Source organism: Pseudarthrobacter sp. C1, assembly GCF_034720455.1.
In the GTDB taxonomy this organism is placed as follows: Bacteria; Actinomycetota; Actinomycetes; order Actinomycetales; family Micrococcaceae; genus Arthrobacter.
This window is the reverse complement of the sequence record NZ_JAYESK010000004.1, coordinates 169,586-226,115: the sequence shown is the minus strand read 5'-3', so window position 1 is coordinate 226,115 and position 56,530 is coordinate 169,586. Positions and strand designations below refer to the sequence as shown.

Sequence of the window (56,530 nt, the reverse complement as noted above, 5' to 3'; positions counted from 1 at the left end):
GGCGGTTGACAGCGCGGCCCGGCCGGCGGGCCGTCGCCATGTCCTCCGGCCGGGGCCCGTTGTCCTTGGGGGCTTTCTGCATGTTCAGATCCTATAGGGTTCCAACGATTCGGGACCTGCCACCCGGCCGCGGCCCCGCGGGCAGGCTAGGCACCGAAAAGCCCCGTCCAGGCTTGCCGGGACGGGGCTTGTCAGTTTGGTTATGCGAGCAGGGAAGGCTTCAGCTGCTGAAGCCGGCCCAGGAGGCCGTTGATGAATTGGGGCGACTCGTCAGTGGAAAGCGTCTTGGCCAACGCCACCGCTTCGCTCACCGCCACGCCGTCCGGAATATCGTCGTTGTACAGGAGTTCCCAAGTGCCGATGCGCAAAATGATGCGGTCCACCGACGGCATCCGCTCAAGGCTCCAGCCCTGGGAGTACGTCTCCAGGAACTCGTCGATGGCGGTTTGCTGGGACAGCACGCCCTCAACGATTTCGATGGTGTACGGGTTGATTACCTGGTCGGTCTTTTCCCGCCGGGAGCGGATCACGTCAAAGGCCGAAACCGAGCGCTGCTCAGCTTCGAAAAGAACGTCCAGTGCCCTGTTACGGGCTTTACCGCGTGCGCTCACTACTCAGTGACCCGGCCCAGGTAGCTGCCGTCGCGGGTGTCTACCTTGACCTTGGTGTTGTTTTCAATGAACAGCGGAACCTGGATCTCGTACCCGGTTTCCAGGGTTGCGGGCTTGGTGCCCGCGGAGGAGCGGTCGCCCTGCAGGCCCGGCTCGGTGTAGGTGATTTCCAGCACGACGCTGGGCGGGAGTTCGATGTACAGCGGGGTGCCCTCGTGAATGGCGATGTTGACCATCTGGTTCTCGAGCATGAAGTTGGTGGCATCGCCTACCGTTGCGCCGGAGACAGTGATCTGGTCGAAGTCCGAGGTGTCCATGAACACGAAGTCGGCGCCGTCCTGGTACAGGTACTGGTAGTCACGGCGGTCAACCGTTGCGGTCTCGATCTTCAGCCCGGCGTTGAACGTCTTGTCCACGACCTTGCCGGACATCACGTTGCGCATCTTGGTGCGAACGAACGCACCGCCCTTGCCTGGCTTGACGTGCTGGAATTCGATGATGTTCCAGAGCTGGCCCTCGAGCTTCAGGACCGTTCCGTTCTTGATGTCGTTAGTGGTTGCCACTGTTTCCTCTGGTCTCTGTCTGGTCGCGTTGTCAGACGTTGTATGCCGGGCAGGCAACCCAAACGGACTGCCGGCGCGTGTTTGTCAAAAATCGGGTGGTTAAAAATTCAAGAACCATTCTACCGGGTTAATCCGGTGCGCTTCCCGGCTGCGGCTTCAGGCGGCTGCCGGAGGGCAGCTGCACCGATCCGCTGCCGGTATCAGCAGGCCAGGTCCAGGACATCCCGGGCACGCTGCAACGCCACGGTGGACGAGTAGATCTGGGCCGCATCGGCGGACTGCGCCACGCGCAGGTCGAGTGCGCGCGCGAACGATTCAACAGCTGCTGACATCTGGCCGGCACTGTACTGGGTCTTTCCCAGGAACTGCCACACGAGGGCCTCCCGCGGCGTCCCCTGCACTTCGGCCAGGAGCTGGCGGAACAGCTCCACGGCACGGTCAAGGCGGTTTGAAACCCGCAGCACCTCAGCCTCGAAGGTCCGCAGCCGGAAGGACTCGGGGTCCTTGAACCGGGCTTCGGCCAGCAGTTCGGCGGCTTCGGAGGCGTGCCCTTCCACCAGGAGAACGAAAATATGGTCTGCCGGATCGCTGGATACCGCCAGCGCCTCCCGGCAGGCGTCCTCGTTCACAATCTCCGGCAGCAGCGATTCCGGGTTGATCCGGATACCCGGAAAACCGGCCTCGGGCCAGTCTGCTGTTCCTTGCATGTCCCCCTGCATCAGGAAGCAATTTCCTGATATGCGGCGAACAGCAGGGAGGTGTCCGGGACGTCAAGGATTCCGGGCTTTGCCACGCCGTCCAAAACAACAAAGCGCAGCAGGTCACCGCGTGACTTCTTGTCGCGCCGCATTCCGTCAAGGAGGGCTTGCCAACGGTCCCGCCGGTAAGTAACCGGGAGGCCGAGGCTCTCAAGCACGGTCCGGTGCCGGTCGGCGTCGGCATCGCTGAGGCGGCCCACGCTGCGGGCGAGCTCGGCAGCGAACATCATGCCAACCGAGACAGCGGCGCCGTGACGCCACGAGTAGCGTTCGACGAGTTCGATGGCGTGCCCGAGGGTGTGCCCGTAGTTCAGGATTTCCCGCAAACCGGATTCCTTGAGGTCCTCGGAAACCACTTTGGCCTTAACGGCGATGGCCCGCTCGATCAACTCCCGGAGGACGTCAGACTGCGGATCCACCACAGCGGCCGGGTCCTTTTCCACGAGGTCGAGGATGGCGGGATCGGCGATGAAACCGCACTTGATGACCTCCGCCATGCCGGAAACCATCTCGTTGCGGGGCAGCGTGTTGAGGGTGTCCAGATCGGCCAGCACGCCCGCGGGAGGATGGAATGCGCCCACCAGGTTCTTGCCTTCGGCGGTGTTGATCCCTGTCTTCCCGCCCACGGAGGCGTCCACCATGGCGAGCAGGCTGGTGGGCATGTGGATGACCTTGACGCCGCGCAGCCAGGTGGCTGCAACGAAGCCGGCGACATCCGTGACCGCGCCTCCGCCGACGGCAACGATGGCGTCGGACCGGGTGAAGTCGTTCTGCCCCAGGACCTGCCAGCAGAAGGCGGCCACCTGGATGTGCTTGCCTTCTTCGGCGTCCGGGATTTCCGCGGTCAGGGAGGTGAAACCGGCGGCGGCCAGCTCGTCGCGGACGGTGTCGCCGGTAAGCCGCAAGGCGCGCGGATGGATGACCAGCACGCGCCGTACCCGCTCCCCCAGCAGCCTCGGAAGGTCACCCAGCAGCCCCCGCCCCACGACGACGTCGTAATTCTCGGCGGCGGAACTGCCTGTGACACTGATGACTGTTGATTCGGTGGTCACTTTTCAACTTCCTGTTTGGCAGCTGCGTAGTCCCGCAGTGCTGCTTCGAGCCGCGCGCCCAGCTCGGAAACCGAGCCGTGGCGCACGTCCAGGGTGAGGTCAGCCAGCCGCTCATAGACTGGCTTGCGGGTGGCGAACATTGCGGTCCAGCGGCCCATCGCGTCCCCGGCCAGCAGCGGGCGCCCGGAGTTCCGGGCGATGCGGCCGGCCACTGTTTGCGCGTCGCATTCGAGGTACACCACGGTACAGCGGCTGATCAGCTGCTGAGTGCCGGAGTCCAGTACCGCGCCGCCGCCGAGGGAGATCACCGCGACGGTCTGGTCCGCCGCTTCGACGACGTCGGCTACCGTCCGTGCTTCGATCTCACGGAACGCATGTTCACCGCGCCCGGCAAATATATCCGAAATCGATCCATGGCCGGCCACGATCACGGCGTCGGTGTCCACGAACGGGACGCCGAGCTGATGGGCAAGCTGCTGCCCGATGGCCGACTTGCCCACCGCCATGGGCCCGATCAGGACAATGGGCCGGCCTGAGGGTCCGGTTTTGCTGCGGTGGGGCACTTACTGGCCGATCGAGTCCAGGGACGCCGGAATGTTGTCCAGGTAACCCTTGATGTTGCGTGCGGTCTCCGCGACGGAGTCGCCGCCGAACTTTTCGGTGACGGCCTCGGCGAGGACCAGCGCCACCATTGCCTCTGCCACCACACCGGCGGCCGGAACCGCACAGACGTCCGAACGCTGGTGGTGCGCCTTTGCAGGCTCCCCGGTGCTGACGTCGATGGTCTTGAGGGCGCGCGGCACCGTGGCGATGGGCTTCATGGCGGCCCGGACGCGCAGGACGTCTCCGATGCTCATGCCGCCCTCGATGCCGCCGGCACGGTTGCTGGTGCGGACAATGCGGCCGTCAGCATCCCGGACGATTTCGTCATGGGCGGCGGAGCCGCGGCGCGCGGCCGTCAGGAAGCCGTCGCCGACCTCCACGCCCTTGATGGCCTGGATGCCCATCAGTGCGGCGGCAAGGCGGGAATCCAGGCGCCGGTCCCAGTGCACGTAGCTGCCCAGTCCTGGCGGGAGTCCGTAGGCGAGGACTTCCACCACGCCGCCCAGGGTTTCGCCTTCCTTGTGGGCGGCGTCCACCTCGGCGACCATCGCATCGGAGGTTTCGCGGTCGAAGCAGCGGAGCGGGTCGGCGTCCAGCGCAATGACATCCGCGGGCACCGGAAGGGGACGTCCTTCCGGGACTGCGACAGTGGCAATGCTGACTGTGTGGCTGACCAGCTCGATGCCGAGGTGCTTGAGGAATTGTGCCGCAACGGTGCCCATGGCAACGCGGGTGGCGGTCTCGCGCGCGCTTGCCCGCTCCAGGACAGGACGTGCCTCAGCGAAGCCGTACTTCTGCATCCCGGTGAAATCGGCGTGGCCGGGCCGGGGGCGGGTCAGCGGCGCGTTGCGTGCCTGGTCCGCGAGCAGGTCCGGATCCACAGGATCCGCCGACATGATCTGTTCCCACTTGGGCCACTCTGTATTGCCCACCTGGATGGCCACCGGGCCGCCCTGGGTGAGGCCGTGGCGGACGCCGCCGAGGATGGTGACGACGTCCTGCTCGAACTTCATGCGCGCGCCACGGCCATAGCCCAGCCGGCGGCGTGCCAAGGAGTCTGCGATGTGCCCGCTGGTGATTTCCACACCGGCGGGGACGCCTTCAATAATTCCCATCAGAGCCGGACCATGGGATTCACCGGCAGTCAACCAACGCAACATATCTTCCATCCTGCCACGGGGGGCGGTTACAAAGCGCGTCGGGGAAGGCCGACTGAGGCGCACATCACATCTATGACGGCGGCATTGACGTCATCGCCGCGACGGGTAAAAAGGCGTACCTGTTCCACTGCCTGGTACAGCAGCATCTCCAGGCCGGGCACCACGGTGCCGCCGCCTGCCTGCCACACCGAGGCGACCAGGCTGGGCCAGGGATCGTAGGCAACATCCAGCAGCACGCCGGGAGTGGCGGTTTTCAACTCCGCTATTTCGGCCGCCAGCCCGTCCGCGGCCCGCGGCGGCAGGGTGGAGATGACGACGTCGGCGGCGGCCGTTGGGTGCACCGCGTCAGCCAGGCGGCGGATGTCCAGGTCCATGCCCAGGCTTGCGGCGGCGGAGCGGACCTCCCCGGTCCTGGAGGTGTCCCGGACGAAAACCTGGACGTGGCCGGTCCCAAGCTCCTTCAGCGCCGCGATGGCAGAGGCCGCTGTTCCCCCGCCGCCGAGGATGACGGCGGCGGGGGCTGGCCCCGTCCCGGCATGCCGAAGGGCGTTGACGATCCCGGCAACATCGGTGTTCGATCCAACGATCTTCCGGCCGCCGTCGTGGTCCTCGAAGGACACCGTGTTGACCACACCCAGGATCCCGGCAACGCCGCGGACCTCATCCACCTGCCCGAGCATCGCCGTCTTCAAGGGCATCGTGACGGACAGGCCGCGCCAGCCCGGCTGGTCGCGGATCTGCCGCATCAGCGTCGGCAGCAACTGCTCGGTGACGTCAATCGCCGTGTAGCTGATGCCGACGCCCAGCCGGCCGTAGGCAGCAAGATGCAGTGCCGGCGACTTCGAGTGGCTGATCGGGTGGCCCAGGACGGCAGCCCGAAGGCTCATGTGCAGCGTCCGGCGTTCGCCGCGCACCAGGCGTTGTACTGCTCGACGTACCCGTTGTGCTCGGCCAGCGTCCTGGAGAACTTGGTCTCTTTGGTGTCCAGGTTGATGGTGACCCAGTACAGGTAGTCGTTCGTCTTCGGCCTGGCGGCAGCATCAATGGCCGTCTTTCCCGGAGAGCCGATGGGTCCCGGGGGCAGTCCGGGATTCGCATAGGTGTTGTACGGGTTGGACTTGTCCTGGCGCTGTTCGTCCGTGAAGTTGTAGCTCTTGGTGCCCAGGCCGTACGTCACCGCCGAGTCCACCTGCAGGAAACCTCCGGTCTGGTCGTTGGGCTTGAGCCGGTTGTAGATGGCACCTGCCACGTCCCCGTACTCCGCCTGGCCGCCTTCGGCCTGGACAATGCTGGCCACGATCACGGCCTCGTACTGCTTGGCCGGGTCCGTGATGCCCTGCGACACAAGTTCGTCGGTTGTGATCTTGACCAGGGCCTGGAGGATGTCCTTTGCCGGGGTACCAAGGGGGAAACGGTGTTCACCCGGAGCCAGGTAGCCCTCAAGGTTTTTTGCGGTGGCCGGCAGCCCGAACTGGGCCGGCTGGTTGCTGAGCGCCTGCAGGTCCTGGATGGATATTCCGGAACCTTGCGAGATCGCCTGCAGGGACTCGCCCACGCGCAGGCCGGCGCTGAGGGCGAAGTAGATGACCTTGGTTTGGTCCTTGCCCAGCAGGACGTTTACGGCGTCGGAATTCTTCATCTCGTTCTTGAACGTGTAGTCCCCCGGAGCCAGTGTTCCCCCGGATGCGCTGAAGCTCTGGAGGAAGGTGTCCGCATTCGCCACCACGCGTTCGTTTTCCAGCTTCGCAGCGACGGACCGGGTGCCTTCGCCGTTCTCGACGGTCACCACGACTTCGCCCGTCCCCGGGCCCGGGAAGTCGGCGGGCTTGTCGTTGCCAAGCAACGGCTTCAGGAACTGCGCGCCGACTGCCACGGCCGTGACGAAGACAGCAAGGGTAAGGAACAGTGCCAGCATCCGCCTGCGGCGGCGCACCTTCTTGGACGGTTTGGCCACTACCGCTGCCGTCGACGGGGCGGGAAGGAATTCGTGATGGTGCGCGCCGTCGTCGTGCCCCTCGGGGTAGTGGGCGTCACCGTAGTGCTCCTGGTCGTAGTGGCCATCGTGATAGTGATCCGCGTGGTGCGCTGCAGGGTAGGCGGCCCCGTCCGGGAAGTGCGGCTCGTCGTCGTAATGCGTTCCAGTTCCGTGCTGGTGGGCTCCGAAGGCGGGCGCTCCTGAAAAAACGGGTGCCTCGTGGGCATGAAGCCCGTCATGCCGGCCGGCTTCTTCATAGTTGGCGTCCCCACGGAAGTCTTCGTTGTGATGTGCCTCTTCCCGGGGGATGTCCTGGATGGACGGCGGAGTGAGGGGAGCAGCAGGAACGGGCTGTTCTACCGGTGTTTCCTGCGGTGCCGCTTCCTGGGGTCCAGCTTCGTTCCGCAATGCTTCGTCCTTAGGCAGGGGGTGCGGCTCGGGTGCCACGGGAGGTTCCGAAGGCTGCGGCGGAATGTCGTGGCCGGTCTCGTAGGCCTGCTCGGGCACCGCGTCCTGGCCTCCGGTGTTGAAGGTCTTTTCCCTTGCACGGAGTTCCTTGCGGGTCAGCGGTCGTGCTGCTCCGGCGTCCAGTGGGCTGGAAGCGTCGTCAATGTTGGCAGGGCTCACTGTTGCCTTCCATTATCTGAAGATTGGGCCGTTTCGCCGGGGGCGGCGCGCACAGTGTCATTCTGCCCGCTGCCTCCCAGGTCCACGGAAGGGGGCGGCGGCGTCACGCGTGAGCCGACGTCCGCTCCCCTGGCTTTCTGCATGTCGATGGCGTGCTGAAGGATACCCGCCGCCGCGACCTGATCAACTACTTTACGGTGATTCCTGCTGCTCATGCCAGCTTCATGCAGGTTGCGGTGCGCGGTCACGCTGCTCAACCGTTCGTCCACAAGGTTAACCGGGACGTCCACAGCACGGGCAGCCAGTTCGCCGGCAAGCAGCCGGGCGTAGTCCACGGCCATCTTGGCGGACGCCCTTTCCTCACCCTTGAGGGTGCGGGGCAGCCCCACGATCACCTGCACGGCGCCGAGCTCCTCGACCAGGTTTGCGATGACCCTGACGTCGGAGTTTTTCCTGGCGTTGCGGTCCAGCGTTTTGTAGGGCGTTGCCAGGATCGAGTCGCGGTCGCAGATGGCAACCCCCACCCGGACCGTGCCGACGTCCACCCCCAGTTTGATCCCCTGGGGGTAGGCGCCGGCAGCTGCAGGACTGGTCATGGGTGGTTAGCGCCGCGTAATGGCGTCAACAACCGCCGCCAGTGCCGGGCCGACCTTGCCGGCGTCGGTGCCGCCGCCCTGGGCGACGTCGTCCTTGCCGCCGCCTCCGCCGCCGAGGACACCCGCGGCGAGGCGGACAAGCGCGCCGGCCTTGACCCCGGCCTCCCTGGCGGCTTCATTGGTGGCCACCAGGATCATGGGACGGTCGTTCGCAACGCCGGCAACGGCCACAGTCGCCGCTGCCGAGCCGAGACGGTTGCGCAGGTCCAGCGCCAGGCCGCGAAGATCGTCCGCGCCACTGACCTGGCCGGCATCATGGGCGATGACGCTCACGCCGGCCGCGTCCTTGGCGCTGTTGACCAGCTGTGCGGCCGAGGCGGCCAACTGCTCCTTGCGGAGGCGGTCCAGCTCCTTCTCCGTGGCCTTGAGTTTGGCGAGGGTGGCGGAAATCCGGTCGGCCAGCTGGCCCGAGGGCACTTTGAGGAGCTCGGTCAGCTCGGTCACCAGGGCGCGTTCGGCGGCCAGGTGGCGGAACGCATCCATGCCCACGAAGGCCTCCACGCGGCGGTTTCCCGACCCCACGGACTGCTCGCCCAGGAGCGAAAGGCTGCCGATCAGGGAAGTGTTGGGAACGTGGGTGCCGCCGCACAGCTCGCGGGACCAGGCGCCGTCGATCTCCACCACGCGTACTTCGCTGCCATAGTTTTCACCGAACAGTGCCATGGCGCCCAGGGCCTTGGCCTCCGCCAGTCCCATCACCTTGGTCTCCACCCGGAAATTGTTCCGGATGGCCAGGTTGGAGACTTCCTCGATCTCGGACCGGGTGGCCGTGCTCAGGCCTTCGCCCCAGGCGAAGTCGAAGCGCAGGTAGCCGGCCTTGTTGTAAGAACCGCGCTGCGTGGCTTCGGGGCCGAGGATCTGGTGAAGCGCCGCGTGCACGATGTGCGTGCCGGTGTGGGCCTGTTCGGCGGCGTGCCGGCGTTCACGGTCGACGGCGGCGCGGACCAGCGAGTCGGACCCGATTTCGCCTTCGCGCACGATCGCCTTGTGCACGCTCAGGCCTTTCAGGGGCCGCTGCACGTCAAGGACCTCGACGACGAATCCGTCACCGGTGATGAGGCCCGTGTCTGCGGCCTGGCCGCCTGCTTCCGCGTAGAACGGGGTCTCGGAGAGCACCAGCTCGATCTCGTCGCCCGTGGAGGCCTGCTGGACCGGGCGGCCGCCCGTGAGGATGCCGCGGACCCGGGATTCGCCGTCGAGCTCCGTGTAGCCGGTGAAGACCGTCTCGCCCTGGGCCAGGATGTCCTGGAAGGCGCTGAGGTCGGCGTGGCCGCCCTTCTTGCCCTTGGCATCCGCCTGGGCGCGCTGGCGCTGTTCCTGCATGAGGCTGCGGAACGCTGCCTCATCCACCTTGAGCCCGGCTTCTTCGGCCATTTCCAGGGTCAGGTCGATGGGGAACCCGTAGGTGTCGTGCAGGGTGAAGGCGTCCTCGCCGGACAGCGGCTTGTTGGCCGCTTTGGACACCTTGACGGCGTCCTCAAGCCGGGCAGTGCCGGAAGCGATGGTGCGCAGGAAGGCCTTCTCCTCCGCGTAGGCGATGCGGCTGATCCGGGCGAAGTCGGTGTCAACCACGGGGTAGACGCCCTTCATGGCGTCGCGGGAGGCCGGCAGGAGCTCAGGCAGGCATGCCTGTTCCACGCCGAGGAGGCGCATGGAGCGGACGGCACGGCGGATGAGCCGGCGCAGGACGTAGCCGCGGCCCTCGTTGGAGGGGGTCACGCCGTCGGAGATGAGCATCAGCGCCGAGCGGACGTGGTCGGCGACCACGCGCATGCGCACGTCGTCCGTGTGGTGCGGGTCGTCGTCGGACTCGGCGGAGGTGTACTCCCTGCCGGAGAGTTCGGCGGCCTTGTCGATGACGGGGCGGACCTGGTCCGTCTCGTACATGTTCTCGACGCCCTGCAGGATCATGGCCAGGCGCTCCATGCCCAGGCCGGTGTCGATGTTGCGCTTGGGCAGCTCGCCCACGACGTCGAAGTCTTCCTTTGAACGCACGTTTTCGATCTGGTACTGCATGAACACGAGGTTCCAGATCTCGATGTAGCGAGTTTCGTCCGCCAGCGGGCCGCCCTCGACGCCGTATGCGGGGCCGCGGTCATAGTAGATTTCGGAGCAGGGGCCGGCAGGGCCGGGCTGCCCGGTGTGCCAGTAGTTGTCCGCCTTGCCCATTTTCTGGATGCGCTCCGCGGGGACGCCGGTGTTCTTCAGCCACAGTTCCCTGGCTTCGTCGTCCTCTTCGTAGACGGTCACCCAGAGGCGTTCCGGCGCAAGCCCGTAGCCGCCGTCGTCAACGCTCGTGGTGAGCAGTTCCCAGGCGAATTTGATGGCATCTTCCTTGAAGTAATCTCCGAAGGAGAAGTTGCCGCACATTTGGAAGAAGGTTCCGTGGCGGGCAGTCTTGCCCACTTCCTCGATATCGCCGGTGCGGATGCATTTCTGCACGCTGACGGCACGTGAGTAGGGTGGTTCCTCCCTGGCCGTCAGGTAGGGAATGAACGGCACCATGCCGGCAACCGTGAACAGCAGCGAGGGGTCGCTGGAAACCAACGATGCGGAGGGAACCGCGGTGTGGCCCTTGCTGACAAAAAAGTCCACCCAGCGCTTTGTGATCTCCTGCGACTTCATGAGCTGTTACGTACCCTTCTTGCTCCGCGCACTGACCGGCGCGGAGGTTCTTTCGCGTGCGGTTCCCGTAGCTGTACGGTTCCCGCCGGTGTTGTTATAACGTTTGGTGCCGCCGCATCGTGCGGTCGGCGGGTGCGGGCCGGCGTGGTACCGGCCTGCGGGGCCTGGTCAGCGGCGGACCAGGTCTTCCGATTCGACGCCGAGGGCGGCCCGCAGATCGGTCTCGCGCTCACGCATCCCTGCGCGGACGGCATCGGCGAAGTCGTAGACGCCGTCAGCGAGCCGGTTCACCGCGCGGTTGAGGCCCTCCGGGCCAAGCGCGGACTGCATGCCGGCCTGCGCTTCGGTCACCTTGCGGAAGGCGATCACTCCGATCGCCACGCCGATTCCCATCCAGACAAGTCGTTTCATTTTATGTTCTCCGGAATTCAGCGGCTGCGGCGGCCGGCAGCGGGTTTCTTGCGGTTGGCAAACGCGGTGCGGACACCGTAGCTGAAGGCGGCCACCTTGATGAGCGGGGATCCGACTGTGGCGGCCACCAGCGAGGACAGCGCCGACAGGTTGGCCGAGGCGTCCGAAACGTTGGACGAGATACCGTCCACTTTCTTCAGCTGCTGGTTGGTGGTGGACACGGTGGCCGTGACCTCGTCCATCAGGGGCGTGGCGCCGTCGCTCAGGGACCGGATGGCCGTGCGCACCTCGTCAAACACCTTGCCCAGCTTCACGATGGGCACCGCGAGCAGCAGCACCAGGAGCGCAAACACCCCGGCAGCGATCAGGCCGGCAATATCGCCACCAGACATAGACGTTTCATCTCCTCGAAATTCTGTGGTTCGTGTCATCAGCGGATGCGTCAGCAAAACGCGTTTCCGCAGATGTCCCCCAAGTACCTTACATACAAAGAAGCCCGCGGCGCTTGCCACGGGCTTCTTTGGATACGCTGCCGGAATTTAGCGTGCGTAGAATTCGACGACGAGCTGCTCTTCGCAGGTCACGGGGACCTCGGAGCGCTTGGGGCGGCGGACCAGGCGTGCCTGCAGGGCCTCCAGCTTGACGTCCAGGTAGGCCGGAACGGCGGGCAGGACGTCGCGGTGGGCGCCGGCTGCTGCAACCTGGAGCGGGACCATGGTTTCGCTGCGGCTGTGGACGTGGACCAGCTGGCCCTCGCCGACGCGGAACGACGGACGGTCAACGCGGACGCCGTCAACCATGATGTGGCGGTGCACAACCAGCTGGCGGGCCTGGGCGATGGTGCGGGCGAAACCGGCACGCAGGACCAGGGCGTCAAGGCGCATTTCGAGCAGTTCGATGAGGTTTTCACCGGTCAGGCCCTTGGTGCGGCGGGCCTCTTCGAAGGCACGGGTCATCTGTGCTTCGCGGATGCCGTACTGGGCGCGCAGGCGCTGCTTTTCGCGGAGGCGTACGGCGTAGTCGGAGTCCTGCTTCTTGCGGGCACGGCCATGCTCACCGGGGCCGTACGGGCGGCGCTCCATGTACTTGGCGGCCTTGGGGGTCAGAGCGATGCCGAGGGACCGCGAGAGGCGGGCCTGACGGCGAGCACGAGTGTTGTTAGCCACTTGTGTCCTTCCAATATCTGCGGTGTGTCAGTGTTACTGGCCTCCACGATGGAGAGCATCGGCCAACCGCTGCCTTTTGCTACTGGGCGCAGGGCATAACCTTCTCAACGTAAATTGGGGAGATTGTGCGTCCGTGCCTTGCCAGACAAACATCTATCCTACCACGGCGGCTACTTGCCCCGGACAATCTTCCGCAGCCGCTCCAGGCGCACCGCAATGTCCCGCTCCGCGCCGTTGGCCGTGGGCTGGTAGTAGTCCCTCCCCACGAGGTCGTCCGGGGGATACTGCTGGGCGGCTACTCCGTGCGGCGCATCGTGGGCGTATTTGTACCCCACGCCGTGGCCCAGCTGTTTGGAACCCGGATAGTGCGCGTCCCGCAGGTGCGCGGGGATGCCGTTCCCCAGGCCTGCCCGGACGTCGGCGATGGCCTTGTTGATGCCCATGTAGGCGGCGTTGGACTTCGGGGCGGTGGCCAGGTGCACCACGGCCTCGGCAAGGATGATGCGGCCCTCCGGCATCCCGATCAGCTGCACGGCCTGGGCCGCTGCCACTGCCGTCTGCAGCGCAGTGGGATCGGCCATCCCCACGTCCTCGGCCGCAGAGATCACGATCCTTCGGGCCACGAAGCGGGGGTCCTCCCCCGCTTCCAGCATCCGCGCCAGGTAGTGGAGGGCTGCGTCCACGTCAGACCCGCGGATCGATTTGATGAAGGCACTGATGACGTCGTAGTGCTGGTCCCCGGCACGGTCGTAACGGACGGCGGCAACATCGAGGGCACGCTCGGTGTGCTTGAGTTCGACGACGACAGGCCCTTCCCCTGCATCGTCCGCATCCCCGAACGCAACCCCGGCTGCCGCTTCCAGGGCCGTCAAGGCACGGCGGGCATCACCCCCGGAAAGCCTTACGAGGTGGTCCAGTGCTTCCTCATTGAGGTCCACTTTCCCGTTCAGGCCGCGAGGATCTGCAACGGCGCGCTGGATCAGTCCCTCGATGTCCGCATCGGTCAGTGGCTTGAGGGTCAGCAGCAGGGAACGGGACAAAAGCGGCGAGACGACCGAAAACGAGGGGTTCTCGGTGGTGGCAGCCACCAGGACCACCCACCGGTTTTCGACGCCGGGCAGCAGGGCATCCTGCTGGGCTTTGTTGAAGCGGTGGATCTCGTCGAGGAACAGGACGGTGGTGGTCTTGTAGAGGTCCCTCGCGGTGAGGGCGTCGTCCATCACCCGCCGCACGTCCTTGACGCCGGCAGTGATGGCAGAGAGTTCCACGAACTTCCGGCCCGGTCCCCTGGCGATCACGTGCGCCAGGGTGGTCTTGCCGGTCCCGGGAGGACCCCAGAGGATGAGCGACGTGGGTCCTGCCGGGCCGGTTGTGTCCGCTCCCGCCCCGGCAGCGAGCTGGCGCAAGGGTGACCCTTGACCCAGCAGGTGTTGCTGGCCCACCACCTCATCGAGGGTGCGGGGACGCATCCGGACGGCGAGCGGGCCGCGCGGGGAAGCGCTGCCTCCTCCCCCGGCAGGCCGCCCGGCGGCAGGTGCAGCACTGTCGCCGTCGTCGTCATCATTGCCGGGCCCGTGCCCGAAGAGATCTTCCACATAGATAGGCTACTTCCAGTTCACCTTCCGGTTTCGCCGGAAGCCACGCGCGTCAGCGAAGGGTTGACCCATGTCCGTGCATGCCACCGGCGGAGCCAGGCCGCCGTCCGTACGGACCGCTTTCGTCCCCGGCGCCCGGCTGGCCGGATGGGCAGGGCGGTTCGGTGCTGCGCACGGCGGGTACCGGATGACGGATGACGACGACGGACTGCGGCTGATTGCCGCGGACGGCACCGAAGCATTGCTGCAGCCGCCGTGGCCGGTTGACGGACGGCCGGGCCGTGGGGCGGATGCCCTTGAACGGCTCGCGTCCCTCGCGTCCCAGCCGCGCAGGCTCGGCCTCCTGCTGGTCCGGCGCGGAGGATACGGCGTAGCGGTAGTAAGTGAGGGCGTGGTCCTGGCCTCCAAGGTGGGCTCCACCTATGTGCAGTCCCGGACCGCCGCGGGCGGCCAGTCGCAGCAGCGCTTCGCACGCCGGCGGAGCAACCAGGCAGACGCTCTGGTGGGGGCAGTCGCCGAACATGCCGGCCGCGTGTTCAGCAGTGCATCTTTTGAATACGTGGTTCCCGGGGGCGACAGGACCCTGGCCGGCCTTGTCCTCGAGCACCCGGCCCTGAAGGGCTATACCGCCTTGCCCCGGCTGGCCTGTCTCGACGTCCCGGATCCCAAGGCCTCGGTGCTGCGGAAAACCGCCGCCGATGCGTGTGCGGTGCGGATCCAGGTCTCAGACCCGTCCTAGTTAACAGCCCGTGAGAGCCCTGCGCGGCCGCTGCTGGCGGTAAATGTACCGTCCCGACTCCGTAAAACCCGCCTTGCTGTACAACTGCCGGGCAGCTTGGTTCGCGGCTGTAACCAGCAGCCAGAACCTGTCCACTCCGTGCGCGCCTCCCTCAGCAAGGAGGGCCTGGAGCACCGCCGTCGCATATCCCCGGCGGCGGCCCGACGCGGATGTGGCCATGCAATAGATTCCTCCCGTGCCGTGCACCATGGCGAGGCGCCCTACCGCGGCGGGGACACCGTCGTCGCCCCTTACGAGGGCATACAGCGACGGGCATCCGGTCAGGATGGCGCGCGCCGTGTCACGCTGCCCCTCTCCGCCTCGGCCGTCCACGCTCCACCAGAGGTGCAGCCACTCCTCGTCCGGCGCGTCCTGAACCTCCACCCGTCCGCTTCCGGAACCTGGGAAGCCGTTCCCCGAAGGCCGGGACATGATCAGCGTTTCCGACTGCCGGGTGAAGCCTTGGGCGTCCAGGACCTGGTTCAGCCCGTCGTTGGCGGGAGTGTCCGTCATCTGGAAAATGAGCGGCAACCGCCGCTCCCGGTACCACTGCATCGCCTCGCGCAATGCTGCCAGGGGCTCCCCGGCAGTGTTCCGGGGCCACACCGAGTTCGCCCTCTGGGTGACCCCGGCCGCAGCACGGAGCACCCACTCCCCCGTGTCCCGGCGCTCAACGGCAGGCCAGGCGGCATCCATGAGTATCTCGAAGGCGCCGGTCTGGTGACCCGGGAGGCTGTGGACCACTGGGGTTCCTGTCTGCGGATAAGCCTGAAGGCCCTCCCATCCGGGAGGGCCTTCAGGCCAAACGGGGTAATGCCCTACTTGCCCTCTGCCGGCTTGGACTCCGGCTTGAAGTCGACACCGGCTTCCTTGCGCTGCTGGGGCGTGATCGGGGCGGGGGCGGCGGTCAGGGGATCGTACCCGTTGCCGGTCTTGGGGAAGGCAATAACGTCGCGGATGGACTCAACCCCAGCCAGCAGTGCCACCACGCGGTCCCAGCCAAAGGCGATGCCGCCGTGCGGAGGGGCACCGTACTTGAAGCCCTCCAGCAGGAACCCAAACTTGGTCTGGGCATCTTCCCGGTCGAGGCCCATCAGTTCGAACACCCGTTCCTGGACGTCGCGCTCGTGGATACGGATGGATCCGCCGCCGATTTCGTGGCCGTTGCAGACGATGTCGTAGGCGTACGACAGCGCTGATTCCGGGTCCTTGTCAAAGGTCTCCAGGAACTCGGGCTTGGGCGAGGTGAAGGCGTGGTGGACGGCGGTCCACTTGCCTGCACCCACCGCCACGTCACCTGAAGCAACGGCCGCGGCCGCAGGTTCGAACATCGGCGCGTCGACCACCCAGCAGAAGGCCCAGGCGGCGGGATCGATCAGGCCGGTGCGATGTCCGATTTCCACCCGGGCAGCGCCGAGCAGTGCCCGTGCCGCAGGCTTCTCGCCGGCAGCGAAGAAGATGCAGTCACCGGGCTTGGCGCCGACCGCGTCTGCCAGGCCTGCGCGCTCCGTGTCGGTCAGGTTCTTGGCCACCGGACCGGCAAGTTCGCCATCTTCCTTGAACAGGACATAGGCAAGTCCCTTGTGGCCGCGCTGCTTGGCGAATTCCTGCCAGCCATCCAAGGTCCGGCGCGGCTGGGAGGCGCCGCCGGGCATCACCACGGCACCGACGTAAGGCGCCTTGAACACACCGAAGTTGGTGTCCTTGAAGAACCCGGTCAGTTCGGTGAGCTCCACGCCGAAACGGAGGTCGGGCTTATCCGAGCCGTACCGGGCCATGGCGTCGGCGTAGGTGATCCGCTGGATGGGAGTGGGGATCTCGACGTCGATCAGCTTCCACAGGGCCTTGAGGATGTTTTCGCCGAGGGCAATGATGTCGTCCTGGTCCACGAAGCTTGCTTCGATGTCCAGCTGGGTGAACTCCGGCTGCCGGTCGGCGCGGAAGTCCTCATCGCGGTAGCAGCGGGCAATCTGGTAATACTTCTCAAAGCCGCCCACCTGCAGGAGCTGCTTGAACAACTGCGGGGACTGCGGAAGGGCATACCAGGAACCCGGTGCCAGGCGGGCCGGGACCACGAAGTCGCGGGCGCCTTCGGGCGTGGACCGGGTGAGGGTGGGGGTTTCAACCTCCACGAAGCCGTCCTTGTGCAGCAAGTCGCGGGCCACACGGTTTGCCTCGGAACGCAGCCGGAGGTTTCGGGCGGGACCGGGCCGGCGCAGGTCCAGGTAACGGTGCTTCAGGCGTGCTTCCTCGCCCACTTCAACATGCTCGTCGATCTGGAACGGGAGCGGCTCGGAGGTGTTGAGGATAACCACCTTGTCCGCCATGACCTCGATCCCGCCGGTGGCCAGGGCAGGGTTCTCGTTGCCCTCGGGCCGCTTGGAGACAGTGCCGGTGACCTGCAGGACATACTCGTTGCGCAGGCCGTGGAAGACTTCTTCCTCGCGGACCACAACCTGGGCCACGCCGGAAGCATCGCGCAGGTCCACGAAGGCCACACCACCGTGATCACGACGGCGGCCCACCCAGCCAGCCAGGGTTACGGTTTGTCCAATGTGCTCGGAACGAAGGGATCCGAGGTCATGTGTGCGCAGCACAGCACGCCTTTCTGCGGGGTTACAGCGGGAAGTCGATCGGGAAGTTCAATAGGATCGTTGCAGGAACGATTCCGTTCGAGTTTACCCGCTGCCAAGGGACTGTCACCGCATGAGCGCACACCAGCAACTTCAACGCAGGCTCGGCACGTTCGACGCCACCGCCATCGGGCTGGGCTCAATGCTGGGAGCAGGGGTGTTCGTGGTGTTCGCCCCCGCGGCGGCGCTGGCCGGCCAGCTGCTGGCCCTGTCGGTGGTCATCGCCGGGGCGGTGGCCTACTGCAACGCCGTGGCTTCAGCCGCCCTTGCCGCGAAGTACCCCACCAGCGGGGGGACGTACGTCTATGGGCGCGAACAGCTGGGTAAGTGGCCGGGATTCCTTGCCGGCTGGGGCTTTGTGACCGGCAAGACGGCGTCCTGCGCTGCCATGGCCCTGACATTCGGCAGCTACATCTCGCCGCAGTACGCCGTGCCGGTGGCCGTGGCTGCCGTGGTGGCCCTGACCGGCGTGAACCTGCTGGGCATCACGCGGACGGCGCTGCTCACCAGGGTCCTGCTGTGCGTCGTCCTGGCCACCCTCAGCTTCGTGGCTGTTGCCGCAGCGGTCGGGCCGCACCCCGATGCGGGACCTGCCGGATCCGCGGACATGGCCTCCCCGGGGGGCGTGTTGCCCGCGGCAGGCCTGATGTTTTTCGCCTTTGCCGGCTACGCCCGGATTGCCACCCTCGGCGAGGAGGTCAAGGATCCTGCCCGCGCCATACCGCGTGCCATCCTTGCGGCCCTTGCGGGTGCCTTCGCCATCTACCTCACCCTGTCGCTGCTCCTGCTGAACCACCTTCCCGGCGGGCAGCTCGCTGCCACCAGGACGCCGCTGCTCGACGCCGTGCTGCAGTCCGGGCTGGCGGCGGGGGCTCCCGCCGTCCAGGCAGGAGCCGCGGCGGCCTGCCTGGGCGCGCTCCTGGCACTCATCACCGGCGTCGGTCGCACCACCCTCGCCATGGCCAGGGAACGCGACCTGCCTGTACTTCTTGCGCGGGTCGGGGGAAAGCACACCGTGCCGTACGCCGCAGAACTCGCCGTGGCCGCCGTCGTCATCCTGCTGCTTGCCACCACGGACGTTATGACGGTGGTGGGCTTCTCCAGCTTTGGCGTACTGATCTACTACGCTGTGGCGAACGCATCAGCGTACACGTTGCCGACGCACCCGGCATATGCGCCCAAGTGGCTCAACGCCGTCGGCTTCGTGGCCTGCCTGTTGCTGGCCTTCACCCTGCCGCCGATCCCGGTACTGACCATGGCCGGGGTCCTGGCCGCCGGCGTGGCGGGGCGGTGGCTGATGCTTCGGCTGCGCCGCTAAACGGACGCGGCGGCCTCTGCCGCCGTCAACACCTGTACTGCCAGGTCTTCCGACGGCGGCGTCCAGGTCTCCGGGGCTGCCACCACCTGTTCGCCGGTGCGGATGTCCTTGACCTGGTGCGTTCCGTCGTCGTCCGTGAACCACACAAAGGGGATGCCGCGGCGGTCGGCGAACTTGATCTGCTTGCCGAACTTTTCCGCTTTCGCTGCCACTTCGGTAGGAATGCCCCGGCTGCGCAGCTGGGCGGCCACGTCCTGGGCGGCATCCCAGCTGTCATCGTGGGTGAGGGCCACCAGCACCGCGGTGGGAACCGACCGTGACGCCCTCGCCAGGTCCTGGCTCAAAATGCGGGACACCAGCCGGGTGACGCCGATCGAAAGACCCACGCCCGGGAACTTCCGGTTTCCCTTCGACGCCAACGCGTCATACCGGCCGCCGGAGCAGATGGAACCGAGCTGTTCGTGGCCCACCAGGACGGTTTCCACCACTGTTCCGGTGTAATAGTCGAGGCCGCGGGCAATGCTGAGGTCAGCCACCACCTTGCCGGGGGCACGCTGGACAGCCGCCTCGATCACCTGTTCGAGCTCGCTCAGCCCTTCGTCGAGGAGTTCATTGCTGACCCCCAAGGCCTGGACCTGTGCCACGAACGAGGTGTCCTCGGTGCGGATTCCAGCCAACTGCAGGGCCTTCCGGGCCTGCTCGTCGGTGGCGCCCAGTTCCGTCTTCAGCAGTTCGGCAACCTTCGCCGCACCGATCTTTTCGAGTTTGTCGATACTCCGCAGCACCCCTGCGGTGTCATCCAGCCCGATTCCACGGTAAAAGCCTTCGGCAAGCTTCCTGTTGTTGATGCGCAGCCGGAAGTCAGGGATGGGGAGGGCGCTGAGCGCCTCGGCGATCACCAGCGCGATCTCTACGTCGTAGCGGAACGGCAGGTCGCCGTCACCCACCACGTCAATGTCCGCCTGGGTGAATTCGCGGGCGCGTCCCTCCTGGGGACGCTCGCCGCGCCAGACCTTCTGGATCTGGTACCGCCGGAAGGGGAACGCCAGGTAGCCGGCGTTTTCTACGACGTAGCGGGCAAACGGAACGGTGAGGTCGAAGTGCAGGGCAAGTGCGTGCGGATCGGCCTTGCCCTCCTTAACGGGGCTGGCGCCCTCATCATCCTGCAGCCGGCTGAGCCCGTAGACTTCCTTGTCGATTTCGCCCTTGCGCAGCAACTGGCCCACCGTCTCCACAGCGCGGGTCTCAATGGAGGAAAACCCGTGCAGTTCAAAAACGCGGCGCAGCGTATCCAGCACATGGAGCTCCACCAGCCGCTCCTCGGGAAGCCACTCGGGGAATCCGGACAGGGAGGCGGTGCGTGCCATGGTGGAGTTTCTCCTCTTGGTGAACGGTTGCCGGAACCTGCGTGGCAATCGGCCCGAAACGGGCTTGCGACGGCGGCAGTCCAGCCAGTCATGCATAAACTATGTGCGGCAGTCAGTTTATGCGTCATCCGCCGGCATCTCTAATGCAGCGGAGCGGCAGGGCTTGGCCGCCAACAACTGCTGACGCGGCCCCAAAGCCGCGCCTGCAGCAGCCCGACTATAAGGAGGACCCTTGGCGGCCAGTTCACGCAGTGCCCGCGAAACCAAACGGCGCATTCAGCAGATGGAAGCCAAGCGTGCCCTGCGGCGGGACCAGGAGGGCCGGCGCAAGCGTGACAACCTGATCGCCGCCGGTGCCGGGGCAACCGCAGTGGCCCTCGCCGTCGTACTCCAGCTCACTGCCTTCGCCGGCAACCCGACCGAGGATGAATTCGCTGCGGCGCAAGCCGGGTTGTCCAGCCCGCCCGCCACCGCCAGCCCTTCGGCGACGCCGTCGGCCCAGGCAACGAACGGTCCCAACATTCCTGCGGCCGGCATCGCCGCCGGCAAGACCTTCACGGGCGAACTCGTCCTCAACGGCAGCCCGCTCGGTGTGGAGCTGGATGGGACCAGCGCGCCGCAGGCCGCCGCGGTCTTCAAGTCCCTCAGCGATGAGGGCTTCTACAACGGAAAGAACTGCCACCGGTTGACCACCGGTGAGGCATTCGGCGTCCTGCAATGCGGCTCGGCCACGGGCGACGGGCAGGGAGACCCGAATTACACGTGGGGGCCGCTCGAAAACACGCCGGCGGACAACAGCTATCCGGCGGGAACCATCGCTGTAGCCCGGACGGGCAACAACGCCTACGGGAACGGCACCCAGTTCTTCATCGTCTACAAGGACACCGTGATCCCGGCAGACAGCGCCGGAGGCTACACGGTGGTCGGAAAGGTGACGTCGGGGCTGGACCTGGTGTCGAAAGTGGCCGCTGCAGGGGTCACCCCGGGCAGCAGTGTCACAGACGGCGCGCCCGTTGAACCAGTCACGATAGACTCGTTTTCTCTGAAGTAGGAAGCCCGGCCGGCGCGGCCGCGGTGCAGTACGTGCGTATTTCCCTCCAAGCGAAAGACTTTTAGCGGTGACAGACAGTCAGAAATCCGACGAAACAGCAACAGACCTGGCCGAAGCGGCGGCACCCGCAGCCGGCGGTGAGGCCACCGAAGCGGCCGGCACCCCCGCTGCGGAGGCAACCGAAACCGGGGCCGCTGCAGAAGAACCAGCCGCCGGCGAGGCTCCAGCGGCCGAAACGCCGGCTGACGCTGCACCCGCACCTGCACCTGCACCTGCGCCATCTCCAAGGTCAGTAGCGCCGTCTCCGGCCGCGTTCGCTTCCCGCCCCAAGCCTGCTGCCGCGGCCCCGGCCGCAGCAGCAGTAACGGCAGCCCCAACCACCTCCCTTGCGGAAGCCTCGAAGTGGGGTCGGGTTGAAGGCGACGGGTACGTCTTCCTGACCATTGACGGCAGCGAGCACGCCGTCGGGCAGTACCCGGGCGTGAGCGACGACGAAGCCCTCGCGTACTTCGCACGGAAATACGACGACGTCGTGGCCCAGATTGTGCTGCTCGAACAGCGCGTCAGCTCAAAGGCGCCCAGCACTGATATGCAGAAGACCGTGACGCACCTGCGGGAGCAGCTTGCGGAGCGCAACATGGTGGGCGACCTGCGTTCTGCGGAGGCCCGGCTGGACAAGCTCTCCGAACAGGTAGTTGAGCTGGAGAAAGCCGAGAAGGCAGAGCACGACGCCGTCCGCGCCTCTGAACTGGCGGCCCGCGAGGCTATCGTGGCGGAGGCCGAGCAGATCTCCGGCCAGGACCCGGCACAGACTCAGTGGAAGACCTCCAGCGCCAGGATGAACGAACTCTTTGAGAGCTGGAAAACAGCCCAGAAGAGCGGCGTACGCCTGGGCCGGAGCAACGAGGACGCCCTGTGGAAGAGGTTCCGCGCCGCCCGCACGGTTTTCGACCGCCACCGCCGCGCCTACTTCTCCCAGCTGGACAGCAACAATTCCGCTGCCAAGTCGGCCAAGGAAAAGCTGATCGCTGAAGCCGAAGCGCTGTCCAGCTCCACCGACTGGGGTTTCGCCGCCGGCGAGTACCGCAGGCTGATGGATCAGTGGAAGGCGTCACCGCGCGCCAGCCGCAAGGACGATGACGCGCTGTGGGCCCGTTTCCGTGCGGCGCAGGATGTGTTCTTCACGAACCGCCAGGCCGCCAACGACGAAATCGACCAGGAATACGCCGCCAACCTCACCGTCAAGGAAGCGCTCCTGGCAGAGGCCAACGCCATCCTTCCGGTGAAGGACCTCGCGGCGGCAAAGAAGGCACTGCAGTCCGTCCGCGACCGGTGGGAAGAAGCGGGCAAGGTTCCGCGGGCCGACATGGGACGCATCGAGGCTGGCCTGCGCAAGGTCGAAGACGCCGTCCGCAGCGCCGAGGACGAACAGTGGCAGCGCTCCAACCCGGAGCGGAAGGCGCGGACCAACAGCGCCCTCTCCCAGCTGGAATCCGCGATCGCCGGCCTGCAGGATGATCTCGCCAAGGCGGAGAAGAGCGGCGACCAGCGCAGGATCAAGACGGCCCGGGAGGCCCTCGAAGCACGCCAGGCATGGCTGGACCAGATCCAGCGCTCGGCCAGCGAGCTTTCCTGATACACCTGCCCTGACCAGCGGGCCCGGTTCCGGTTATCCACATAACCTGAACCGGGCCTGTGCCAGTTAACGGCTCCCGGTGCAGGATGGACGAATGGTGATTCCACCGGCTCCTCCGGGCCCCGATCATGCAGCTGCGGCAGACGCTTTGGCGCCCCGCTTTCCCGAACTCTATTCCCCGGACATGCCCTTCGCCTGGCCCGAGCTGCAGTCCCTCGCGGCGGACGGGCTGCTGGACAGGATCCACCACCGCGGCTATACACTGCCAGGGCTCCCGGCCTCTCCGCAGCTGCGGGCACGGGCGGCGGCGGGGGCGGTGCCCGCTTCGGTCCGCCAAAGGGTGGTTGCCGGCCGGATGACGGCCGCCTGGATCTACGGCTGTGCCAGTGAGCCGGACAGGCTGGCCCTCCTTGTGGATGCGACGCGGAGGGTCTCCAGCCTCCGGACCACAAGGGGATGCACCCTCCATGAGGTAAGGCTCGGGCCGTTCGATGTTGTCAGCCTCGGTGGCCTGATGGTCTCAAGCCCGTTGCGGACCGCCCTGGACATCGCCCTGCACGTGGACGCCGAGCGCGCCATCCCCACCCTGGAAAGACTGCTGGCGCGGCCCCAGAACGACGTCCGCCTGCGCCTGCTGGTCCTGGCAATAGAAGCCACGCCGCGGGTGCCCCACAAAAAGGCTGCCCTGGAAAAACTCGCTGCACTAGCTCCGGCGCTTGTTGCCGGTGGTCCGGTAGACGTCAAACACCCCGTCGATCCTGCGGACTGCACTGAGGACGTGGCTCAGGTACTTGGGGTCCCCCATCTCGAAGGCAAACTTTGAGATGGCCACCCTGTCCGTGGAGGTGTGCACACTGGCTGCCAGGATGTTCACGTGGTTCTCGGACAGGACCCGGGTGACGTCGGACAGCAGGGACTTGCGGTCCAGTGCCTCCACCTGGATCTCCACCAGGAAGACGCTGGACTGCGTCGGTGCCCAGTCCACGTCAACAATCCTGTCCGGCTGGTCCTTCAGGTCGGAGATGTTGGTGCAGTCGGTCCTGTGCACGGAGACTCCCGAGCCCCGGGTGACGAAACCGAGGATGGGATCCGGCGGGACCGGCGTGCAGCAGCGGGCCAGCTTCACCCAGACGTCGCCCACGCCACGGACCACCACGCCCGAGTCGGAGAAGCGGGCCTTGGTGACCTGGGTGGGAATGCTGACTTCGGCAATATCGTCGTCGGTGCTTTCATTGCCGCCGAGGCTCTCGACCAGCTTCTCCATGACCGACTGCGCGGACGTGTGGCCGTCACCGACGCCGGCGTACAGGCCGGAGATGTCGACGTACTTGAATTCCTCCGCCACCGCTGCGAGGGCCTCGTGGGTCATGAGCCGCTGCAGGGGAAGGTTCTGCTTCCGCATTGCACGGGTCAGCAGTTCCTTGCCGCGATCAATGGCTTCTTCGCGGCGTTCCTTGCTGAACCACTGGCGGATCTTGTTCCGGGCCCTGGCGCTCTTGACGAAGTGCTGCCAGTCCTGGCTCGGCCCTGCCCCCTCAGCCTTCGAGGTGAAGATCTCCACCCAGTCACCGTGGTTCAGTTCACTATTGAGCGGAACCAGCTTGCCGTTGACCCTGGCGCCGATGGTGCGGTGGCCCACCTCGGTGTGCACGGCGTAGGCAAAGTCCACGGGGGTGGATCCCGCCGGCAGTGCCATGACCTCGCCCTTGGGGGTGAAGACAAAGACCTCCCGGGCGTTGATTTCGAAGCGGAGCGAATCAAGGAACTCGCCGGGATCGGAGGTTTCCTGCTGCCAGTCCACCAGGGAACGCAGCCAGCCCATGTCCCCGTCGCGGGGGCTGCCCGGGCCGACGGCCGTGCGGTTGGGCTGGTCCTTGTACTTCCAGTGTGCAGCGACGCCGTATTCAGCCCGGCGGTGCATTTCATGGGTGCGGATCTGGATTTCCACGGGTTTGCCGCCGGGCCCGATCACCGTGGTGTGCAGCGACTGGTACATGTTGAACTTGGGCATCGCGATGTAGTCCTTGAACCTGCCGGGCAGCGGGTTCCAGCGCGAATGCATGGTGCCCAGTGCGGCGTAACAGTCCCTGACCGAGTCCACCAGCACCCGGACACCCATGAGGTCGTTGATGTCGTCGAAGTCCTTATCGCGGACGATCATCTTCTGGTAGATGGAATAGTAGTGCTTCGGACGGCCAGTGATGGTCGCCTTGATCTTCGCGGCGCGCAGGTCTTCGGTGATCTGGTCCCGGATGACGCTCAGGCTCTTCTCCCGCTCGGGGGTCCGGTCCCCCACCATGCGGACAATTTCTTCGTACACCTTGGGATACAGCGCGGCGAAGGAAAGATCCTCCAGTTCCCACTTAATGGTGTTCATGCCCAGCCGGTGCGCCAGCGGGGCGAAAATTTCGAGGGTTTCGCGGGCCTTGCGGGCTGAGGATTCGGCCGACACGAAGCGCCAGGTCCGCGCGTTGTGCAGCCGGTCGGCCAGTTTGATCATCAGCACGCGGATGTCCTTGGCCATCGCCACAACCATCTTGCGGACGGTTTCGGACTGCGCCGCCTCGCCGAAGCTGACTTTGTCCAGCTTGGTCACGCCGTCCACCAGCATGGCAACTTCGGGCCCGAAGTCCCGCTTGAGGTCGGCGAGGGTGTAGGGGGTGTCCTCCACCGTGTCATGGAGCAGGGCGGCGGCAAGCGTTGTGCCGCTCAGGCCCAGTTCGGCGAGGATGGTGGCCACGGCCACCGGATGCGTGATGTAAGGATCGCCGCTTTTGCGCTTCTGCCCGCGGTGGCTCTGCTCAGCGACGTCGAACGCCCGCTGGATAAGGTCGAAGTCCTCTTTGGGATTGTTGGCCCGGACGGTCCTCAACAGTGGTTCAAGAATGGGTGAGTACGTGGCCGTGCTGCGCCCCGTCAGCCGGGCGAGCCTGGAGCGGGTGCGCTCCCTGCGGCCGGGGAATGTGGGACGGGACCCGGAGTTGTCGACCGGAACGAGCGGCCCGGGGCGCGCGGAGGCGGCCACCCCGGTCTGCATGCCGGGGGCAGGACTTTTGTCTCCTTGTGCCGTTGGCGCCGACGCCGAACGTTCTTCCAATGAAGTACCCCTCACCACCGTTTTAATTACTTCAGTCTATTCCCCGCGGCGGTGACTTTTATAACCGGCCCACTAAACGCCGACGGGCCGGACAACGCCAGGTTCCTGGCGCCGTCCGGCCCCTGCTGAAAAGTCAGGCCTGGGCGGGCTCCGCAGCCGCGTTCCGCTCGGCGGTGGCACGCCTCTGCTCAACGCGCTTGGCCTGCCTGACGAGGTCAGGCTCATTCTGCCGCAGCCAGGCGTACATCGGGGCCGCCACGAAGATCGTGGCCGCCGTTCCGATGAGGATTCCGACGAACAGCGCAAGGGAAAGGTCGCGCAGGGTACCGGCGCCCAGGAGTCCGGCGCCGATGAAGAGGATGGCCCCCACGGGGAGGATTGCCACCATCATGGTGTTGATCGAGCGGACCAGGGTCTGGTTGACGGCGAGGTTGACCTCCTCGGCGAACGTCCGGCGGGTCGAGGCGTCCAGGTCCGCGGTGTTCTCGCGGATCTTGTCGAACACCACCACCGTATCGTAGAGGGAGTAGCTGAGGACGGTCAGGAAACCGATGATGGCCGAAGGGGTAACCTCGAAGTCGCTGAGGGCGTAGACGCCGGCAGTGATGAACATCGTCACCGCCATGCCGGCGATTGCCGAGAGCGACATCTTCCACGTGCGGAAGTACAGGGCCATCAGCACGGCCGCGAGGAGCACGAAGACCACCAGGCCGATCAGCGCCTGCTTGGTGACATCGGCGCCCCAGGTGGGACCGACGAAGGTGGACGTCACCTCGTTCTCGGTGACACCGTACGCGCCGGTGAGTCCCTCCTTGATGCGAAGCGTCTCATCATCGGTGAGTTTGTCCGTTTGGATCCGCATGGTGGTGCCGGCGACGTTCGCCACGCGGGGGACGCTGCCGGGCACCACATCGGTGACGGCCTTCTCCCCCACGGCTGCATCCGTGGTCTGCACGTTGGAGACCGTGAACTCCGATCCGCCGCGGAACTCGATGCCAAGGTTGAAGCCGCCCTTGGCCGCCGGGATGAGAATGGACAGCGCAACAGCCACCGCCGCAATGATGAACCAGAGTTTCTTGGCGCCGACAAAGTTGTAGGAGCGTTTTCCGGTGTAGAGCTCGTTGCCGAAGTTGGCGAAGCCTGACATTACTTGTTCTCCTTCGCTGCGGACTTCGAGGAGCCCGCAAGCTGCTCCTGCTTCTCCGCCAGTCGGCGTTCCGCAATGGTCATCCTGCGTTCGGCTTCCGCTGCCGCGCCGGCGTTCTTGGCGCGGACCAGGGCCGGCTTGGCGTCCGGGGTACGGACACGCCCGGCACCGCGGTAGAGCGGGACGGCACCGAGTCGCTTGGGATCGAGGCCGGACAGCGGGTGGCCCTCGCCGAAGAACCTGGTGCGGGCCAGGAGCTGCAGCGTGGGGTGGGTGAACATGAACACCACGATGAGGTCGGCGATGGCCGTCAGGCCGAGGGTGAAGGCGAACCCGCGCACGTTGCCCACGGCCACGAAGTACAGGACCAGGGCTGCCAGCAGGTTGACGGCCTTGGAGGCCAGGACGGTCCGCTTGGCCCGCTTCCAGCCGTTTTCGACGGCGGAAACCAGGCCGCGGCCTTCACGGAGCTCATCCCTGATCCGCTCGAAGTAGACGATGAACGAGTCGGCCGTCTGGCCGATGGCCACGATGATGCCCGCCACGCCGGCCAGGGACAGGCGGTAGTTCTCCGTCCAGCCCAGGATGGCGATGGCGAGATACGTGAGGATGCCGGCCACCACCAGCGACGCGATGGTCACGAAGCCAAGCGCCCGGTACTGGAACAGCGAGTAGACCACCACGAGCAGGAGTCCGATAAGGCCCGCGAGGAGGCCCATCCGCAGCTGTTCCCCGCCCAGGGTGGCGGAAATCTGCTGTTCGCTTTGGATTTCGAAACTGATGGGGAGGGCGCCGAACCGGAGTTGGTCGGACAGGGCCTTGGCACTTTGTTCGGTGAACCCGCCGGTGATCTGCGGGCGTCCGTCGGTGATGACCGCAAGGGACCGGGGCGCGGAAATGACCTGGTCATCAAGAACAATGGCGAACTGGGCCTTGGGGTCGTTGCCTGCGTCACCGCCGGCGGCCACGTAGAACTGGTTCAGGCGTTCCGTGACCTCCTTGAACTTGGCTGTTCCCTCGTCGTCGAACTGGATGTTGACCGCCCAGTCGTTCGTGACGGCACCCTGCGCACCCTGCTGGAGCTGGAAGGAGGACGTGACGATGTTGCTGCCCTTGACCTCCACCGGGCCGAGGATGTACTTGATGGCAGGGGTAGAGTCGGTGGCAGGCTCGCAAGTCACCAGCGGCTTGGCCGGGTCCGAGCGTTCCTGCTTGTCCTGGGCAGGGTTGTCGCAGTCCAGCGTCTCGAACTGGCGGTAGACCTCAGGGGTGATCCAGTTCGTGTCGCTGCTGTTGGCAGGTTCCGCCGTCGGCTTTGGCAGCTGGTCCTCGGGCGCCCGCTGCTCCTCCGGCACCGGTGCACCTGCTCCGGCGAGCAGGACGGGGCGGAAGTTCATGTCCGCCGAGGCCTGGATCAGGTCTCGGGTCTGGCTCGAGGGGGTGCCGGGAAGGCTGACCACCACGTTGCGCCCGGACTGGGTGCTGATCTCAGCCTCGGCAACACCTGAACCGTCAACACGCTGGCGGATGATCGCCACGGCCTGGTTGAGCTGTTCCTCATTGATGTCCGAGCCGCCCTCGACCTTCGGCGCCAGGATCATCTGGGTGCCGCCTTCGAGGTCCAGGGCCAGTTTGGGTGCCCAGTTTGCCTGTCCGGCAAGGGTGCCTCCGGCCAGGACGGCAGTGAGTGCGGCGAGGATTACACCGAGCCAGACCAGGACCCGGAGGCCTGGTTTTTTGGGGCCAGTTCGTGCCATTGTCGATCTTTCTCTTATTCACGGAGGAACCGCCGGTGCCTGCCGTGCTTGCACCGGCGGCGGTCCGCAGCGGTAGAGGTTGTTGGGAAGCAGCGGGGACTAGCTGTCCTTCTTGCCCTCGTCATTGAGGCGCTGCGGGGTTTCGTCCGGTGTCTCCGCCGTCGCAGCGGTGCTGCCGCCTTCGGACGCCGTCAGGGAGGAAGCATCGTCCGGCACGGCCGGGGAAACAACCTCGGGCTCGGCTGCCACCGCGGGTTCCACAATCTTGGTGACGGCCTGGCGGTGCACGGTGGCGAGGTTGCCCGGCGACAGTTCCAGGGTGACCTTGTTTTCCTCCTCGTCGATGGCCACGATGCGGCCGAACAGGCCGAAGCTGGTCATTACCTCCACGCCCGGGCCGAACTTCGACTGGAGCTCCGCCTGCTGCTGCTGCGTCTTCTTGTTGCGGCGGAACATCATGAAGATGAAGACGCCGAGCATGACGAACAGGAGAATTGACATTGGATCCAAGGGGAATTCCGTCCTTTATTTACATAGCTGATTTTCCAGCAACTTCGGCTTCGCTCCGGCCGGGGCAGGACAGTAAGGCAGGCAAAAGCCTGTCGGGTTCCCTTCCCCAGCGACGCAGGAGGCCGGTGGCCGCCCACGAAACAAAGACCCGAACGTGCCGAGCGTCATACCAGTCTAAAGGGAAAAGCTGAACGCAGCCTGCCTATGGGCCCTCCGGGGCCCAGCCGCCCGCGGGTTCGGCGTCCCCGGCCGGTTCGAACAGGTCCAGCTGCTCCTGCGCGAAGACTCCTGACGGAATGGCATAGCCGAGGTGCGTCCAGGCGGGAGCCATGGCTATCCTGCCCCGGGGGGTGCGGCCCAGGAGTCCTTCCCGTACCAGGAAGGGCTCCGCGACCGTTTCCACTGTTTCGGTTTCTTCGCCGACGGCGATCGCGAGCGTGGACAGCCCCACGGGCCCGCCGCCGAATTTGGTGATGAGTGCTTCAAGGACGGCGCGGTCAAGCCGGTCCAGGCCCTTCTTGTCCACCTCGTACATGTCCAGGGCAGCGGACGCCGCCCGCGCGTCAATCTGCTCAATTCCGTGGACCAGGGCCCAGTCCCGCACTCGCCGCAGCAACCTGTTGGCAATACGGGGGGTGCCCCGGGATCGTCCCGCTATTTCGCTGAAACCGGCGGAATTGACTTTGAGGTCCAGCAGGCCGGCAGAGCGGCGCAGCACGAGTTCGAGCTCGGGGACGGAGTAGAACTCCAGGTGGCCGGTGAATCCGAACCGGTCGCGCAAGGGCCCGGGCAGCAGGCCGGCGCGGGTGGTGGCGCCCACCAGGGTGAAAGGCGGCAGCTCGAGCGGGATTGCGGTGGCACCTGCGCCCTTGCCCACCACGATGTCCACCCGGAAATCCTCCATGGCCATATACAGCATCTCTTCCGCCGGCCGGGACATGCGGTGGATCTCGTCCAGGAACAAGACCTCGCCCTCGGAAAGGGAGGACAGTATGGCGGCGAGGTCTCCAGCGTGCTGGATAGCGGGACCGCTGCTGATCCGCAGCGGGGCGCTCATTTCGGACGCAACGATCATGGCGAGGGTCGTTTTACCCAGGCCTGGCGGGCCCGAGAACAGCACGTGGTCCGCGCTGCGGCCGCGCATCCGTGACGCCTTCAGCACCAGGGACAGCTGTTTCCGCACCCGGTGCTGGCCCACGAAGTCGTCGAGGTTCTTGGGCCTGAGCGCTGCCTCAATGGCCCGCTCCTCAGGTTCCTCGCCCGCGGCCACGAGGGACGGTTCAGCCACGGCTGCCTACCCGGTTGCCGGCGCGCGCGCCGTCCTGGCCCAGCCACCGGAGGGTAGTGCGCAGGATCTCCGGCACGTTGCCGCGGAAGGAAACCTCGGGCTCGTCCGCCAGGGCTTTGTCGATGCTTGCCGAGGCGTCCTTCTCGGACCAGCCCAGGCTCGTCATCGCGGCTACCACCTGCGGTTTCCAGGCGGCCTCGGCTGCCGTGGACGCCGCTGCGGCACCCGCGGTGCCGTGCGGCACAAGTTTTCCGGCCAGCTCCAGCACGATCCGCCCGGCCACCTTGGGACCGATGCCCGGCACCTTGGTGAACGTCTTGCTGTCCCCGGTGTGCGCGGCCACCCGGATGGCCTCCGGTTCGTGCACGGCCAGGACAGCCAGCGCCAGCCGGGGGCCAACCCCGCTCACGCTGAGCAGGACATCGAAAACCTCACGCTCGTCGTCGGACGCGAAACCGAAAAGGGTGAGCGAATCCTCCCGCACAATCAACGAGGTGAAGAGCTGGCCCTCTTCCCCGGCGCGAAGCCGGCTCAGGGTTTGCGGGGTGGCGTTGACGCTCATGCCCGCACCGTTGAGGTCAATGACAGCCGTGGAAAGACCCACGTGCGCTACCGTCCCGCGTAGGAAACTGATCAAGGCCGGGCTCCTGGTGTATTGCCGGGCTCCAGGGAGCAGGACCGGCTATCCGAACATATCTACGAATACCCTAGCAAGCCGCCGGGACAATCAGCGTGCGCGGCGCGCCTTTGCTTCCGCCTCGGCCCAGGCCCGCTGGGCGGAAGTGAGCGATGGACTGCCGGGTCCGGTGGTGACTGCACCCTTGTTGGAGGTGCCGCTGCCTGACCGCCAGGCGTGGGTGATGGCCAGCGCCAGGGCGTCGGCCGCATCCGCAGGCCGTGGCGGCGCATCGAGGCGAAGGATCTTGGTGACCAGCTTCGTCACGGCATCCTTGTTGGCGGAACCGCTGCCGGTGACGGCCGCCTTGACCTCCGACGGCGTATGCAGGGCCACCGGGATCCCCCGCCGGGCAGCGGCGGCGATCACCACGCCCGACGCCTGGGCCACGCCCATCACCGTGCTGACGTTCAGTTGGGAAAAGACGCGCTCGACGGCGAGGACCTCCGGTTCATAACGGTCCAGCCATTCATCGATCGAGGTGGCTATGACCAGGAGCCGCTGGTCGAGGCTTTCGTCGGGCGAGGTGCCCACGACGCCCACCGCAACCATGGTGGCCCGCCGGTTCCGTTCCACGTCCACCACGCCGATCCCGCATCGGGTCAGGCCCGGGTCCACCCCGAGGACGCGCAGCGTCACGGTTGGGCGGGCGCGGCGGGCGGGCGGTACGTCACTCAGATTCCAGGGCGGCCTGGACGTCGTCGCTGAGGTCGGCGTTGCTGTAGACGTTCTGGACGTCGTCGAGGTCTTCCAGCGCGTCAACGAGCTTCACGAACTTCCTGGCTGCTTCCAGGTCCAGGGGAACTTCCATGGACGGAACGAACTCAGCCTCATCAGTGTCGTACTCGATGCCGGCCTCCTTCAGGGCGTCGCGGACGGCCTGGAGGTCCTTGGGGTCTGAGTGGATCTCGAAGGTTTCGCCGTTGTCCTTGACTTCCTCGGCTCCGGCGTCCAGGACAGCCATCAGGACGTCGTCCTCGGTCAGGTCCTTCTTGGGCAGCGTCACCACGCCCTTGCGGCTGAACAGGTAGCTCACCGAGCCGGGATCGGCAATGGTGCCGCCGTTGCGGGAGATCGCGAGGCGGACCTCGGAGGCGGCGCGGTTCTTGTTGTCCGTGAGGCATTCAATCAGCAGGGCGGAACCCTGCGGGCCGCGGCATTCGTACATGATCTCTGTGTAATCGACCACTTCACCGGTGAGCCCGGCTCCGCGCTTGATGGCACGGTCGATGTTGTCGGCCGGGACAGACGTCTTCTTCGCTTTGGTGACGGCGAGTTCCAGGCCCGGGTTGCCTTGCAGGTCAGGGCCGCCCATGCGCGCGGCAACTTCAATATTCTTGATCAGCTTGGCAAACGACTTGGCGCGCCGGCTATCGAGGATGGCCTTCTTGTGCTTGGTCGTTGCCCATTTGGAGTGGCCTGACATGCTCTACGCTTCTCCTCTGATCATGCGGATAAAAAGTTCGTGTACGCGTTTCTCCCCAGTCACTTCCGGGTGGAAGGAGGTGGCCAGCAACTGGCCGGAACGCACTGCAACAATTCTAGCCGTCCCGGGCAGCGGGACCGCGTGGGACGCGTGTTCCGGGTCGGCCGGCTCAACCTGGGCAAGGATTTCGACGCCGGGACCCACCCTCTCCACCCAGGGCCCCCGGATGAACACGGCATGGACGGGCGGGACGCCGTCTTCCGTTGCGCTGAATTCAAGGCCTTTGAACTCCAGGTCCGTCTCGAAGGACTCGCGCTGCCGGCCGAAGGCGTTGCGGCGGACGGTGATGTCCAGGCCGCCGAAAGTCTGCTGCGGTGCCCCGGACAGGTCCGTCGCGGGATCGGCAATGTCGTCGGCAAGCAGGATCATCCCCGCACATGAGCCATAGACGGGCAGGCCTTCGGCGATGCGTTCCCGCAGCGGTTCTGCCAGATCAAAGGCGCGCGCCAGCTTGTCGATTGCAGTGGACTCGCCGCCCGGAATCACCAGCCCGTCCAACCCGTCCAGTTCCTTCGGGCGGCGGACGCCCACAGCCTGGGCACCCGTCCGTTCGATCGCACGGAGGTGCTCGCGGAAGTCGCCCTGGAGCGCCAGCACACCGATCCGAAGGCCGGCGCCCGGGCGTGCAGAATCAGCTGAAGGGGAATTTGCCATCCAACCAGCATAAGCGCCCAAACCATCCTGCCTGGCTCATGGCAGGCGCCTGGCGGAGGTTGCATGCCGTTGCTGGGATATATTCAAAACATGCTCTACTTCAGTGTTCCGCTCGGCAAGCTGGTGCGCCGCGTCTCCCGGCTCAGGGGTGGCGGGTCCGCCCTGCCCGGGCTGGTGGTTGAAAAAATCGACCCCGGCTTCATGCGGCGGACGCTCACCACGCTCCCCCACGGCGTCGCTGTTGTCAGCGGCACGAACGGCAAGACCACCACCACCAAAATGGTGGTGGAGCTGCTGGAAAGCCAGGGCCTCAAGGTCTTCACCAACCGCACGGGGAGCAACTTCACCCGCGGTGTGGCCGCAGCCCTGCTGGGCGAGGTGGATTGGCGCGGCCGGCTCGACGCCGACGTCGCGGTCCTGGAACTCGACGAAGCCCACGCCGTGCACTTCGTCAACAGCGTGCCGCCGCGCTACTGCCTGCTGCTGAACGTCCTCCGCGACCAGCTGGACCGCTTTGGTGAAATCGACAAGACGGCCCAACTGCTCCAGCACATCGCTGCCAAGACCACCGGGACGGTGGTGCTGAACCGTGAGGATCCCAGGGTGGCCCGGATCGCCGAAACGCTGACCGGCCAGGACGTCAAATACTTCGGCCTGGACGATTCGCTCCTGGGCACCTTCCCCAACGACGACGATATGCGGGCCGCTCCCGGCAGTCCCGCCCCGGCGGGCCTGCCGGAGAAGCCCGCTGCCGACGTCGTCCTTCGCAAGGTGGGCGCGGACACGGCCGAGTTCGAGTACGACGGCGTCACGGTCAGCACAGGCATGAAGCTGCGGGGTGTCTACAACATCTTCAATGCGGCCGCGGCGCTGACGCTCGCGCGGAGCATCTGCGGCAGCGGCGCCGCCACGGCCAACCATGAGACTCTGTTGGATGCGCTGTCCCACGTGGCACCGGCATTCGGACGCGGGGAAAGCCTTACCGTGGACGGCCAGCCCCTGGACCTGGTCCTGGTCAAGAACCCGAGCGGCTTCCGGCTCGGCCTGAAGTCCTTCCCGGCCGGAGGCTACGCCACCATGATCGCCATCAATGACAACTATGCGGACGGCCGGGATATGTCGTGGCTGTGGGATGTTGAGTTCGATTCCCTGCGGGAAGGCGGGGTGGACCAGCTGACCGGGTCCCGCGCCTATGACATGGCCCTCCGGCTGCAATACGACGACGTCCCCGTCGGCAGTGTGCAGACGGACATTGCGCCGGCCCTTGCAGCCTTCATCCGGGAAGCCCGGGGAAAGCCGAAGCGCATCTTCTGCACCTACACCGCCATGCTGGCCATCCGCCGTGAACTGTCCAAAATCACCACCGTGGAGGTTGTCTCTTGAGCCAGGCAGGTGCGGACCCCGCACGGGAGAACTCTGAGAGCAAGGGCACCCTCCGCGTGGTGCAGCTCTACCCGCGGGACATGAACATCTACGGCGACTGGGGCAATGCCCTGGTCCTGCAGCAGCGGATCAGGTGGCACGGCTACACTCCGGAGCTGGTCGAGTACAACGTGGGGGATCCGTTCCCCGACGGCGTGGACATTATCGTGGGCGGCGGCGGCCAGGACAGCGGCCAGCTGGTGATCAAGGACGACCTGCAGTCGCGGGCCGGAGTACTTAAGGACCTGGCTGAGGACGGTGCGCCGATGCTTGTCATCTGTGGGCTGTACCAGCTCTTCGGACACTTCTTCAAGACCCGCACAGGCGCCGTGATCCCGGGCATCGGCATCCTGGACGTGGAAACCCACGGGACGGACGAACGCCTGATCGGCAACGTCAAGGTCTCCACCCCGGAGTTCGGCGAAGTCCTGGGTTATGAGAACCACAGCGGCCAGACCACCCTTGGCAGCGGCGTGCGGCCTTTGGGCTCCACCCCGAAGGGTATGGGCAACAACAGCAGTGACGGCCACGAGGGTGCCCGCTACCGCAATATAGTGGCCAGCTACCTGCACGGCTCCCTCCTGCCCAAGAATCCGGCCATCGCGGACTTCCTGATCCGCACGGCAGCGGAGCGCAAGTACGGCAGCTTTGTTCCGGGCCATCCGGATGACCACTACGCGGAACTGGCCAGGGAACACGCGGCGCGGCGCCCTCGCTGACCCGGGGCGGGACAGTCAGCGCTCAGCGCCAGTTAAAGTACTCACGGTGTATGTTCGCCCGGCGGACACCGGCGGCGCGAAAAGCCTTCCCAAACTGGCGGAGCATCTTGTCCGGACCTCCCATGAAGACAGACAAGCGGCGAGGTTCCACGGCTACGGAGCCAAGGACCATCTCAGGAGTCAGCCTCCCGTCCGTATCCGTGTCCACGAAATGGACCGTAAGGCCAGGGTGGGCCCTGGCGATACCTGCGATTTCTTGGGCAAAGGGCGACGTGCCTGATGAGGTGACGAACAGATCGACGGTGCCCTCCAGCTTTCCTTCCAGGGAACGCAGCCAGCTAAGGAACGGGGTGATCCCCACGCCTCCTGCTATCCAGACCTGGTGCCCGGTCCCGGCGTCGCGGTCGAAGCGGCCATAGGGTCCGCTGACTACCGCCGGCATGCCGGGGAGCACCGCGTCGGGCATGCCGGCGGTGTGATCACCCAGGGCCTTGACCGTGATGCGTATCCGGCGCTCCCGGACGGAGCCCGAGATCGAAAACGGATGCCGCTGCCATCCCTGCTTCGTCTCCAGGTAGATCATGGCGAACTGGCCTGGTTTGAACTTCAGCGGCCTTCCCAGTGGCAGGAGGCTAACCTCCACCAGGCCCGGCGCCACGATGTCGACGCGTTCCACCTGGTAATCGTGGTGGGGCAGGAAGTGCCGCGCCAGGAGTTCCCGGTAGGCGTAGAAGGCAAGTCCCGTGCCGCCGATGGCCACGTAGCTCCAGCGCAATCCTGGTACCGCATCGAAGGCGCTGGCGTCCAAAAGGCCATGCAGAAAGCCGGCAGCGACAAAAAGTCCTGTCAGGCGGTGGAAGCCGCGCCACCGTTCATAGCCTCCAAGCAGGCGCCGAAGAAGCCGCACAGGCCAGGCTTCGCGGAAGTCGAGCACCATCCGCCGGACAGGGGCAGGCAGCATGGTGCGCCAGCGAGGCAGGACGGCCCAGACCACCAGGGCGGCAAGCCCGGTTGCGGCGATGACGGCCAGCGCCTTGCCCACGCTGGTGGCAGCGGGGTTGGCGGCAAGTTGGATGTGGGGCACCAGGAGCAGGCTTCCGGTAATCGCAAGGCGGCGGTGCCAGATGGCGGCGTGGTCAATGCCACCGAAGATGTGCTCCACCTGCGGAAGCGTACTGATCAGGACCAACGCTATGGAAAAGAGCAGGATGGACTCGCCACCAAAGAGTTGTCCCAGGTAGCCCGGCACAGCCTCCCCTCCGGGCCGCATCAGGTACCAAAGGACTGCATAGGCCGCGGAAAAGCCCATAATGCCGGCGGGCCCGGTCCACCGCACGGGGAGGCCGGGATGCCCGGCCACTCTTCCTGACTCCGGCTGCGGGTTCACCACGGATCACGGCTCCTTCGTTACCAGGAGTTCGTGGGCGCCGGCGGACGGGGCGTCCATGGACTCGACCACCCCCAGAGTACGCTCCCTGGTCGCGGCGTCGGCTTCCGGCCCGGCACAGGGCCCCTGCGGCGCGTCGGAGGCCACCGAACACCAGCGGTAGGGATCCCGGACAATAACCGAAGGAGCCCAGGCCAGGTCCGTGGCTGACCACCTGCCCGACGTGTCCTGGCCGAACTGTACCCTGACCAGCAGGCCCTCATTGTTGACCACATACCACGGGGAAAGTTCCGTGATGGCGTTGCCCAGCCCGTATACGATCCAGGTGCCCTTGTAGTTTTCAATGGGCTGCACGGCGTGCGCGTGGTGTCCGTAGACCAGGTTGAACTGGCCGCTGTCCGCCAGGGCACGCGCCACCTCCTGCTGCTGGACGTTGGGTTCACTGGCGTATTCGTCCCCCGCATGCATGGCCGCCAGCACGATGTCCGCCCCCTGCGCCCGCGCTTTCTCCGCCTTGGCGATCATGGTGGGGGCATCGAGCATGTCCACCTGCCAGGGATGGTCCGGAACCAGCCCGTTAAGCCCATAGGTTCCCTGGACAACAGCGATCTTTGCCGCCGCCGTCTGCATAATGAGGATCTTTTGGGACTCGGTCTCGGTCCGGTAGGAGCCTGTGTGTTTGAGGCCGGCGGCGTCCAGGGTATCCAGGGTTCGCAGCAGTCCGTCCGTCCCGCGGTCGATGGTGTGGTTGCTGCCCGTTGTGCAGGCCTGGTAGCCGACCTCTTTTGAGGCGGTAATGATCTGCGGCGGAACGTTGAAGGAGGGATAGGCCGAGAACGGGCCGTCCGGACCGGATACGGGAGTTTCCAGGTGGCAGATGGCGAGGTCGCTGTTGTTGATGTACCTGCGCTGGCCTTCCAGGAGCGGCACGAAGTCCATTCCCGGCTTGCCTGCGGCCGCCGCGTCGTGCTGTCCCTGCTGCGCGTGCACCAGCATGTCTCCGGTGACCAGCACCGAAGTGCAGCGGAGCACGGGGCAGGCAGGCCCTTTGCCGGGGGTCGGGGTGGGTGTCGGTGTGGACGGCGGAGCAGGGGTTGTGGCCGTCACGGGACCAGAACTGCCGGAACCGCCCGCTGCCGGACCCGCCCCGGCGGAAGCGGAGTTTCCCGCCCGGGCCGTGGACCCGTCCTGCTCCGCCAACAGGCCGCAGCCTGCCAAGGCCCCTGCCAGGAGCACCGAAACGGCCAAGGCCGAAACGGAAGCATGGGCGCGGATATGCACCGGCCCCCTGCCGGATATGGTCCCCATAGCTGCCATTGTAGGGACGGCGGCGTGGCGTGGCGCACATTGAGAAGCGTGGCCTGCTGTGAAAGGTTTTAGTTCATGACCAACCCCCTTCTGGCGCCCAGTCCCCTGCCGTACGGACTTCCTCCCTTCGCCGGGATCGAACCCGCCCACTACGAGGAAGCCATCGAAGCGGGCCTCGCCGAACACCTGGCCGAGATCCAGGGAATCGTGGACACCCCGGCACCGGCCACCTTCGACAACACGGCACTGGCGATGGAGCGCTCCGGCCGCCTGCTGGACCGGGCCGCCGCGTCCTTCTTCACACTGGTGTCAGCGGACGCGTCGGACCGGATCCGGGACCTCGAAACGAAACTTTCCCCGCTCTTCTCAGCCCACCAGGACGAGATCTTCCTGAACCGTGGACTTTTCGAGCGCTTTGCCGCCATCGATACGGCCCAATGTGATGCCGAGTCCACCCGGCTGGTGGAGGAATACCTCAGGGAATTCCGGCAGTCCGGCATCCAGCTTGACGGCCCGGGCCAGGAGAGGCTCCGCGCCATCAACGCCGAACTCTCACAGCTGGGCACGGAGTTCGGACAGCGGGTCAAGGACGGAATGAAGTCGGCCGCCATCCTGCTTGACCATGCCGGGGATCTGGCCGGCCTGCCGGCGGATGACATTGCCAGCGCTGCCGAGGCCGCCCGCGCGGCCGGCCATGACGGGAAGTTCCTGCTGACGCTGATCCAGCCCAGCAACCAGCCCGCCCTGGCCGCCCTCGAAAACCGCGACGTCCGCCGTCGGCTCTTCGAAGCCTCCGTAGCCCGGGGCAGCAGCGGCGGCAGCCTCGACGTGCTGGACCTGGCAACATCAATGGCGCGGCTCCGCGCCGAGAAGGCATCGCTGCTCGGCTTTGCCAACTACGCCGAGCTGGTGGTGGACCGCCAAACTGCTCCGGACTTCGAATCGGTCCAGGCCATGCTTAGCCGCATGGCCCCGGCAGCGGTGCGGAACGCGGACGCCGAAGCGGCGGCGCTGGCCGAGGCTGCGGGCCATCCGCTGGAGGCCTGGGACTGGGCCTTCTACTCCGCCAGGGTCCGCCGCGGGAAGTATGCGGTGGACGAACAGGCACTGCGTCCCTATTTCGAACTTGACCGGGTCCTGGCCGACGGGGTTTTCTTCGCCGCCACATCCCTGTACGGCATCACGTTCCACGAGCGGGACGACCTCTCCGGCTACCACCCTGATGTACGCATTTGGGAGGTCCGGGACGAGGACGGTGAGGGACTGGGCCTGTTCCTGGGCGACTACTACACCCGCGAGTCAAAGCGTGGCGGGGCATGGATGAATTCCCTGGTTGAACAGTCGGCGCTGCTGGGAACCAAGCCTGTTGTCATCAACAACCTGAACATCTCCAAGCCGCCGGCCGGCGAGCCAACCCTGCTGACCCTGGACGAGCTGCGGACCACGTTCCACGAATTCGGCCACGCCCTGCACGGGCTCTTCTCCAACGTTACGTACCCGCGGTTTTCCGGCACGTCAGTTCCCCGCGACTTCGTTGAGTACCCGTCCCAGGTCAATGAAATGTGGATCATGTGGCCCGAAGTCCTGGAAAATTATGCGCGCCACCACGCCACCGGTGAGCCGCTGCCGGCCACCGTCGTGGAAAAGCTCAACGAGTCCCGGCTGTGGGGCGAGGGTTTTGCCACCACCGAGTACCTGGGCGCGGCCTTGCTGGACCTTGCCTGGCATGTCCTCGGGGCCGGCGATGTTCCGGAAGACGCCCTGGCTTTCGAAGACAAGGCCCTCGCTGCCGCGGGAATCGCCCACGCCCTGATTCCGCCGCGCTACCGCACCGGCTACTTCCAGCACGTCTTCGCAGGCGCAGGGTACGCAGCAGGCTACTACTCCTACATCTGGAGCGAGGTCCTGGACGCGGAAACGGTGGACTGGTTCACCGAAAACGGCGGCCTGACACGCGCGAACGGCCAGCGCTTCCGCCAGGAGCTGCTGTCACGGGGTAACAGCCGGGACCCCCTGGAATCCTTCCGCAGCCTCCGCGGCCGCGACGCCCGCCTGGAACCGCTGCTGAAGCGCCGCGGCCTGGAGTAAGGGTTTCCAAGTAGGTAGCGCTAAGTGTCGTTTTGAACCTCCAAAACGACACTTAGCGCTACCTACTTGGGATAAACGAACGACGGCGGCGGGTCACCTTCCCGGGTGACCCGCCGCCGTCGTACTGCTTTTGAAGCTGTTACCAGCCGCGTTCGGCGAGGCGGTGGGGCTGGGGGATCTCGTCGACGTTGATGCCCACCATGGCTTCGCCGAGGCCGCGGGAGGCCTTGGCGATGACGTCGGGGTCATCGAAGAAGGTGGTGGCCTTGACGACGGCGGCGGCGCGCTGGGCCGGGTTGCCGGACTTGAAGATGCCCGAGCCGACGAACACGCCGTCAGCGCCGAGCTGCATCATCATGGCCGCGTCAGCGGGGGTGGCGATGCCGCCGGCGGTGAACAGCACCACCGGAAGCTTGCCGGCGGCGGCAACTTCCTTGACCAGTTCGTACGGTGCCTGCAGTTCCTTCGCCGCGACGTACAGCTCGTCCTCGGGCAGGGCCGCAAGCTTGGCGATCTCGGAACGGATCTGGCGCATGTGGCCGGTGGCGTTCGAGACGTCGCCGGTGCCGGCCTCGCCCTTGGAACGGATCATGGCCGCACCCTCGTTGATGCGGCGCAGGGCCTCACCGAGGTTGGTGGCACCGCAAACGAAGGGAACCTTGAAGTTCCACTTGTCGATGTGGTTGACATAGTCGGCCGGGGTCAGGACCTCGGACTCGTCGATGTAGTCCACGCCCAGGGACTGCAGGACCTGGGCCTCCACGAAGTGGCCGATCCGGGCCTTGGCCATGACCGGGATGGACACGGCATCGATGATCTTCTCGATCATGTCCGGATCCGACATGCGGGACACGCCGCCCTGGGCCCGGATATCGGCCGGAACGCGTTCCAGCGCCATCACAGCAACGGCACCGGCGTCCTCGGCGATGCGGGCTTGTTCGACGTTGACGACGTCCATGATGACGCCGCCCTTGAGCATCTCAGCCATACCGCGCTTCACGCGGTTGCTGCCCGTGACGCTGTTCGCGGACGAACCGGCTTCGCTGCTTACATCAGGTGTAGACACAAAAACCCCTATGGGTAGATAGATGACCTTCGCCGGGGTGCAGGGCGGCACGGAGATGCCGATGTACACGCACCGGGTTGCCGGATCCATTGACCGGGCAGTCCTAATACTAGTCTCACCGCGGCCAGCAGGCTTAATTCGTGTTAATCAGCAGGCGACGGCTCGGCGAGGGACTGGCGGCGGACGGAAAGCACGCGCTGGACCACTGTGATGAAGCTGGCCACGGCCAGCAGCAGGAGCGTCACCAGGAGCACCAGTTCCGGAAGTCCAAGGCCCGTGAAGCCGGTAACCACCAGCACGGAGACGAGGCGCTCGGCCCGCTCCGCGATCCCGGTGTTGGCCGTGAACCCCAGCGACTCGGCCTTTGCCCTGGCATAGGAAACCACCATGCCAAGGACCAGGCAGACCATGGCTGCCACGGCGATGGGAACGTTCGCCCCGCCGGTGAAGAACCACACGGCCAGGCCGGCGAACAGGGCGCCGTCGGCGATCCGGTCAAGCGTGGAGTCAAGGAAGTTGCCCCACCGGCTGCCCACCTTCCGCATCCTGGCCATGATGCCGTCCAGGACATCGGAGAAGATGAACGCGGTGATGAACAGGGTTCCCCACCAAAGCTGGCCGAGCGGATAGAAGGCCAGGGCACCCACCACGACGCCGGCCGTGCCGACGACCGTTACCGCATCCGGCGAAACACCGATCTTGAGGAGCCAGCGGGCAAGCGGGGTGAACAGTGCGGTGAAGAAACCGCGGGCATGCCTATTCAGCATCCGTCTCCCCGGGCCAGGCGTCGGCCACCTGCTGGCGGACCTCGTCGAGGGTCTGCGTAATGGCCTTGGTCTGGGCGATGATCGGGAAGAAATTCCCGTCACCGCCCCAGCGGGGAACGATGTGCTGGTGGAGGTGCGCCGCGATTCCGGCACCGCCCACGACGCCCTGGTTCATGCCCAGGTTGAAGCCCCCCGGGTTGGCCACTTTCCGCAGGACCTTCATGGCGGTCTGGGTGAGTTCCGCGAACTCGGCGGTCTCGTCGAGAGTCAGGTCTGTGTAGTCGGGAATGTGACGGTACGGGCACACCAGGAGATGGCCGGGGTTGTAGGGAAAGAGGTTCAGCACCACGTAGCAGGTCTTTCCACGGTGGACGATAAGGGCTTCCTCGTCAGTCCGTCCGGGGCCAACGCAGAAGGGGCAGTCGTTCTCATTCTTGAACTGGTGCTGCCCGCCTTTGATGTAGGCCATGCGGTGCGGAGTCCACAGGCGCTGGAAGGCGTCCGGGACACCGGCGAGGTCAAAGTCGTCGGTAACGCCGGCATCGCCTGGATACCCTGCGCCTGTGTTCTCCTGCACCGTGCTGTTCCGTTTCCGCTAGCTGGTCCGGTTACGGACGGCTTCCGTGATCCGCTTGACTGCCTCTGCCACGGGCACGCCGTTGTCCTGGCTTCCGTCCCGGAAGCGGAACGACACTGCGCCTGCCTCGGCGTCATCCCCGCCGGCGATCAGCACGAACGGGATCTTGTCCTTGCTGGCGGTGCGGATCTTCTTCGGGAACCGGTCCGAGGAGGTGTCCACCTCGGCACGGATGCCTGCGGCCTTAAGCTGGTCGACGACGTCGAACATGTACTCGTTGAACGTTTCCGCCACCGGGATGCCCACCACCTGCACCGGGGCAAGCCAGGCGGGGAAGGCGCCGGCGTAATGCTCGGTGAGCACTCCCATGAACCGCTCAATCGATCCGAACAGTGCGCGGTGGATCATGACGGGCCGCTGGCGGGTGCCGTCTGCCGCCTGGAACTCCAGTTCGAACCGTTCCGGCAGGTTGAAGTCCAGCTGGATGGTGGACATCTGCCAGGTCCGGCCCAGGGCGTCCTTCGCCTGCACGGAAATCTTGGGGCCGTAGAACGCGGCCCCGCCCGGATCAGCGACAAGTTCCAGGCCCGATTCCTCGGCCACTTCGGCCAGGGTCCGGGTAGCTTCGTCCCAGGCGGCGTCGTCACCGACGAACTTCTCGGGATCCTTGGTGGAGAGCTCCAGGTAGAAGTCGTTCAGGCCGTAGTCCTTGAGCAGGTCCAGCACGAACGTCAGGGTCTTGGTGAGCTCATCCTTCATCTGCTCGCGGGTGCAGTAGATGTGGGCGTCGTCCTGTGTCATGCCGCGGACCCGGGTCAGGCCGTGCACCACGCCGGACTTCTCGTACCGGTACACCGACCCGAATTCGAACAGCCGCAGGGGCAGCTCACGGTAGGAGCGTCCGCGGGCCCGGAAGACCAGGTTGTGCATGGGGCAGTTCATCGGCTTGAGGTAGTAATCCTGGCCGGGCTTGCGGACTGTGCCGTCTTCATTGAGTTCGGCGTCCACGTGCATGGCCGGGAACATGCCGTCCTTGTACCAGTCCAGGTGGCCCGAGACCTCGTACAGGTGGCCCTTGGTGATGTGCGGCGTGTACACGAACTCATAGCCGGCCTCAACATGGCGCTGCCGGGAGTAGTCCTCCATCTCCTTGCGGATGATGCCGCCCTTGGGGTGGAAGACGGGAAGGCCCGAGCCGAGTTCGTCCGGGAAGGAGAACAGGTCCAGCTCAGAGCCAAGCTTGCGGTGGTCGCGGCGTTCGGCCTCGGCGATGCGCTCCTGGTAGGCCTTGAGGGCATCCTTGGTAGGCCACGCAGTGCCGTAGATCCGCTGCAGCTGCTGGTTCTTCTGGTTACCCAGCCAGTAGGCGGAGGACGAACGGGTGAGGGCGAAGGCATTGGAGATCAGCTTTGTGTTGGGCAGGTGCGGCCCACGGCAAAGGTCGCACCAGACGGTGGTCCCGTCCTTGCGCTCCACGTTGTCGTAGATGGTGATGTCGCCGGCACCGACCTCGACGTTGACGCCTTCGCCGGCCTCTGCGGCTTCGTTCTTCTTGCCCAGGAGTTCAAGCTTGTAAGGCTCGTCCTTCATGGCTTCGCGGGCCTCGTCCTCATTGACCACACGGCGGACGAACTTCTGGTTCTGGTTGATGATCTTCTGCATCATCTTTTCGAGGGTCTTGAGGTCCTCGGGAGTGAACGGTTCGGCAACATCGAAGTCGAAGTAGAAGCCGTCGGTGATGTACGGGCCGATGCCCAGTTTGGCGTCCGGGCGCAGCTGCTGGACGGCCTGCGCCATGACGTGGGCGGTGGAGTGGCGGAGGACGTTCAGCCCGTCCGGGGAATCGATGGTGACGCCCTCGACGTCGGCGCCTTCAGGCAGTTCCTGGTCCAGGTCCTTAAGCTCGCCGTTGACGCGGGCAACAACAACATCACGGCGCTCAAAGAAGAGTTCCGCACCGGTTGTCCCGGTAGTCACCTTGGTCTCTTCGCCATCGACGAGAAGGGTGATCTGCTGGGCATCTGACACGGGTGTCTCCTATTCAAAGTTAAGGCTTCATAGCTTGTGGCATACGGGGACCACAGCCAGCCATCGTCAATGCTATCGGTTCAGCTCAGGCCCGACCAACGCGGCGCACCCGAGGATCAGCCGCCGAATCCCGTGATGGCGAGGGTCCGGGTGATTCCGTCCAGGGGGTGCCGGGCCTCCGGTTCCTGCGCCTGGGACTCCTGGAACGGCAAGGTTTCGGCGCGGCTCAGGTCCCAGGCCATGCTCGCGCTCAGGCTGATTCCCCGCGGGCCGGTCCGCCTGGTGGTGCCACGGATCAGGAGCAGCCGGGTTCCAAAGAGGAGCATTCCTGCCTTTTCCTGGGCTTCATGGAAGAAGACCGAATCGATGCAGCCGGTGCCGTCGTCGATGCTGATGAAAACTACCCGCCGGCCGCCCCGCATGGGCGGCGTCTGGGTTGCCACGCGAACCCCGGCCACCAATACTTCCGTCCCGTTCCGCAGGCCGAGGAGCTTGTCCGCCGTGGTGACTCCCAGCCTGTTGAGCATCGGCCGGTGGCTGTCCATCAGGTGGCTGCTGACATCAACAGCCATCAGGTCGAGTTCGGCCCGCACAGTTTCCACCAGGGTAGGCGCCGGCAGCCCGGGCTTGACGTTGCGCAGTTCAACATCCCCCAAAGGCAGGGAGAGCTGACCCTCGATAACCTCCACGCCTTTCCGTCCGCTGCCGGCACCTTGGAGTTTTTGCAGGTGTTGGACAAGGTCCGCACGGTTTGCGTTGCCGCCTGCCTCCCGGTGAAGGGAATCAAAAGCGCCCAGCTGGGCCAGCCGCTTGATGCTGGGCTTGCTGACCCTGGACCGTGTCCTCAGGTCTGCGAGTGAGTCAAAGGGCTGGCCGGCAACGATCCGCTTAAGTTCTGTTGCGGACAATCCGTAAATGCCGTTCAGGCTTAGCCTGATTCCCAGCTTTCCTGCATCCGGGCCTTGCTCTACCCGTTCCACCCGGTATTCTGCCTTGCTGCGGTTGATGTCCAACGGGAGGATCGGGATGCCCAGGCGCCGTGCTTCCGCTACCAGCAGCCTTTTGGGGTACATCCCGGGATCGTGCTCCCACAGCCCGGCAAGGAATGCTTCGGGGTGGTGCGCCTTCAGCCAGGCCGACTGGTAGGTGGGGACTGCAAAGGCAGCACCATGCGCTTTGCAGAATCCGAAGCTTCCGAAGGCTTTCAAGGTTCCCCAGACGTTGTCCACCACAACGGGCGCGTAGCCCCTTTCCCGGGCCGCTTTGCGGAAGAACTCCTCCACGCCCAACTCAAGGACCTCGTTGCCCAGGGCACGGCGGAACTCGTCCGCACGTGCCAGTCCGCAGCCTGTCATGACGTCGAAGGTCTTCAGGATCTGTTCGTGGAAAACGGTGACGCCGTGGGTCTCCGCGAGCACCGGTTTCAGGTCCGGATGGGGGTACACCTCGGGGGCGAATCCGTGCCTGTGCTCAAGGAAGGGCCGGACCATGTCCGATTTCATGGGGCCGGGGCGGAACAGTGAAATATCGATGATGAGGTCGTTGAATTCCCGGGGGGCCATCTTGCCAATGAGCTCACGCTGCCCGGGCGATTCAATCTGGAAGCAGCCCAGGGTGTGGGTGCTCCTGATCAGTTCAAAGGTGGCTTCATCGTCCAGCGGGACGGCATTGAGGTCGATGCGCCCGTTGTCGGCAATGTAGTCGGGACCGGTCCCGTCCGGACCAGGTGAATGCCTTCCGGCTGCCACCACTTCTTCCTTGGAGGGGTGGATGCGGATGACTTCCCGCACGGCAAAAGCCATGGCGCTCTGCATCCGGACCCCAAGGACATCAAGCTTGAGCATTCCCATGGGATCCATGTCGTGCTTATCGAACTGGCTCATGGGGAGGCCAAGTCCGCTGGGCTGCACAGGAGTGCGGTCCAGCAGGGTTGCGTCGCCAAGGATCACGCCGCAGGGATGCATGGAAATATGCCGGGGCAGCCTGTCAAGGCGTTCCGTCAGGTCCACCAGCAGATCAAGCTGCTGGTTTCCATCCAGGTCCCGCTGTTCCACCCGGCCGGCGAACTCCCGGAGCTCAGGTTTTTCCTGCAGCGCTTCACGGAAATTGCGGGCAGAAAAGCGCCACAACTGCTTGGCAATCTCCCCCACTTCGTCGCCGTCCATGCCCAGCGCCATGCCGGCGTCCCGCACTGCGCCCCTGGCCCGGTAGCCATTCTGCATGCTCATCAGGGTGACCCGCTCAGCACCAAAGCGCTCAAAAATCCGGTGGTAGACGTTGTGCCGCTCCGCGCTTTCAACGTCTATGTCAATATCCGGAAGGGTTGCCCGGTCCTGCGACAGGAAGCGTTCGAAAATGAGGTCATGCTGCAGGGGGTTCACCTGGCTGACGTCGATCAGGTAATTGACCAGGCTTGAGGCGCCGGATCCACGGGCTGCTGCCCGCACTCCCATTTCCTGGATCATGCGGGAGACCTCGGCAACTGTCAGGAAATAGGAGGAGAAGCCGAGGTTGCGGATGATGCCCAGTTCGTGATCGAGCCGGGAGCGCATCCTTTGTCCGGCAGTGCCGGTAATTCCCGGGAAGCGCCTGGTGATTCCAGCCTGGCACCGCTGGACCAGTTCAAGGTGCGGATCCTGGCTGATCCCGATGACTGAAGCTTCCGGCACCACGGGCTGCTTCCACCCCATGTCCGTGACCGGATCAATCCTGCAGAGGTCCGCCAGCGCCTCGGTCTGCGCCATCAGCTGCTTGAGGTCCGCTGCACCATAGCCTGCCGCAGAAATGATCTCCTTGCCCAGGCGGAGCATCTCCGCGGAGGATTTAAGCCAGCCTTGGCCTGTTGGCTGCAGCAGGGGCTCTTCCGCGAGTTGCGGCAGGGATTTCAGGGTGCGGGCTGAGTCGAGCACATCCGCGGTGGGCGCTCCGTCTGCAGCGCAGTACCTTACGGCGTTTGTCAGGATTGCAGGAACATGATGCTCTTCTGCCAGCTTGAGCATGCGGACAGCATGGGCGGTACTCAAGGGCTTTCCGGGTGCGCTGAGCTGGGAAACTATCTCGGCAACCAAAGTGCCTGCGGGCATGGCGTCCAACCATTGCTTGAAGAGGGTGCGCGGACGAAGGTAGCGCCGCCCGCCCATGGCGCGGCCGACGTCGGAATCAGGCCCGACCAGGACAGTCAGCACCGGTTTCAGGGTTTGGGGATCGAGGGTTCGGGAGGCAAGTTCGGCCCTGGTCACGGCGGCTGGAACTGTTCCCCCGGATTTCCCGGAGGTGCGGGCATGGGCATCTGATATCAGCCTGCAGAGCGCGCGGTAGCCCGCCCCGTTGTTGTTGCCCCGGGCCAGCACTACCACCCTGCCGGCAAGCTGGGTGCGGTGATCGCCGTCGTCGTCAAATACCGCAAGGTCAACACCCACAATGGGATCGATGCCCGCTCCCATGCATGCCTTGAGGTGTTTGATGGTTCCGTACATGCCGTCACGGTCAGTGCAGGCAAGGGCTGTTGCACCGTCAGCGGCGGCGGCCTGCGCCAGTTCCTCTGGCCAGGAGACGCCGTAGTGCGCACTGAAGGCAGTGGAGACGTGAAGATGGGTGAAACTCATGCTGTCCTGGGCCGGAGTGCGTCATGGATGCGCAGCAGCCGCCAGCGGCCGCTTTGGATATGCCTGGTGAGGTCAAGCGTCAGGGTTTCTTCCGGCTCCTGGACTCCACGGACAGGGTGGTCAGGCCGCACCTGGACCCGCCAGATTTCGTGGTCCACCAGTCCGCGGCCGCTGCCAAGCGGAGCGCGGCTTTCTTCCGCCCACCATTGCCGGCGTTCGTACCAGCGCACCGGTTCAGCACAAACAGCATAGGAACGTCCTGCCCACAGCAGGCGCTGCGGCTCGCCGTCGGCGGTGCACTCGACGTCCACGGATTGGCTGAACATGCCCATGGCGCCTCCCGGATCTCATCTGGCTTATTCGAATACTTGTTCGAATAGGCCCAGTCTACCCCTGCCCTGAACGTGCGCAAAGAAGGTTCAGGGGAAGGACTGAGGAGAATGGCGCGCAAGGGTGGACGGACCGATCGACAGGGAGCAGGATGGTGCCATGAGCACCCAAGACGCACTTCTTAAGCAGGCAAGCATCTCAACCCAGGACTCCACCGTGGTGGCCACGTTCAATATAGACGGCACCATCCCGGCGTCCGGTGCTTACGTGGTAGGTCTGGTAGGGGCTACTCCGGACTATTCAACACAACGGCGGCTATGCATTGAGTTCATGAACGGGGAGGCGATTGCCTTTTATTCATTCAACCGTGAACAGGGAGTCGAAGAAGACTACGACCTGTCCGGTGTGACCCACTCCGACAGCACCATTACGGGCAGCTTTCCCCTGGCGGCCTTGAACGGCCTTGGCAAGGGGCATGTCATGTCAGCCTTCAGCGAGGCCGAGGGCAGGGAATTCCAGCACGGCGTCCCCGTGGAGGAACACCTCTAAACAAGGGCTTGCGGGCAGTTCAGCTGTTCCCTTTGTGGACCCGCATTTCCAGTTCGATGAAGCCGGAGATCATTGCCCGGTACGTGGACTCCACAATGTCCGGGTCGATGTCTTTTTTCTCGGCTGCCGAGCGGACATGCTCAATGATCCGTTCCACGCGCCCGGGCGCACGGACCTCGGCGTCATCACCCTTGAGGGTTCCGGCAATCCGGATCAGCCGTTCCCGGCGGGCGATGAGGGTGACAATCTGCTCATCCACCTCGTCGACAGCAATGCGGACCGCAGCGAGCTGTTCCTTGTCGGCCAAAGCATCTCGATCATTTCCTTGAATTGTCGCCATCGTCTGACAGTATCGAAGCATGCAGCCCAGAGTCGACTTCATCTCACTAGGTGTCCGCAGCGTTTCCGCCTCCCGCGCGTTCTATGTGGACGGCCTTGGCTGGCCGGTCCACCGTGAACTTGAGGGTGATGTTGTGTTCATCCAGGTGAACCACGGTTTGGTGCTGTCCCTGTGGGACGTGCGCCAGATGCAGGCTGACGCCGGCGTCAGTCCGCCCGGTCCGGTTCCCTGCATCACGCTTAGCCACAACCTTCCGTCCACTGAGGACGTGGACCGGGTCATGGAAGAAGCGGCCGCGGCGGGGGCTGCCATCATCGCGGAGCCCATCACCCAGCCGTGGGGCGGGTACAGCGGATACTTCGCCGATCCGGACGGCTTCCGGTGGGAGGTTGCCTACAACCCCGCCTGGAGAGTGGACGACGACGGCGCGGTCACCGTATAGCGCTTGCCGCGGGTCCGCGACGGACTGCTAGAAGAGGGCCTCCACGGGCCGGATGAGTTCCGGCCCGTTGTTCCGGACGTTGCCGACTTCTTTTCCCACAGAGTCCACGCGCCAGTCCGCCGCCACGTCCTTGACCCCCGCCCGCACCAGGTCCACCAGGCCGGCGGCGTCGTCCGCGGCTGGGTCGAGCCATGCCCGCATCGTGGCTTTGTCCATCGGCAGCGGCACGCGGTCATGCAAGGCCGTCAGTTTTCCAAACACCGTTGACTCGCTGCCCGGCGGCGGGGTGTCAGTGGTCAGGATGGCCGTGGAGAGCATCCAGCCGCCCGGCTCCCCCGCCGGCCACGCGGGATCCTTCCACCACTCATAGAGCCCTGCGAAGACCAGGCCCTTACCCCCGTCCGGATGGACATAGTACGGCTGCTTCGACTTTCCCGGCCCCTGCTTCCATTCGTAGTATCCATCTGCCGGGACCGCACAGCGGCGCGACCTGGCGGCCTTGCGGAACGCCGGCTTCTCAAGCACGGACTCACTGCGTGCGTTGATCATCCGCGAGCCGATGCCCGGGTCCTTGGCCCAGGACGGGACCAGCCCCCACCGGGCAACATGGAGCTGGCGCACCTGCCTGGCAGCCGGCCCGTCATCCACCAGGCGTTCAAGGACGATGGGAACGTCGTCCGTCGGGGCGACATTCCACGACGGAGGAATGTTCACCTCGTCCTCCAGCTCGGCGTCGAACTCGGCCAGGAGGTCCCCCACGGCACGGGCCATGACATAGCGTCCACACATGGCTCCAGCATGCCACCGGCGCCAGATGGTGTCATCCGAAGGACATATGAACGGCCTGCGGCCTCTGTTGGCCGGGAATAGGCACCGCCGCGTTACCGTTGTCAGGAACGAAACCGTCAACGACACAGAGGAGAGCTCCGTGGACTTCACTCCCGACTCCGGCACCATCACCATGTTTTCCACTACCTGGTGCGGCTACTGCAATCGGCTGAAGAAGCAGCTGGATGCCCAGGGCATCGGCTACACCGAGATCAACATCGAGGAAGTGGAAGGCACTGCCGAACTCGTGGAGCAGCTTAACGGGGGCAACCGCACGGTACCCACCGTCCTCTTCCCGGACGGCACCGCGGCCACGAATCCGTCCGCAGCCGAGGTCAAGACCCGCCTCGCAGCCTAGGCGCTAACGCCATCGCGCGGGTCATGCCCCCAGGCTGCTGAAGGAAGCGGCCTTCAGGACGGCATGGCCCGCGTAGGCGGCAAGCAAGGCATTTTCCACCGCGGCAACGTCCACGCCAGGGACCAGGTCTTCGACCGCACCTGCCGTGGCGGGGTTCCAGTCCAGCCCCAGGGCGGCATAGCTGTCGGTCAGCACTTTGCGGATGGGCGCAGAGTTTTCCACCACAATGACGGAACTGAAGAGCCAGCCGCCGGCCACTACGCGTTGCGCCGTGCCAACCAGCTTCACCTGGTGGCCGCCGTCAGCCGGGTCGGTTCCGTGCACGCTGAACTCGCCGGGGCAGTATTCGCCCGGAATCTCGCCCACGGCCGCCTGAACGCCGACGCTGCGCAGTACCTCGGCAAACAGCTCCCCAAAGTAACCGAACCTGGTTTTGGAGCCTGCGATGGCGTCGGCGTCCGGTTGAAGGTGGTCCACCACCAGGGTCCCCTCGTGGTAGGCGGCCGCCCGCCCCCCTGCCCGGCGGACCAGGGGCTCGAAGCCGTTGGCCCTGCACGCCCGGGCAGCCGCCTCAAAGCCCGGCAACCGGGTGTCACGCTGGCCGAAGGCAACGGTGGGCGCAGGCCGGTAAAGCCGGAGCGTGGGGCCAATGTCCCCCTTCTTCACCCGTGCCAGGAGTTCCAGGCCGAGCTCCAGGTCACGGCCCGCGCCCAGCGACTTTTCCTGCCGCACAACGGTTAGCGTGCGGGGCCCCGGGCCGTCGTCGTACATGTTGCTATGCTCCCCTATGGTCATATTGCAGTTCCTGGTGGTCGCCGCCGCCTTCGCGGCGATTGACGCCGTCTGGCTCAAGCTGATGAATCCCTTTTACCGCAGCCACATCGGCGAGCTGCTGGCGGATAAACCACACCTAGGTTACGCCGTCGCCTTCTATGTCATTTACATCGCCGGGATTGTGTTTTTCGCCCTCCGGCCTGCCCTCGACGGCGGCAGCTGGCTCACTGCCCTGGGTTACGGCGCGGCATTGGGCGCCTTCGCCTACGCCACCTACGACCTCACCAATGCCGCCACCCTGAAGGTGTGGCCGCTGCAGCTGATCGTGGTGGACATGCTGTGGGGCGCCGTACTCACGGGGCTGTCCACGGTTGCCGGCTGGCTTGTATTCCAGGGACGCGCCTGACGCTGAGGCGGTCACGGACCGCGGCGGCCCGCCCACAGCCCGTGCAGCAGCGGGACCACGGACCCGGCCATGAGGACGCTGCCCAGGACAAGGTCGTCTGCCCGCACCACGGCGCCGGCAATGAGCAGGGCCGCAAAAACAAGGGCCGACGCCGACCGCCGGGCCCTGCGGTCCAGCCGGGCGAGCTGCCGCTCAATGCGGGGATTAGCCACCGCAAGCGACCCCTCCTCGAGGCGGCCGGCCAGTGCTTCCAGGCGTTTGGGCAGGCGCAGGGCGATCGCCGCGGCGTCGAGGGCCTGCTGGACCACGTCCTGTACGAGGTTGCCGCGCTCGTCCCGCAACAGCCGGGCCGCATACGGTTCCACCGAGTCCCACAGGTTGAAGCGTTCATCAAGCGAGCTGCAGACACCGGACGTCAGTGACATCGCCCGGATGATCAGCAGGAAGTTCTCCGGGAACTGGAACGGCAAAGAGCGGATAACGTCACCGAATTCCACGCCGAAATCGCGGAACTCCTTGGGATCCACTTCACGAAGCTCGGCAAACCCCATCCCGCCGAAGCGGGCGAAGAGGTGCGTCATGGCCCTTTCCAGCTCCATGATGTCCGCCGACGGCGCCAGCACGCCGACGTCGTTGATCGCCGCCACCAGCCCCTTGCCGTCACGCGCGGCGGCCGCAATCAGCAGCTTCCTCAGCCCGCTGCGCGTGGAGTCGGTGACCTCGCCCATCATGCCGAAGTCGATGAACGTCAGTTTCCACGGATGTCCCCCCGAGCCGGCAGAAACAGGAGTGACGAAGATGTTGCCCGGGTGCGGATCCGCGTGGAAGAAGCCGGTGGTGAACAACTGGTCGAACATAACGGACGCGAACACCGGGGCCACTTCGGCCGGATCGATGCCGGCGGCGCGAAGGGCTCCGGCCTCCGTGATCTTGATGGCCGTGACATCTTCAAGGGTAAGGACGCGCCGGGTGGTCCGCTCCCACGCGACGCGCGGCACGCCGACCCTGTCATCAGCTGCAAACGCGGCCTCGAAGCGCTCGGCGTTTGCCGCCTCGTGCAGGTAGTCGATCTCCTCGAAACTCGTCTGCGCGAACTCCTCGACCAGCGCCGGGACGTCCGCACGGCTGGAAACCAGGCGGATGCGGCTGAGCCACCCTCCCACCTTGCGCAGGGCCGCCAGGTCGACGTCGACAATCCCGTCAATGCCCGGACGCTGCACCTTCAGGACCACGTTGCTGAGCCCGGTGTCGGCGGCGTCGGCGGGCAGGAGGCGGGCACGGTGCGCCTGGCCCAGCGAGGCGGCCGCGACCGGCACCTCCTCGACGAAGGCGAACACCTGCTCAAGCCGGGCGCCCAGTTCCTTCTCCGCAAGGGCGCGGATCGCGGGAAACGGAACCGGAGGGACTTCGTCCTGCAGCCCCTCAAGCTCCCTGGTGATCTCGGGCGGAAGGACGTCGAGCCTGGAGGACAGGAACTGCCCCACCTTGATCATCAGGCCGCCCAGTTCCACTGCCATCAGGTGGAAGTTCCGGGCGAAGCCCTGCATTCTCTTCGAACGTGTCCGCCCGGCGATGCGGGCAAGCCCGATCCGCGGGAGGAAGAGCTCAAACCACCACGTCACAGCCAGGTTCCACGCGGCAAAGCGAAGGATGCGGCGGTAGCGGGCGCGGGTGCCTCCGGCGCCGGGTACCGGGGCGGGGCGGTCCCGGCGGACGAACGCCACCCGCGTCAGTCCTGGGCGAGGATCGAATAGATCCGGCGCCGCGCCTCATCGAGCACTGCCACGGCCTGCCGCACCTGCTCCGGTGAACCCGTGCGGCCAACCTGGGCTGCAGCCTGTGCCAATTCCACACCGGCCTTGGGCAGGGCCGTAAACCCGCCGGCCTGGGAACCCGCTGATTCCCAGGGGGCCGCCGCGGCATGGTCGTTGGCCACTTCCTCACGGCCGGCCTCTGTCAGCGAATAGATCTTGCGGCTGTTGGACTCTTCCGCGCGGATGGTCCCCTCGTCCGCGAGCAGCTGCAGCGTGGGGTAGACCGAGCCGGCGCTTGGCTTCCAGCTGCCGTTGCTGCGCTCCTCGATTTCGCGGATGATCTGGTAGCCGTGCATGGGCCGCTCCGCCAGGAGGGCCAGCACGGCGGCGCGGACCTCGCCTTTGCCGGCGCGGGTTCCTGCGCGCTTTTCGAACCGGGAACGCAGTTCCTCGACGGCCTGCCACATGCCATCGATGTTGGTCCCGCCGAATCCGCCGGATTGATATGAACCACGCATGATGTTCTCCCTTGTGAATCCTGAACGATATACAACGATACTCAACGACACAGGCTCGGAGCTAGGGGCAGGGGAGATTTCATGAGCGCGCGGCTTCGGCCTCTGCGGCCGAAATCCGCGCGCAATGTCAGGTTCTGCGGATGGTGAGAATCTGCTCGGCACGCCCGAACGGACCCTGGAGGTCGTGCAGCACGGTGGATGTCAGGCCAATCCCGTCTCCGCCGAACGACACAGCATTGTCCAGGCCCAGCCATTCCCCCTCGGGGCGGCGGTACATGTGGATCTGGAGGTCCAGGTTGGGGAAGGCATAACTGTCCTTGCCCGGGGGGACCCGGGCCGCAATACCGTTGGCGGTGTCCACGAGCCCCATGAGCCGGGCAAGGTCGCCGCTGTCGCCACGGTCCGTCAGGGGGTGGTCTGTCCTGAGCCAGACCTTTCCGGCGCCCGGCCGGTGCCCTTCCGCCACCCTCATTTCAAGGGAGCGGATGTAGCCGCCCGGCCAGACGGACGCGCCGTCGTATGGCTTGCAGTCCTCCGGTCCGGGAATCGGGTTGTCTTCGATGGCCGCCACTTCGGTGGTATCGCTGGTGACCAGCCGCCAGGCGGTGGCGCGAATGGCAGTCCGCCCGCCGGCCACCAGTTCCGCCTGGAGGAGTTCGATGGTCTTCCCCGGCCGGAGGGTGGTGGTTTCGATATGGAAGGCGCCGCCCGGGATGAGCCCCAGGATCTCGTAGCTGATCCGCGCCATCCGCATGTCCGCCCGCGGCTCATGCCGTTCCAGGCTGTCCGCCATCAGGCCTGACGCGGGCGCCATGTGCTGCTCGTGCACGTTCCAGGCACCCTGGGCATGGATGGTGGAACGGAATCGTCCCCCGCCCAGGTTCAGGTAGTAGAAGCTTCCTGCGGCCAGTTCAGGCAAGTCTGCGGTCAAAGCGCGCCCCTCCGGTGATACTCAGTGAATTGGCCTTAACTCTATCCGCCGTCCCCCGGACGGGCGGCAGAGGCGGTCTGCCGAGGGAGACTTGGCCGGACGCGGCGAAATGTTGGAGCCGGACAGGATTGATCCGACTAGACTCGGAAACTGGTCCTGTCAGCAACCCTCGGAAGAGGTGTTCCATGCGTGTCATCAGCTACAACCTCCGCAAACACAAGGCGAGCGGTGAACTCCTCGCCCTGGCGCGGAACCATGACATTGATGCGCTCTGCCTCCAGGAGGTGGATTCCAGTGACCTCCCCGAGACGCTGGGGCCGCTGCACCTGGCGGATGCCACCAAGGGCAACCGGCTGGGGCTGGCCATCTATTACCGGATGAGCCGCTTCACTGCCCTGGACACCCAGTCCTTCGCGCTCAAGAAGTCAATGCACGACCGGGTCCTGGCCCCGGCCCATGAGCGGCTGATCGGCACCCGGGTGATGGACAACGAGACGCAGCATGAGCTGGTCATCGGCTCCTTCCACGCCGCGCCCCTCACGGCTTCGAACTCGCTGCGGCGGAAGCAGATCCACGCCGCCCATGCCGAGCTGCTCAGCATGGGCAAAGGCCTGATGACCCTGATGGTGGGCGACTTCAACTATCCGTTCTTCACGAAGAACCTGGACCTGCACATGAAGAACTCCGGCTATGCCCTGTCGCTCAGCAACAGGCGCACCTACACCCGGTACAAGGTATTCAAGGGCCACTTCGATTTTGCAACGTCACTGGGCCTCGACATCGAAAGCGTCGAAACGCTTCCACGCGGGAACTCGGACCACCTCCCGATCCTGGTCACCGCCGAATACGGTCCGGACTACTAGGCCCCAAGCCGTTCACGCAGGCCGGGCCACGATGCCCCGAAGCCCGGGTGCAGTTCGAGGCAGTCCACATCGGCCACCGGCACCCACCGCAGTTCGAGGCTTTCGGGATCACTGATCACCGGATCAAAGGGCTCCCTGACCAGCACCACCACCGTGGTGTAGGACCAATAACCCACGTCAAAGAAGGACGTGAAGAGAAGGTCGACATTGCCGGCGGGTACGGCAGCTTCCTCGAAGGCTTCCCGGAGCGCGCCTGTGACGGGCTCCTCG

Annotated in this window: 55 protein-coding genes (2 of these 55 cut by a window edge); 13 read left to right on the top strand and 42 right to left on the bottom strand. The window is 65.6% G+C overall.

Annotation, left to right across the window (positions count from 1 at the left end; genetic code table 11):
- From U7114_RS08705 to U7114_RS08635, 15 genes are all read right to left on the bottom strand, one after another.
- On the bottom strand, window positions 1–40 hold the 5' portion of the coding sequence (locus U7114_RS08705) for a GntR family transcriptional regulator (RefSeq protein WP_157243165.1). 647 nt of this gene lie to the left of the window's left edge; 40 of the gene's 687 nt are visible here — the first part of the coding sequence; the start codon lies at window positions 38–40; the stop codon falls past the left edge of the window.
- Window positions 41–200: 160 nt separating this feature from the next.
- Complete coding sequence (gene nusB, locus U7114_RS08700; protein ID WP_311217652.1) at window positions 201–611, bottom strand: transcription antitermination factor NusB; 411 nt, start codon at window positions 609–611, stop codon at window positions 201–203.
- Window positions 611–1,174: an elongation factor P gene (efp, locus tag U7114_RS08695; protein ID WP_321213624.1), complete on the bottom strand. Its 564-nt coding sequence runs from the start codon at window positions 1,172–1,174 to the stop codon at window positions 611–613. Before efp ends, nusB begins: the two co-directional genes overlap by 1 nt.
- Before the next feature lie 200 nt (window positions 1,175–1,374).
- A complete protein-coding gene (locus U7114_RS08690) occupies window positions 1,375–1,893 on the bottom strand; it encodes a tetratricopeptide repeat protein (RefSeq protein WP_321213625.1) in 519 nt (172 codons plus the stop codon).
- Window positions 1,893–2,984 carry a 3-dehydroquinate synthase gene (gene aroB, locus U7114_RS08685; RefSeq protein WP_323057109.1) on the bottom strand — a complete coding sequence of 364 codons (1,092 nt, stop codon included), beginning with the start codon at window positions 2,982–2,984 and terminating at the stop codon, window positions 1,893–1,895. Before aroB ends, U7114_RS08690 begins: the two co-directional genes overlap by 1 nt.
- Entirely contained in the window at window positions 2,981–3,547 is a 567-nt protein-coding gene (locus tag U7114_RS08680) for a shikimate kinase (protein WP_321213627.1), read from the bottom strand. Before U7114_RS08680 ends, aroB begins: the two co-directional genes overlap by 4 nt.
- Window positions 3,548–4,747 (bottom strand): chorismate synthase, encoded by a 1,200-nt coding sequence (gene aroC, locus U7114_RS08675; protein ID WP_157242070.1) that lies wholly within the window; start codon window positions 4,745–4,747, stop codon window positions 3,548–3,550.
- 26 nt (window positions 4,748–4,773) lie between these two features.
- Window positions 4,774–5,634, bottom strand: coding sequence for a shikimate dehydrogenase (locus tag U7114_RS08670; RefSeq protein WP_323057108.1), 861 nt, complete (start codon window positions 5,632–5,634; stop codon window positions 4,774–4,776).
- On the bottom strand, window positions 5,631–7,349 hold the full coding sequence (mltG, locus tag U7114_RS08665) for an endolytic transglycosylase MltG (protein WP_323057107.1): 1,719 nt from the start codon (window positions 7,347–7,349) through the stop codon (window positions 5,631–5,633). Before mltG ends, U7114_RS08670 begins: the two co-directional genes overlap by 4 nt.
- On the bottom strand, window positions 7,346–7,945 hold the full coding sequence (gene ruvX / locus U7114_RS08660; RefSeq protein WP_323057106.1) for a Holliday junction resolvase RuvX: 600 nt from the start codon (window positions 7,943–7,945) through the stop codon (window positions 7,346–7,348). The genes mltG and ruvX overlap by 4 nt, the downstream gene beginning before the upstream one ends.
- Before the next feature lie 6 nt (window positions 7,946–7,951).
- Window positions 7,952–10,630 carry an alanine--tRNA ligase gene (gene alaS, locus U7114_RS08655; RefSeq protein WP_323057105.1) on the bottom strand — a complete coding sequence of 893 codons (2,679 nt, stop codon included), beginning with the start codon at window positions 10,628–10,630 and terminating at the stop codon, window positions 7,952–7,954.
- A 168-nt stretch (window positions 10,631–10,798) separates the two neighbouring features.
- Window positions 10,799–11,041, bottom strand: a complete 243-nt coding sequence (locus U7114_RS08650) for a hypothetical protein (RefSeq protein WP_231754896.1) — start codon at window positions 11,039–11,041, stop codon at window positions 10,799–10,801.
- Between the two features lie 17 nt (window positions 11,042–11,058).
- A complete protein-coding gene (locus U7114_RS08645) occupies window positions 11,059–11,433 on the bottom strand; it encodes a DUF948 domain-containing protein (protein WP_157242066.1) in 375 nt (124 codons plus the stop codon).
- 147 nt (window positions 11,434–11,580) lie between these two features.
- Window positions 11,581–12,207, bottom strand: coding sequence for a 30S ribosomal protein S4 (gene rpsD, locus U7114_RS08640; RefSeq protein ID WP_066276228.1), 627 nt, complete (start codon window positions 12,205–12,207; stop codon window positions 11,581–11,583).
- A 170-nt stretch (window positions 12,208–12,377) separates the two neighbouring features.
- Window positions 12,378–13,802: a replication-associated recombination protein A gene (locus U7114_RS08635; protein WP_323057104.1), complete on the bottom strand. Its 1,425-nt coding sequence runs from the start codon at window positions 13,800–13,802 to the stop codon at window positions 12,378–12,380.
- A 70-nt stretch (window positions 13,803–13,872) separates the two neighbouring features.
- Here U7114_RS08635 and U7114_RS08630 point away from each other — a divergent pair, with 70 nt between their 5' ends.
- Window positions 13,873–14,541 carry an acVLRF1 family peptidyl-tRNA hydrolase gene (locus tag U7114_RS08630; RefSeq protein WP_157242065.1) on the top strand — a complete coding sequence of 223 codons (669 nt, stop codon included), beginning with the start codon at window positions 13,873–13,875 and terminating at the stop codon, window positions 14,539–14,541.
- Here the strand turns inward: U7114_RS08630 and U7114_RS08625 are convergent, their stop codons facing one another.
- Both U7114_RS08625 and aspS read right to left on the bottom strand, forming a co-directional pair.
- Entirely contained in the window at window positions 14,542–15,276 is a 735-nt protein-coding gene (locus tag U7114_RS08625) for a GNAT family N-acetyltransferase (RefSeq protein ID WP_323057209.1), read from the bottom strand.
- 122 nt (window positions 15,277–15,398) lie between these two features.
- Window positions 15,399–17,177, bottom strand: coding sequence for an aspartate--tRNA ligase (gene aspS, locus U7114_RS08620; protein ID WP_321213631.1), 1,779 nt, complete (start codon window positions 17,175–17,177; stop codon window positions 15,399–15,401).
- A 109-nt stretch (window positions 17,178–17,286) separates the two neighbouring features.
- Between aspS and U7114_RS08615 the strand changes: the two genes are divergently transcribed.
- Complete coding sequence (locus tag U7114_RS08615; protein ID WP_157242064.1) at window positions 17,287–18,531, top strand: APC family permease; 1,245 nt, start codon at window positions 17,287–17,289, stop codon at window positions 18,529–18,531.
- On the opposite strand, the gene hisS is transcribed toward U7114_RS08615, so the two are convergent.
- A complete protein-coding gene (gene hisS, locus U7114_RS08610) occupies window positions 18,528–19,898 on the bottom strand; it encodes a histidine--tRNA ligase (protein ID WP_157242063.1) in 1,371 nt (456 codons plus the stop codon). The genes U7114_RS08615 and hisS overlap by 4 nt on opposite strands.
- A gap of 232 nt (window positions 19,899–20,130) precedes the next feature.
- Between hisS and U7114_RS08605 the strand changes: the two genes are divergently transcribed.
- The 3 genes from U7114_RS08605 (at window position 20,131) to U7114_RS08595 (ending at window position 23,408) form a co-directional block, all read left to right on the top strand.
- Complete coding sequence (locus U7114_RS08605) at window positions 20,131–20,949, top strand: peptidylprolyl isomerase (RefSeq protein WP_157242062.1); 819 nt, start codon at window positions 20,131–20,133, stop codon at window positions 20,947–20,949.
- Window positions 20,950–21,016: 67 nt separating this feature from the next.
- Window positions 21,017–22,585: a DUF349 domain-containing protein gene (locus U7114_RS08600; protein WP_323057103.1), complete on the top strand. Its 1,569-nt coding sequence runs from the start codon at window positions 21,017–21,019 to the stop codon at window positions 22,583–22,585.
- A gap of 94 nt (window positions 22,586–22,679) precedes the next feature.
- Complete coding sequence (locus U7114_RS08595) at window positions 22,680–23,408, top strand: type IV toxin-antitoxin system AbiEi family antitoxin (protein WP_231754895.1); 729 nt, start codon at window positions 22,680–22,682, stop codon at window positions 23,406–23,408.
- Here the strand turns inward: U7114_RS08595 and U7114_RS08590 are convergent.
- From U7114_RS08590 to pdxT, 9 genes are all read right to left on the bottom strand, one after another.
- Window positions 23,289–25,682: a RelA/SpoT family protein gene (locus U7114_RS08590; protein WP_157242061.1), complete on the bottom strand. Its 2,394-nt coding sequence runs from the start codon at window positions 25,680–25,682 to the stop codon at window positions 23,289–23,291. The genes U7114_RS08595 and U7114_RS08590 overlap by 120 nt on opposite strands.
- Before the next feature lie 133 nt (window positions 25,683–25,815).
- A complete protein-coding gene (gene secF / locus U7114_RS08585) occupies window positions 25,816–26,829 on the bottom strand; it encodes a protein translocase subunit SecF (protein WP_157242060.1) in 1,014 nt (337 codons plus the stop codon).
- The gene (gene secD, locus U7114_RS08580) at window positions 26,829–28,586 is read right to left on the bottom strand and encodes a protein translocase subunit SecD (RefSeq protein ID WP_323057102.1); all 1,758 of its coding nucleotides are present in this window, start codon (window positions 28,584–28,586) and stop codon (window positions 26,829–26,831) included. The genes secF and secD overlap by 1 nt, the downstream gene beginning before the upstream one ends.
- A 99-nt stretch (window positions 28,587–28,685) precedes the next feature.
- The gene (gene yajC / locus U7114_RS08575) at window positions 28,686–29,087 is read right to left on the bottom strand and encodes a preprotein translocase subunit YajC (protein ID WP_157242058.1); all 402 of its coding nucleotides are present in this window, start codon (window positions 29,085–29,087) and stop codon (window positions 28,686–28,688) included.
- Window positions 29,088–29,298: 211 nt separating this feature from the next.
- Window positions 29,299–30,384 (bottom strand): Holliday junction branch migration DNA helicase RuvB, encoded by a 1,086-nt coding sequence (ruvB, locus tag U7114_RS08570; protein WP_321213635.1) that lies wholly within the window; start codon window positions 30,382–30,384, stop codon window positions 29,299–29,301.
- Complete coding sequence (gene ruvA / locus U7114_RS08565; RefSeq protein ID WP_323057101.1) at window positions 30,377–31,021, bottom strand: Holliday junction branch migration protein RuvA; 645 nt, start codon at window positions 31,019–31,021, stop codon at window positions 30,377–30,379. The genes ruvB and ruvA overlap by 8 nt, the downstream gene beginning before the upstream one ends.
- Window positions 31,022–31,111: 90 nt before the next feature.
- Window positions 31,112–31,699, bottom strand: coding sequence for a crossover junction endodeoxyribonuclease RuvC (gene ruvC / locus U7114_RS08560; RefSeq protein WP_323057100.1), 588 nt, complete (start codon window positions 31,697–31,699; stop codon window positions 31,112–31,114).
- A 31-nt stretch (window positions 31,700–31,730) separates the two neighbouring features.
- The gene (locus tag U7114_RS08555; protein WP_323057099.1) at window positions 31,731–32,486 is read right to left on the bottom strand and encodes a YebC/PmpR family DNA-binding transcriptional regulator; all 756 of its coding nucleotides are present in this window, start codon (window positions 32,484–32,486) and stop codon (window positions 31,731–31,733) included.
- 3 nt (window positions 32,487–32,489) lie between these two features.
- Complete coding sequence (pdxT, locus tag U7114_RS08550) at window positions 32,490–33,200, bottom strand: pyridoxal 5'-phosphate synthase glutaminase subunit PdxT (RefSeq protein WP_157242055.1); 711 nt, start codon at window positions 33,198–33,200, stop codon at window positions 32,490–32,492.
- A 90-nt stretch (window positions 33,201–33,290) separates the two neighbouring features.
- Here pdxT and U7114_RS08545 point away from each other — a divergent pair, with 90 nt between their 5' ends.
- Together U7114_RS08545 and U7114_RS08540 are read left to right on the top strand one after the other, a co-directional pair.
- The gene (locus U7114_RS08545) at window positions 33,291–34,583 is read left to right on the top strand and encodes a Mur ligase family protein (protein WP_197432502.1); all 1,293 of its coding nucleotides are present in this window, start codon (window positions 33,291–33,293) and stop codon (window positions 34,581–34,583) included.
- Entirely contained in the window at window positions 34,580–35,341 is a 762-nt protein-coding gene (locus tag U7114_RS08540; RefSeq protein WP_323057098.1) for a glutamine amidotransferase, read from the top strand. The genes U7114_RS08545 and U7114_RS08540 overlap by 4 nt, the downstream gene beginning before the upstream one ends.
- Window positions 35,342–35,363: 22 nt before the next feature.
- Here U7114_RS08540 and U7114_RS08535 read toward each other — a convergent pair whose 3' ends face one another.
- Window positions 35,364–36,731: a hypothetical protein gene (locus U7114_RS08535; RefSeq protein ID WP_321213639.1), complete on the bottom strand. Its 1,368-nt coding sequence runs from the start codon at window positions 36,729–36,731 to the stop codon at window positions 35,364–35,366.
- Between the two features lie 3 nt (window positions 36,732–36,734).
- Complete coding sequence (locus U7114_RS08530) at window positions 36,735–38,036, bottom strand: CapA family protein (RefSeq protein WP_323057097.1); 1,302 nt, start codon at window positions 38,034–38,036, stop codon at window positions 36,735–36,737.
- Window positions 38,037–38,111: 75 nt separating this feature from the next.
- Between U7114_RS08530 and U7114_RS08525 the strand changes: the two genes are divergently transcribed.
- Window positions 38,112–40,124: a M3 family metallopeptidase gene (locus U7114_RS08525; RefSeq protein WP_323057096.1), complete on the top strand. Its 2,013-nt coding sequence runs from the start codon at window positions 38,112–38,114 to the stop codon at window positions 40,122–40,124.
- 139 nt (window positions 40,125–40,263) lie between these two features.
- On the opposite strand, the gene pdxS is transcribed toward U7114_RS08525, so the two are convergent.
- The 6 genes from pdxS to U7114_RS08495 form a co-directional block, all read right to left on the bottom strand.
- Entirely contained in the window at window positions 40,264–41,190 is a 927-nt protein-coding gene (gene pdxS, locus U7114_RS08520) for a pyridoxal 5'-phosphate synthase lyase subunit PdxS (protein WP_323057095.1), read from the bottom strand.
- A gap of 143 nt (window positions 41,191–41,333) precedes the next feature.
- Complete coding sequence (gene pgsA / locus U7114_RS08515) at window positions 41,334–41,957, bottom strand: phosphatidylinositol phosphate synthase (RefSeq protein ID WP_323057094.1); 624 nt, start codon at window positions 41,955–41,957, stop codon at window positions 41,334–41,336.
- Entirely contained in the window at window positions 41,947–42,534 is a 588-nt protein-coding gene (locus U7114_RS08510) for an HIT domain-containing protein (protein WP_321213642.1), read from the bottom strand. The genes pgsA and U7114_RS08510 overlap by 11 nt, the downstream gene beginning before the upstream one ends.
- An 18-nt stretch (window positions 42,535–42,552) precedes the next feature.
- Window positions 42,553–44,562 carry a threonine--tRNA ligase gene (gene thrS / locus U7114_RS08505; protein WP_321213643.1) on the bottom strand — a complete coding sequence of 670 codons (2,010 nt, stop codon included), beginning with the start codon at window positions 44,560–44,562 and terminating at the stop codon, window positions 42,553–42,555.
- Between the two features lie 116 nt (window positions 44,563–44,678).
- Window positions 44,679–48,167: a DNA polymerase III subunit alpha gene (locus tag U7114_RS08500; protein ID WP_323057093.1), complete on the bottom strand. Its 3,489-nt coding sequence runs from the start codon at window positions 48,165–48,167 to the stop codon at window positions 44,679–44,681.
- Complete coding sequence (locus tag U7114_RS08495; RefSeq protein WP_157242048.1) at window positions 48,164–48,499, bottom strand: DUF6504 family protein; 336 nt, start codon at window positions 48,497–48,499, stop codon at window positions 48,164–48,166. Before U7114_RS08495 ends, U7114_RS08500 begins: the two co-directional genes overlap by 4 nt.
- 157 nt (window positions 48,500–48,656) lie before the next feature.
- Between U7114_RS08495 and U7114_RS08490 the strand changes: the two genes are divergently transcribed.
- Window positions 48,657–49,046, top strand: coding sequence for a hypothetical protein (locus tag U7114_RS08490; RefSeq protein ID WP_157242047.1), 390 nt, complete (start codon window positions 48,657–48,659; stop codon window positions 49,044–49,046).
- A 19-nt stretch (window positions 49,047–49,065) separates the two neighbouring features.
- On the opposite strand, the gene U7114_RS08485 is transcribed toward U7114_RS08490, so the two are convergent.
- On the bottom strand, window positions 49,066–49,386 hold the full coding sequence (locus U7114_RS08485; RefSeq protein WP_157242046.1) for a chorismate mutase: 321 nt from the start codon (window positions 49,384–49,386) through the stop codon (window positions 49,066–49,068).
- A gap of 19 nt (window positions 49,387–49,405) precedes the next feature.
- Here U7114_RS08485 and U7114_RS08480 point away from each other — a divergent pair, with 19 nt between their 5' ends.
- Window positions 49,406–49,828, top strand: coding sequence for a VOC family protein (locus U7114_RS08480; protein ID WP_157242045.1), 423 nt, complete (start codon window positions 49,406–49,408; stop codon window positions 49,826–49,828).
- Window positions 49,829–49,855: 27 nt separating this feature from the next.
- Here the strand turns inward: U7114_RS08480 and U7114_RS08475 are convergent, their stop codons facing one another.
- The gene (locus U7114_RS08475) at window positions 49,856–50,617 is read right to left on the bottom strand and encodes an SOS response-associated peptidase (protein WP_323057092.1); all 762 of its coding nucleotides are present in this window, start codon (window positions 50,615–50,617) and stop codon (window positions 49,856–49,858) included.
- Between the two features lie 139 nt (window positions 50,618–50,756).
- Between U7114_RS08475 and U7114_RS08470 the strand changes: the two genes are divergently transcribed.
- Window positions 50,757–51,014, top strand: coding sequence for a mycoredoxin (locus U7114_RS08470; protein ID WP_104998100.1), 258 nt, complete (start codon window positions 50,757–50,759; stop codon window positions 51,012–51,014).
- Window positions 51,015–51,035: 21 nt separating this feature from the next.
- Here the strand turns inward: U7114_RS08470 and U7114_RS08465 are convergent, their stop codons facing one another.
- Window positions 51,036–51,809 carry a biotin/lipoate A/B protein ligase family protein gene (locus tag U7114_RS08465; protein ID WP_409339679.1) on the bottom strand — a complete coding sequence of 258 codons (774 nt, stop codon included), beginning with the start codon at window positions 51,807–51,809 and terminating at the stop codon, window positions 51,036–51,038.
- On the opposite strand from U7114_RS08465, the gene U7114_RS08460 reads away from it, so the two are divergent.
- The gene (locus U7114_RS08460; RefSeq protein ID WP_157242043.1) at window positions 51,802–52,194 is read left to right on the top strand and encodes a DUF2177 family protein; all 393 of its coding nucleotides are present in this window, start codon (window positions 51,802–51,804) and stop codon (window positions 52,192–52,194) included. The genes U7114_RS08465 and U7114_RS08460 overlap by 8 nt on opposite strands.
- Before the next feature lie 11 nt (window positions 52,195–52,205).
- Here the strand turns inward: U7114_RS08460 and U7114_RS08455 are convergent, their stop codons facing one another.
- The 3 genes from U7114_RS08455 to U7114_RS08445 form a co-directional block, all read right to left on the bottom strand.
- On the bottom strand, window positions 52,206–53,918 hold the full coding sequence (locus U7114_RS08455) for an ABC1 kinase family protein (RefSeq protein ID WP_323057091.1): 1,713 nt from the start codon (window positions 53,916–53,918) through the stop codon (window positions 52,206–52,208).
- Between the two features lie 5 nt (window positions 53,919–53,923).
- Complete coding sequence (locus U7114_RS08450) at window positions 53,924–54,466, bottom strand: PadR family transcriptional regulator (RefSeq protein ID WP_157242041.1); 543 nt, start codon at window positions 54,464–54,466, stop codon at window positions 53,924–53,926.
- Between the two features lie 127 nt (window positions 54,467–54,593).
- Window positions 54,594–55,397, bottom strand: coding sequence for a thioesterase family protein (locus tag U7114_RS08445; protein ID WP_157242040.1), 804 nt, complete (start codon window positions 55,395–55,397; stop codon window positions 54,594–54,596).
- 185 nt (window positions 55,398–55,582) lie between these two features.
- On the opposite strand from U7114_RS08445, the gene U7114_RS08440 reads away from it, so the two are divergent.
- A complete protein-coding gene (locus tag U7114_RS08440; protein WP_157242039.1) occupies window positions 55,583–56,260 on the top strand; it encodes an endonuclease/exonuclease/phosphatase family protein in 678 nt (225 codons plus the stop codon).
- Here the strand turns inward: U7114_RS08440 and U7114_RS08435 are convergent.
- Window positions 56,257–56,530, bottom strand: the 3' portion of a protein-coding gene (locus U7114_RS08435) for an NUDIX domain-containing protein (RefSeq protein ID WP_157242038.1). 230 nt of this gene lie beyond the right edge of the window; only the last 274 of its 504 coding nucleotides appear in the window; the start codon falls outside the window, past its right edge — the gene reads right to left on this strand; its stop codon occupies window positions 56,257–56,259. The genes U7114_RS08440 and U7114_RS08435 overlap by 4 nt on opposite strands.

What these genes read in the sequence shown, in the direction of transcription:
- U7114_RS08690 (WP_321213625.1), bottom strand. Translation starts at nt 1,893, where the DNA reads ATGCAGGGGGACATGCAAGGAACAGCAGACTGGCCCGAGGCCGGTTTT.
- aroC (WP_157242070.1), bottom strand. Translation starts at nt 4,747, where the DNA reads ATGTTGCGTTGGTTGACTGCCGGTGAATCCCATGGTCCGGCTCTGATG.
- U7114_RS08670 (WP_323057108.1), bottom strand. Translation starts at nt 5,634, where the DNA reads ATGAGCCTTCGGGCTGCCGTCCTGGGCCACCCGATCAGCCACTCGAAG.
- ruvX (WP_323057106.1), bottom strand. Translation starts at nt 7,945, where the DNA reads ATGACCAGTCCTGCAGCTGCCGGCGCCTACCCCCAGGGGATCAAACTG.
- alaS (WP_323057105.1), bottom strand. Translation starts at nt 10,630, where the DNA reads ATGAAGTCGCAGGAGATCACAAAGCGCTGGGTGGACTTTTTTGTCAGC.
- U7114_RS08650 (WP_231754896.1), bottom strand. Translation starts at nt 11,041, where the DNA reads ATGAAACGACTTGTCTGGATGGGAATCGGCGTGGCGATCGGAGTGATC.
- U7114_RS08645 (WP_157242066.1), bottom strand. Translation starts at nt 11,433, where the DNA reads ATGTCTGGTGGCGATATTGCCGGCCTGATCGCTGCCGGGGTGTTTGCG.
- U7114_RS08630 (WP_157242065.1), top strand. Translation starts at nt 13,873, where the DNA reads ATGTCCGTGCATGCCACCGGCGGAGCCAGGCCGCCGTCCGTACGGACC.
- U7114_RS08625 (WP_323057209.1), bottom strand. Translation starts at nt 15,276, where the DNA reads ATGGATGCCGCCTGGCCTGCCGTTGAGCGCCGGGACACGGGGGAGTGG.
- U7114_RS08615 (WP_157242064.1), top strand. Translation starts at nt 17,287, where the DNA reads ATGAGCGCACACCAGCAACTTCAACGCAGGCTCGGCACGTTCGACGCC.
- hisS (WP_157242063.1), bottom strand. Translation starts at nt 19,898, where the DNA reads ATGGCACGCACCGCCTCCCTGTCCGGATTCCCCGAGTGGCTTCCCGAG.
- U7114_RS08595 (WP_231754895.1), top strand. Translation starts at nt 22,680, where the DNA reads ATGGTGATTCCACCGGCTCCTCCGGGCCCCGATCATGCAGCTGCGGCA.
- secF (WP_157242060.1), bottom strand. Translation starts at nt 26,829, where the DNA reads ATGTCAGGCTTCGCCAACTTCGGCAACGAGCTCTACACCGGAAAACGC.
- secD (WP_323057102.1), bottom strand. Translation starts at nt 28,586, where the DNA reads ATGGCACGAACTGGCCCCAAAAAACCAGGCCTCCGGGTCCTGGTCTGG.
- yajC (WP_157242058.1), bottom strand. Translation starts at nt 29,087, where the DNA reads ATGTCAATTCTCCTGTTCGTCATGCTCGGCGTCTTCATCTTCATGATG.
- U7114_RS08555 (WP_323057099.1), bottom strand. Translation starts at nt 32,486, where the DNA reads ATGTCAGGCCACTCCAAATGGGCAACGACCAAGCACAAGAAGGCCATC.
- pdxT (WP_157242055.1), bottom strand. Translation starts at nt 33,200, where the DNA reads ATGGCAAATTCCCCTTCAGCTGATTCTGCACGCCCGGGCGCCGGCCTT.
- U7114_RS08545 (WP_197432502.1), top strand. Translation starts at nt 33,291, where the DNA reads ATGCTCTACTTCAGTGTTCCGCTCGGCAAGCTGGTGCGCCGCGTCTCC.
- U7114_RS08530 (WP_323057097.1), bottom strand. Translation starts at nt 38,036, where the DNA reads ATGGGGACCATATCCGGCAGGGGGCCGGTGCATATCCGCGCCCATGCT.
- U7114_RS08525 (WP_323057096.1), top strand. Translation starts at nt 38,112, where the DNA reads ATGACCAACCCCCTTCTGGCGCCCAGTCCCCTGCCGTACGGACTTCCT.
- pgsA (WP_323057094.1), bottom strand. Translation starts at nt 41,957, where the DNA reads ATGCTGAATAGGCATGCCCGCGGTTTCTTCACCGCACTGTTCACCCCG.
- U7114_RS08500 (WP_323057093.1), bottom strand. Translation starts at nt 48,167, where the DNA reads ATGAGTTTCACCCATCTTCACGTCTCCACTGCCTTCAGTGCGCACTAC.
- U7114_RS08495 (WP_157242048.1), bottom strand. Translation starts at nt 48,499, where the DNA reads ATGGGCATGTTCAGCCAATCCGTGGACGTCGAGTGCACCGCCGACGGC.
- U7114_RS08490 (WP_157242047.1), top strand. Translation starts at nt 48,657, where the DNA reads ATGAGCACCCAAGACGCACTTCTTAAGCAGGCAAGCATCTCAACCCAG.
- U7114_RS08485 (WP_157242046.1), bottom strand. Translation starts at nt 49,386, where the DNA reads ATGGCGACAATTCAAGGAAATGATCGAGATGCTTTGGCCGACAAGGAA.
- U7114_RS08480 (WP_157242045.1), top strand. Translation starts at nt 49,406, where the DNA reads ATGCAGCCCAGAGTCGACTTCATCTCACTAGGTGTCCGCAGCGTTTCC.
- U7114_RS08475 (WP_323057092.1), bottom strand. Translation starts at nt 50,617, where the DNA reads ATGTGTGGACGCTATGTCATGGCCCGTGCCGTGGGGGACCTCCTGGCC.
- U7114_RS08460 (WP_157242043.1), top strand. Translation starts at nt 51,802, where the DNA reads ATGGTCATATTGCAGTTCCTGGTGGTCGCCGCCGCCTTCGCGGCGATT.
- U7114_RS08465 (WP_409339679.1), bottom strand. Translation starts at nt 51,809, where the DNA reads ATGACCATAGGGGAGCATAGCAACATGTACGACGACGGCCCGGGGCCC.
- U7114_RS08450 (WP_157242041.1), bottom strand. Translation starts at nt 54,466, where the DNA reads ATGCGTGGTTCATATCAATCCGGCGGATTCGGCGGGACCAACATCGAT.
- U7114_RS08440 (WP_157242039.1), top strand. Translation starts at nt 55,583, where the DNA reads ATGCGTGTCATCAGCTACAACCTCCGCAAACACAAGGCGAGCGGTGAA.